Source organism: uncultured Thiothrix sp. (genome assembly GCF_937876535.1).
In the GTDB taxonomy this organism is placed as follows: Bacteria; Pseudomonadota; Gammaproteobacteria; order Thiotrichales; family Thiotrichaceae; genus Thiolinea.
This window is the reverse complement of the sequence record NZ_CALFHZ010000020.1, coordinates 461370-519040: the sequence shown is the minus strand read 5'-3', so window position 1 is coordinate 519040 and position 57671 is coordinate 461370. Positions and strand designations below refer to the sequence as shown.

Genomic DNA, 57671 nt, shown 5'->3' with positions numbered 1-57671 from the left:
CTTGAATCTGTCTTCACCTGTCTTTTATAGCTTAAGCGAACAGGCCTTTTTTTGGGTCAATGATGGTGTACATGGCTTAGAACTTTGGAAAACGGATGGCAGTACCACAGGCACTCAATTAGCCGTCGATGCGAGCGAAGAGCCTAAGGATTACAATAATTTACTGGCCTATGCGCTAGAACCACTCAATAATCAAGGTAAGCTCTTCTTCATTGCAGCAGATAAACGTGCCAACTCACCGGAAGGGAAAATAGCTTATTCACTCTGGCAAGTGGATGGCAACAGCAGTGAGCGCCTGACACGCTTTCCTGAGCAAACTGCCCTGAGTTTTAATACCGTCGCGGCGAATGAAGATAAAGTGCTTTGGGTGAAAACCAATGAAACTGATCAGCAGCCTGAACTTTGGCAATTTGACCTCAAAACGAAACAAGCAAGTTTAATTCTCCATTTGCCAGCTGCTGAGCATGGAGCACGCAGTATCAATACTAGCAAAGCGGTATTCTTTAACAGCAAACTGTATGTATGGTTCTCTGTGATCGGCGAGCCAACCTTTGAAGAATTATGGGTAACTGATTTTACCGCTAAAGGCACTGAGCGTTTAGTGAGTCTGCCGAATCCAAATAATGAATATCAAGCACCACCGCTATTATTTAGTTTTGCGGATCACCTGTATTTTATGCAAAGCGATGGGATTCGCCCTTCTGCACTCTGGCTTACCGATGGCACAGTCACTGGTACGAAAAATATCTTAAGCATGAAAGATGGGCAGTATGCAGGCGGTGCAGGTGACTCATGGCCTGCACGCCCGACTCCTTATGTGTTGCGGACTGATAAATTAATTTTCCCGACCTTTTCACCGAAAGATCGGAATCGCTCGCAGTTGTGGAGCTTAATACCAGAACAACCCGAAAAGCCTGTACTTTTAGGTGAGTTCGATGATCCACAACTCTTGCCACCCGCACCCAACGATCAAAGCCAATTTGTGTATTTTCTCAGTGGCAAACAACGTTGGCAAACCGATGGTACGTTGGCAGGCACTAAAGCCTTAGGGGATGATCCGCTTCGCGCTCATTGGGAACCAACACCTTGGCCAGTGGGTGGTTTAACTGAAATTTTGCCTTTAGCGGGTCAGCAAACCAGTTGGATTTTGGCAGAAAACGATCTACAAGCGGGCAAAGAGCCTTGGCTACTTAGTAGCGAAGTTAAGCAAAGCAAAGTGCTCAAGGATATTAATCCCAGCGCTGCCAGTGCTGATTTAAGGCAAGTACAGCAACTCGGCTCCACTTGGTATTTTGTGCTGAATTCGCGTTTATGGGCGACTGAATCAGACCCCGCTACTCTGCGAGAAATTACCGAACTACCCAAGGATGAGACTTTTTCCTTTAATGCGCAATCTGCTATTAAATTTAGAGATACCCTGTATTTTCTCACTGAAAATGCGGAGAAAATCAATTCACTTTGGCAAATTAAAGCGGGTCAACTGAAGCGCATTAAAACCTTTCCCACTGGCTATAGCTGGATATTTCCGAGCAGCCAAGGCGTTTATGCCGCTTACTTCCCACCGGATACAGCTGGTACTTGGACGCTTGAATTATGGCAAGCACCAGCAGAGAAATTTCTGCCAGTATTAAAAGAAACCGAAGATAAACGCCGCTTAGCTACGCTACTCGAAACGGAACAGGGCTTGCTCTATATCTTAGAACCGAATCGAACACTCAATAACTCAGCAACAACTGCTTATAGCCTCCATTTACAGACCAAAGATGGTGCTAAGCTCGTTCTAAAAGATAGTTTCGAGCCAGTACCAAATGTACTGAATAACACGCTGTTTGCGACCGCTAACAAGACTTATCTGCTGACCCAAAAAACAGACGATCCTTTAAATTATCAAGTGTCGCGCATTGATTGGACGAATAAACAACTCGTCGAAGTTCAAACTCCAACTTTACCTCAACAAACTAGCCTATTAGCGGCCTCCAATGGGTTATTTATCTTAAGCCAAGAGTCGGAAGCCAAGCTGTGGTGGCTAGCCGATGAAGCCAAGGAAGCGCGTTTAATTAAACAATTCGCTGCTAAAGAATATGTAGATTTGGTCAAAGTTGCAGACGACCAGCTGTACTTTCACCTCATGCGCCTGACAGAGGATGAGCCACCACGGGAACTATGGATAAGCGATAATACCAGTGAGGGAACGAAGAAATTAGCGGATGATTTGGAGATGCTGCGGGATTAACTGTAGGCTCTAGTTCACTAGAGCCTAATCAATATTTAGCTTATTTAGATAGTGGAGCTTGCGCCGGAATATCCGCTAACTCCGTGACCACATCCAAATTCTGCGCACGATGGCGTAAAGCATGATCCATCAGCACTAAAGCCAACATAGCCTCACAAATTGGCGTGGCACGAATTCCTACACAAGGATCATGGCGGCCTTTGGTAATCACCTCGACCAGCTCACCTTGCAGGTTCACGGTTTGCCCTGGCAGCCGCATGCTGGAAGTGGGTTTAAACGCAGTGTGGACAATAATATCTTGCCCCGAAGTAATACCACCTAAAATCCCACCCGCTTGGTTTTGGGTGAAACCTTGCATAGTCATCTCGTCGCGATGCTCAGTACCTTTTTGGGTGACACAAGCAAAACCAGCCCCAATCTCCACCCCTTTAGCCGCATTAATGCTCATCATCGCATAAGCGATTTCCGCATCCATCCGATCAAAAATTGGCTCACCCCAACCCGGTGGTAAACCTGTCGCAACGGTAGTGATCTTCGCGCCAATCGAATTGCCCTCTTTGCGTAAGGCATCCATATAGGCTTCCATTTCCGCCACTTTACTCGCATCCGGGCAGAAGAAAGGATTGGTTTCAATCACTTCCCAATCGAGCTGTTCAGCCACAATTGGCCCAAGTTGCGAGAGATAGCCGCGAATTTTCACGCTATAACGCTCACTCAGATATTTCTTTGCAATCGCACCCGCTGCTACGCGCATCGCGGTTTCACGCGCAGACGAGCGCCCGCCACCCCGATAATCACGGAAGCCATACTTTTTGTAATAAGTATAATCGGCATGTCCCGGACGGAAGCGGTCGAGAATATCCGAATAATCTTTCGAGCGCTGATCGGTATTGTGAATAATAAGCGCAATGGGTGTGCCGGTGGTTTTACCCTCAAACACTCCGGAGAGAATTTGCACTTCATCCGGCTCGCGGCGCTGGGTCGTATGCCGACTTTGACCAGGCTTACGCCGATCTAAATCGAGCTGAATATCAGCTTCGCTAAGCGCCATTCCGGGCGGGCAGCCGTCCACAATACAACCGATTGCGGGGCCGTGACTTTCACCGAAACTCGTAACGGTGAATAATGTTCCAATAGTATTTCCTGACATAGCGCGCGATTCTAACAGTCTCTATTCATACTCGAAATAGGCTTAGGCTAGCCGTTGCTGTAAAAACTCAATAAAGCGGCGAATTTTCATCGGTAGAAAATGCCGTGTCGGATACATTGCATAAGCACTGACATAATAGGCTGCATAATCCCGCAAAACCTCCACCAATGCACCACTTGCTAATGTCGCATGGGCAATAAATTCAGGCTGATAAACAATCCCCTGCCCAAGTACCGCAGCTTGATTCAGAATGTCTCCATTATTCGCCACTAAATTGCCATGCACTGGAATACGCAACGCTTCGCCGTCTTGCCGAAATTCCCAAATATGCATCGGCATACTATGTTGATAAACCAAACAATTATGTTTGAGCAAATCATGTGGTGTTTGTGGCGTGCCATGCTTCGCTAAATAACTAGGTGCGGCACAACAGAGTAAACGTACATTTGCAATCCGCTGTGCCACGAGGGAGGAGTCTTCCAAATTACCCACCCGAATCACTAAATCATAATCGCTATTCAGAATATCAATAAAGCGATCATCTAAATGCAAAGTGATATGCAACTGCGGATAGAGCTGCATAAACTCATGAATTGGCTCCATTAAAGCCCGCATCCCGAACGATAAGGGAGCATTAATCCGAATACTGCCACATAAGCGCTCACTGGTGGAGGCGATGTTTTCTTCTAACTCATTGAATTCGTCCAGCAAGGCTTTACCACGTTGATAGTAAAGCGCGCCCGCTTCCGTGGTGCGTAAATGGCGAGTAGTACGCACCAATAATTTTACACCTAAACGCTCCTCCAATAAGCGCAAACGCTTACTTACGGCTGCACTGGTGACATTATGCTTTTCAGCCGCTGCACTCAAAGTACCGGCCTCTACCACCTCAACTAACCAAAATAAATCATCAAAATGACTCATGGGATTCTCAACTATGCGTTACCTGACACCTGAGTTAATAGCAGTTACTCTAACTTAAAGTCAAAGATAAACTAATACCCATACAAAACAGTTAGGAGAACTACTAATGTTACAGATTCGCAAAGCTGCCGAACGTGGACGGTTTAAAAATAATTGGTTGGATAGCCAACATAGCTTTTCCTTCGGTGACTATTACGACCCTAAGCACATGGGTATTTCCGTCTTGCGGGTGATTAATGATGATCGTGTTAGCGCTGGAGCCGGCTTCCCTACTCATCCGCATAACAATATGGAAATCGTCAGTTATGTGTTGGAAGGTGAATTAGCCCACCGCGACAGCATGGGTAATGGTAGTGTGATTCGCAAAGGTGATGTACAACGGATGTCGGCGGGCACGGGGGTTACGCACTCCGAATATAACCCTTCTGCCACTGAAGGCACACACTTCTTGCAGATTTGGTTATTACCAACCCACCGCAATCTCCAGCCCAGCTATGCACAAGCCTATTTTAGTGAAGCAGACAAAGCGAGTGCTTGGCGTTTATTAGTCTCTCCAACCGGAGCGGAAGGTTCTTTAGCAACAAATACCGAAGCCCTACTCTATGCCACAGTGCTCGGCAAGGCAGTCGAGCGTAGCTACAGCCTAGCGGCTAATCGCTTAGGCTATTTTTTTGTAGCTAATGGCTCAGTCGAACTAGAGGGTGAAACGTTAGCAGCAGGCGATGGAGCTTCGCTTAGTGTAGGTTCTGAGTTTAAGTTAACAGGGAAAGAGGCAGCGGAAGTCTTACTGTTCGATTTACCAGCATAAATAAAAAAGGGGCAGCAATTGCCCCTTTTTTTTACAGAAGCTTAAGAAAACTTAGTTCACCTTAGTTTTCATATCATCGAGAATTTTCACTAATTGATCAGCAGGGCGATAACCCGGAATCATCGTGCCATCTTCAGTAAATAAGGCTGGAGTACCATTTACACCGAGTTTTTGGCCTAATTCAAATTCTTTAGCAACTGGATTTTCGCACTCTTTCGAGGCAATCGTTTCGCCCGCTTTTGATTTGGTTAGTGCATCTTGTTTGTTATCTGCACACCAAACATTCACGATTTTTTTATAGCTTTCTGAACCAATACCTGCACGTGGGTAAGCTAAATAACGCACACTCACACCTGCTTCATTCAGTTGATTAACCTCTTTGTGCAATTTTATGCAATAGCCACAATCTACATCGGTAAACACGGTTAACAGATGCTTTTGCTCACCTTTCGCCTTAAAGATCACGGCATCTTTATCTTCAACTTTAGATAACATGTCTTTGCGCTCAACGGTGCGTGATTGCTCAGACAGATTGGTACGGCTGGAGCCATCAATCAAATCACCACTAAAGAAATAACGGCCATCCGCTGAAACGTAAATCAGTTCAGTGCCAAATTTAGCTTCATACACACCAGTGACAGGCGTTGGTTTAATCGAATCAGGCACACCACCGAATAAAGGTTTGAGCTTTTCATTTAATAAAGCGGTATCTACTGTAGCATCAGTAGGCGCTTTTGCAGCTTCAGTCGCAGCGGGTACTGGAGCTGCGGGTGCAACCACTGTCGTAGTTTCGGTGCTAGCTGCCGGAGCAACTGCTGCTTTATCTTCTGCGTTTGCTAAGCCCACCATTAATAAGCTTGCTAATAAGGCACTTAGCATTGTTTTTTTATTCATCACTTTCGTTTCTTTCCATCAGTAAAATTAAAAGAGCAGTCACTTCAACATAGCATAAGACACTTTCAAAGCCTATTGACCTTAAGGATCATGCTAGTTTGAACCCCTCAATACCAAAAAGTTCTAACCCCGTGGATGGTGCTGGCGATGCAAATCTTGTAAGCGTGCTTTCGCCACATGGGTATAAATCTGGGTGGTGGACATATCGCTATGCCCTAACAACATTTGTACTACCCGTAAATCCGCACCATGATTCAATAAATGCGTCGCAAAGGCATGGCGTAAAGTATGCGGTGAAAGTGGCTTACTAATCCCAGCTTCTGCAGCATAGCGTTTAATGAGATACCAAAATGCTTGACGTGTCATACCCGCCCCACGACCTGTCACAAACACTTGAGCACAGACGGCATGGCCTTGCATCAACTCCGGGCGGGAAATTTGTAAATAGCGCCCGACCCAATCTTGTGCCTCTTCGCCTAAAGGTACTAAGCGCTCTTTACCACCTTTACCTAAAATCCGCACTACCCCATGATGCAGAGACAACTGCCCTTGAGTTAACCCTGTCAGCTCTGAAACGCGCAAACCCGTTGCATATAATAACTCCAACATAGCACGGTCGCGCAAACCAATAGCTGAATTAACATTTGGTGCTTGTAATAACTGTTCTACATCCGCTTCCGATAAAGAATCAGGCAACAAACGCTGCGGACGCGGTGCTTCAATATTGCCGGTAGGATCAACTTGAATAACACCTTCACGCAACAGATAACGATAAAAACGCCGCATCCCCGACAATAAACGCGCAGAACTCGACGGCTTAGCGCCTGCTCGAAATAACTCAGCTAAATAATCGAGCAAATCATTCCGGCTAGCTGTTTCCAAAGCTTTCCCTTCAGAGCCTAACCAACTACACAAACCCAATAAATCACTGCGATAAGCATCCAACGTATTCTTCGCCGCCCCCCGCTCTGCCCAGAAAGCATCCAAAAAGCGATCCAATAGTTCGGTTTCATGGCAAGGGAACTCAGTTTCAATCGTCCGGGATTTTTTTAGGATATTCATTGTCTTGATAGATTACAGGGGCATTCCATGCTATGTTCAAACAAAATAATAAAGGGCTTTTATATTATGAATAATTCTATTGATTATCACAGCACTTTGCTTGCGCGCAAGCTGTATCGTGAAAGCCAATCAAAAGCGGCCAATCAACCACTTAGTGCACCGCTCAATACTGAAGATATTATTCCCGCCACCGATACGCAAGCAGACTTGCTCGAATATGCGGTTTTTAGCAATCCTGCCTGTGGCCACTTAAATGGCAAAGAATCCTTACAGGGTAATGAGCAATTTCAAGAAAATTGGTTCAATTTCTACCCACCACAAGCTAGCCTCTTACCACAACATGAAAATCTCGCAAAACTTCAAGCTCGCCGCCAAGAATTAAATCGCAGCCGCGCTACCCAATATGCACCACGCCTTTTCATGCTTACGGTATTAAGTGGCATGTTTGTCTTAGGCTTACTCAGTCACAATTGGCTGTTACCCCTACTCACCCTCACCTTGGTTTTAGTGGTGTGGTTAAAAACGCATCGAGCCATTCAAGATAGTAATGCGCATTTAGCACGTAATTTGTCATGGATTCAACAACAACAGCAGTTGCTACAGCAATTAGAGTCTAAATGCCAACAATTGACCAAACCCACTGATGCTAAAATTTTGCAACAAAGCTATACACGCCAATTAGAAGCTTGGTTACATGACAGCGTGAACGAGTTTTTCCCTTCGTTGCAGCCAGCGGAATTAAAAAACCAACTGCAAACTGGTGATATTAATTTTTTCTTATTGGAAAGCCGGGCAATTTTACAATTACTTCCCCACGAACCCAGCCCCAATAAGGACACTTTGCAAGCTTTGTTAAGCGTTAAAGGTAAAAGCTTATTCGCGATGCAACCTTATCCGCATTTAGAAGGCTTAAGCCGTTTACATTATCTCTATGCCCTCCTTTGCTTTGAGCAAGGTGTGGTTATCTGTACGGCCTTTTATGATTGGGTGAGTAATGATCTCTACAGCGTGCAACAAGATTTTCATCCTTATCGTGAGATTATGGATGTGCATCATGGCGATTTACGCCCCAGTGAGCATAACCCAGTGAAAGAGCATATTAGTGATGACATTTTCCAGCGACAAATTCGCGAGCCGCTGCAAGTAGTCGCTTTAGGCTTAAGAAATGGCCGGCATTATGCTTGTACTTTGTCGAAAATTCCGTTGCATCGCCGTACTTATTTACAAATGCCTAATTTGTTTTTTACCCATTATTTAAAGCGCGATGTTCGCCAATTGATTGCGACTTTAACCAAGCACACTGCTGCTTAAGTAAAATCAAACCAAACCTGTACTTGATCGTTTTCGATACGTACAGGTAAAGCATTTAACCATTGGTGCACGCAAGGACCTCGTACACACAAGCCGGTACTTGGCTCAAATAAAGCGCCATGCATACTGCATTGAATAAATTCGCGGTTTGGCTCGAAAAAAGTATGCGGACTCCAATTCAAAGACACGTGTTGATGTGGACAGGTATTGGCATAGGCATAAACCTGTTCAGCATATAGCACTACAAAGCCTTGCTTCGTATCCCAACCCTTTTCTAAACTAAAACCATATTCAGGGCGAGACTGTAAACGGGCATAGCTACAAATCGAATGCCACATTAAGAACGCTGCATCAAACTACTAAGCTTTTCATTATCAGGGCGCACTACAATACCCTTTTCAGTTACCAAAATATCCACCAATTTACCCGGCGTTACATCAAAAGCGGGGTTCCATGCACTCACTTGCGGGGCTGCAATCCGCTGTTGATTCACGTTTAGAATTTCATCTGGTGAACGTTCCTCAATCGGAATTTGCTCACCAGTTAGAGTATTCATATCAATGGTGCTGGTGGGCGCAACCACCATAAAACGCACCCCATGAAAACGCGCCAATACTGCCAAACTATAAGTGCCAATTTTATTCGCAACATCGCCATTAGCAGCAATCCGATCCGCCCCCACCACCACCCAAGAAATTTTCCCAAGCTTCATCAGATGTGCAGCAGCGCCTTCACAAATCAGCTGTGTAGGAATTTTATCCCGCATTAACTCCCAAGCTGTTAGACGCGAACCCTGCCACCACGGACGGGTTTCATCGGCATAGACTTGTTCGATTTTGCCTTCGCTATAAGCCGTACGGATTACCCCTAAAGCCGTACCATAGCCACCCGTTGCCAATGAACCTGTATTGCAATGTGTGAGCACGCCATGTGTGGGCTTAATTAGCTCATTCCCTAAAAAAGCCATGCGATGATTGGCATCAATATCCTCTTGATGAATACGCTGTGCTAACGCCATCAAGGTATTGATCGGCTCAGGATCTTCCTCATCAAGCGCTGTAATCATCCGCTGCAAAGCCCAATGCAAATTAATCGCCGTCGGACGTGCTGCTGCCAAGACATCAATATCTGGCTGTAAACGTGAACGCCAATCATGGGGATATTGTTTGAAAGCCTTACGAGCTGCCATCAACAAACCATAGGCCGCCGTAATGCCAATGGCGGGTGCACCACGCACCACCATATTACGGATGGCCTCAGCAGTATCTTCGGCATTATAAAGTTGAATATATTGCTCCGCATGGGGCAATTTGCGCTGATCAAGCAATATTAGATGATTATCTTTCCATTCGACAGCGCGAATTGTATCGTTTGGTGGCATGATGGCACTCGAAACTAAGGGGTAGAGTGCGATTTTACAACATTCTTCGAGCGACAACAGCCCTATGCAAATCGATTTATTAATCAAACCCAGTTGGATCATCACGGTCAATGAGGCAGATCAAGTCCTCACTGAACAGGCTGTAGCCGTACATGCAGGTCGAATCGTCGATATTTTACCCAATATTGAGGCTGAGCAAACCTACCAAGCAGCTCAAACTGTCGTACTTCCACAACAAGCCTTACTTCCAGGTTTTGTCAATGCACATACCCATGCTGCAATGAGCTTATTACGCGGTTTGGCCGACGATTTACCTTTAATGGAGTGGTTACAAAAGCATATCTGGCCGGCTGAGCGCCAATGGGCTGATCGGCAATTTGTCTATGACGGCTCAAAGCTTGCGATTGCCGAGATGATTCGCTCAGGCACGACTTGCTTTAATGATATGTACTTTTTTGCGGAAGAGACGGTGAAAGCTGTTCAGGAAGCAGGCATTCGTGCCTCGCTTGGCATGATTTTGATCGACTTTCCAACCACCTATGGTCAAGACCCTGCAGATTATTTACAAAAAGGCTTAAACCTACAGGATAGTATTAAAGATGATCCTCTCATCCAGTGCTGCTTTGCGCCGCATGCACCCTACACGGTTTCTGATCACCCCTTACAACAGATACATGAGCTAGCCAAACGCTTCAACACCCCGATTCATATGCATGTGCATGAAACCGCTGATGAAGTGCTACAAGCCGTTAAATCTACGCAAGAACGCCCGCTCGCTCGTCTTGAACGCTTGGGTCTATTAGATCGGCATTTTTTAGCGGTGCATATGACCCAACTACAAGCAGCTGAAATTGATCTGCTTGCGTATAAAGGTGTACATGTCATTCATTGCCCCGAATCTAATTTAAAGTTAGCCAGTGGTTTTTGCCCTGTGGCTAAATTACTCGCCGCTGGCGTGAATATTGCTCTAGGCACGGATGGAGCGGCAAGCAATAATGACTTAGATATGTTAGGTGAAATGCGTACAGCAGCCCTCTTAGCTAAAGCTGTTGCGCAAGATGCGAGTGTTGTTTCAGCACATCAGGTGCTGCGAATGGCAACCCTAAATGGGGCGAAAGCTTTAGGACTAGAGCAGGAAATTGGCTCAATTGAAATCGGTAAAAGCGCTGATTTGATTACAATTAATTTAGGTGGCTTAGAGTCTAAGCCCCTGTATGATCCTATTTCGCATTTAGTGTACTGCACGACGCGCGATCAAGTCACTCATGTATGGGTCGCTGGTAAAATCTTATTAGAAGAGCGTAAACTCAGCACCCTAAATGAAGTAGAGCTCATGAACTCTGCTCAAGATTGGCAAAGTTTAATTGGAGAAACTGCAGGATGAATGCCGAGCTGAATGTAGACCCCAACGAAATTCGTAAATTTGAAAGCATTGCGCATCGCTGGTGGGATCCTGAAAGCGAATTTAAGCCTTTACATGCCATCAATCCTTTACGTCTTAATTATGTAGATGATCGTGCCTCCTTAAAAAATAAACGCGTACTGGATGTCGGCTGTGGCGGCGGTATTTTAGCCGAAAGCATGGCACGGCGTGGTGCTAAGGTAAAAGGGATTGACTTAGGTGAAGGTCCTTTATCGGTTGCCAGTTTGCATGCTTTAGATTCACAAGTGGAGGTGGATTATCAGCAAATCGCCGTGGAAGTTTTAGCCGAACAAGAGGCTGGTCAATACGATGTAGTCACCTGTATGGAAATGCTAGAACATGTACCTGCGCCTGAATCCGTGATCCAAGCCTGTGCCCGTTTGGTTAAACCGGGTGGTCATGTCTTCTTTTCCACCATTAATCGTAATCCTAAAGCCTTTATGCTCGCTGTGGTGGGCGCGGAATATCTACTTAATATGTTGCCGAAAGGCACCCACGAATACGCTAAATTTATCCGTCCCTCTGAATTGGAGTTCGCGGCGCGCCAAGCTCAACTAAGCTTACAAGATATTAAAGGGATGACTTATAACCCTATGTTCCAAAGCTATCGGCTTGGCAAAGATATTGATGTTAATTATCTCATGCATTTTAAAAAGGAAGAGTAATTCATGCTTACTCCCAAAAGAATAATAATAACCGGCTTGACTTCAATGCTCTTGTCCGGTTGTGCAGTTCATTATGACAATATTGTCGTCACCCCTAATGGACGTGCTCAGTTGACCGAAATGGATCCCGCAATGGATCGCAAAATTCGTGAATTAGCCGGTGCTCTGCTGTCTTTAGGCCCCTACATTAGCCGTGATGAGGCGATGGATTTGGCTTACGACTCTTATGTGTACCCGATGAAATTAGCCAATGAATGGGGTCTGACCTGGCCGCCGATGTACCATAACACTTTGCGTAATGCGAAATTACGTCCAAAAGGTTTATGTGTGGATTGGGCAGACGCCATGATCACCATGGCGCGACGGAAGAATCTAAAAACGATGGATATTTACTGGGGTGTATCTAATCGTGGCGACCCTTGGCGCGAACATAGTACCTTGTTAGTCACCGCTAAAGGTCAACCTTTTGATACCGGTATTATCCTCGATCCTTGGCGGAACTCCGGCAAACTCTATTGGTTACGCCATGTCGAAGATCCTGCATATAAATGGAAATACCATGCAGGGCCATTCTCGCCTTTACCTCCTTTAGGTCAATCGACGGTTAAGCGCATCGTGCAGTAAGCTAGCTTCAGCAGCGTCTCTAATGACAGAGGCGCTTTCCTCTAGCCTAGCAGAGTGCAAAAGCATGCGTATTCGCTTAAAAACCAAATGGAATAATCAGACTCGTGAAGTCTCGTTAACTGATACTGTCAGTGTGCTTGCCTTTAATGCATGGAAAATTGGCATGCAGGCTTTACTTGAGATCGAAAATCAAAACTTCCAAACTGACACTCAACTGCAGCGCATGGCGATTATCGAAGAAGTCATGGTTTTTTTAGTACATGTCTTGGATCGAATCGCTTACTCCGAACTCGAACCAGCAGATCGTCAGCCATTACTCAGTAGTTTTGCTTTAAAAATCGCTGATCATATTCAAGACAATACAAGCGATTTTGCAGGCCAAGGTGACTACCGCAACCCTTTTATCAATAAGCTCAACTCGCGTTTAGCCGAATATGCTGAAACTAGTTGGGATCAAGCTGCACAACTTCCAGGCTTTTCAATGGGTTTAAGCTTTGGACAATATATTGCGACAAGCTTAGGGCCACGTGATCAACAATGGGTTTTAGACTATATCCAACTTATCCTGATGCCCGAAATCCTCGAACCCTATAAGCGAGTTCTAATCCGCTTGGGTTTGCTCTCCACTTCAGTTTAACGCTCTGTTTAAGCTCATAGTTTCCTGCCCAATGAAGAGATAGGGATATTGACCTATTGACTTCAGCGTATTACTTTTGGGAGGTATAAATAGCCTTAAACCTATCTCCTTAGGGATAGAAAACCAAGATTACTGGAATCGATCATGTATAACCCTGTCAGCATTGATTGAAATGTTTCCCCGTGCAGAGCCGATGCTACGTCCACCGTTACCCATTTTAAAAGTCAGCCAAACTTATGCACTCATTGAACTCCGTGCTAAAGAACTCCATTTAAAATTGACTGAGCAGCATCGGGAAGTGATTGAGTTTATTTTAGACTTTTATGAACATTGCGATGACTGCGAAAATGCACGCGCTTTAGCGGATTTGCTACATGCAGAATTCATGCGCCAAGGTGGCCGCCGTTATTTGTATAAGCTATTCCCAGCCGGCCCTTTAAATACGATTCACTATTTGGCTGATTTGCCGGCACTTAAATACGAAACTGATCCAAGTTCTGGCATTCGCTTCTAATTTTGCTGAATTTCCCCGCAGGCTAGTGTATTTACTAGCGCCTCTCGCCTACCGTTTATAAGCAATCCACACCTAATTCTGTTCTATCAAGCTCGCGTTCACCTTGGGTCTTTAAGAATAAGATCACTAAAATTTTATAAACCCAAATTAATAAAAATTAGAAGGTATAACGATGGGCAAACTGACAACGGCCACTTGGGTACCAGGGGCAATGTTGGCAATTGGACATTTAAGTCTAGTACCAACCGCTGCGGAAGCAGATTATGCGACCTATTATCCCCAAGAAAACCCTTATCATGTACAACATGCGTCTTATCAGCCTAATAATCAGCGAATTTTTGATGTTTGGGCACCGAAATTAGATCTCCCTCCTGATATTCAACCCTATACCGATAATAATAATCAGGGCTTTTATAACCCACGCATGGAAGCTCCCCAACGCTCTTATCAATCCCAACAACACAGTCAACCCAATTTTCAAACCGCTGCACCACGCAGCACTAACGGTAAGAGTCTTAATCCAGCTCGTGAAGCGATTTTAAAAGCGGCTTACCGCTCTTTAGGTATTACCTATCGCTGGGGTGGCAATACGCCTCGTGAAGGTTTTGATTGCAGCGGCTTAACTAAATTTACTCATAAAAATGTGCATTTAAGCATTCCCCGGACTGCCCTTGAGCAAAGCCAAGCCAGCCGTACCGTGAGCCGTCGTGATCTGAAACCGGGTGATATGATTTTCTTCCGTACTAGCGGCAAAACGGTGAATCACGTAGGCATTTATGTGGGTAATGGCAAGTTTATCCATGCAGCCTCAGGCGGTGGAAAAGTGACGCTAGATGACTTACGCCGCGCCTACTGGCAGCAACGACTTGTCAAGTACGGAACATTTTTAGCTTAAGTTTGAACCCTGAACTTAATAAGTTAGACTTAGCTGATGATTAATTGCCACGGCGAGTGCATTTAGGCTTATACTCACCACAGGCTTATCATGCCGTATTTGAATAATTCATTTGGAAGGAGATAACTATGGGTTTATTTGATTTTGCAGCTAACATTGGTAAGAAACTGTTTGGCCATGATGATCCTCCTGAGCAGCAAGCCGCTAAGGTACAAGAACACATCCAAGCCGCGAATCCTGGTGTTGATAACCTGCAAGTGCAAGTTTCTAATGGCGTAGCCACCATTAAAGGTGATGCCAAGTCTCCGGAAGCTTTAGAAAAAGCAATCCTGATGGCAGGTAATGCGATGGGTATCCAAGAGGTTAAAGCGGCTGAAGCGACTGTTGCAGGCCAAGCTGCCCAATTAGCCAATGATGATGAGTTCTACATCATTGAAAAAGGCGACACCTTATGGAAAATTGCTGAAAAAGCGTATGGCAATGGCTCTAAATACAATGCGATTTTTGAAGCGAATCGTGAAGTTATCCAAGATCCAGATAAAATTTTCCCAGGCCAAAAAATTCGTATTCCAAGTTCATTAAAATAAGTTTTAGTCCACCTACTAAAATCTCTGAAAAGCCACTGATGAGTGGCTTTTCTTTTAGTTGATTAATATATGTTCTACTAAAACGCACATTCGGTAAATTTTGAATAATCTGCTTCAAAATACTCAACTATTCTAATTAGTTTGCAGCTACAGGATTTGGTGTATGCATCTCACATTTATTTCAGATACTCACTCCTTACATCGGCAATTGCAATTAGAAGGGGGTGAGGTCTTAGTCCATTGCGGCGATTTCACCAAACACGGCGATGTTGAGGATGTGGAAGATTTTGCGCAATTTATGGCAGCTCAAGACTTCAAACATAAAGTTGTGATTGCTGGTAATCATGATTGGTGCTTTGAAGATGAACGGCGCTTGGCTGCGGAAGAATGTTTAGCTTACTACGGCATTCACTATCTGAATGATTCTGGGATTGAATTAGCAGGTTTTAAATTTTGGGGTTCGCCGATCCAACCAGCTTTTAGCAATTGGGCCTTCAATCGCAAACGGGGTGAGGAAATTCGCCGCCACTGGGATTTAATCCCTAAAGATACCGACATTTTACTCACACACGGCCCTGCTTTTGGCATTTTGGATGAGTGTTACGATGGAGTTAAAGTCGGCTGCGAAGTGCTGCTTGAAATAGTTGAGCAGATTCAGCCGAAAATTCATGCCTTTGGACATATCCACGAAGAATATGGACTGCATGAATATAAGGGCACACTGTTTGTGAATGCTTGTAGCTTGGATGAATACTATAACTTGGTTAATCCGCCGGTAGTCTTAAATATTTAACAAGTAGAGATTGGCGCTCAATAATTTCAAAAAATACAGCCTATCAATCATGAAAGCTATCCAATCTATTTTTATAAGACTAATTAAAACCTTACTCTTAATGGCGCTTGCACTATTAACAATAGGCTTGGCAGCTGGATATTACAATCAAAAATCTGAACAACAAGCTAAAGCATATTGCTCCTCTATTAAATTAGGCGATAGTTCTAAAGGGCTACTAGAAAAAGGTCTGGCGGTGGGTGCAGATAAGCGCCATTCATACTACTACAAGGACGCAACTACTCAAGAGGAAAGCCTTGCAATTGCTTTTAAAGGGTTATTTATAGATCGACATTATTGTGGTATGACCATTAAAAACGAAACTATTACTAGTAAAAAACTATTTTTTTTAGACTAGCACTTACTCCTCATCGACTCTCATGCTCTAATCCCAGCTCAAACCTCAGCAAAAGAATGATTGGGAGCACCACATGCTGTTTAAACACTGCTTTGCATCTTTCACACCTTCAAACTATTTAAGCCTTTGCTTGCTAGCTGGCCTAACAGCTTGTACGGCACCGACCATTGACTCTACTTCCATGCAGCCAGCAGCAACCACTAAGACTCCAACGCCATCAAGCTCTCAACCAGCAAAACCTAGTCAAGTACCGACTGATCTAATTCCCGCTGGTATGACTCTACTAAGTTCTTTTAAACATGATTTTAATCGAGATGGTGTAGCCGATTGGGTGGCGGTAGCTAAACAAGATGTTGGCAATGGCTTTTATATTCGCCCTGTGTTTGTTTATCTCAGTCAAACGAATGGCGTATATAAACAACTGGTACAAAGCCCTTTTGAAAGTGCGTGGCCAACAAGCCGTCAACACGGGTTGACCGTGAAGTTACAAGGTAATGATTTACTGATTATTAGTGGCCCCGAAAAATTCTCCGATCTACCCCCGACTAATGGCCCAAATGAAATTAGCCTACGCCAGAGTTATTTATTCCAATACACAAACAATGACTTTGTCTTGCAGCAATATACACATGGCTCCTCTTTTGTTTATCAGGGCAAAGTCACCCATGACTCTTATATTTTTGATCTCCCAACCCGTGCTTATCGTGGCAACCGAGTGGGTAAGCAGCGCTGTGATTTTACCCCAAACCAAGTATGTAAAGATCAGTTCGCATGGAATAAAACGGTAACCAGCTACCCTATTTTGAGCTTAAGTAGCTTCAAACGTTTTGATTCTGAAACGATACGCGAGCTTTCGAAGGCGACCCAGTAGCTTACACGGCAAGCAAAAAAGCTTATTGATTTTTTTACTCAATGCTTCCAACTCAGCCTGTTTAAAATTTGCCACTTGCTCTCTGTTAAGGGCATGCTGCAGCCCTTACAGAGTTCAAGGCTATTTTAAATTACAATCAAGGATCAGCAATTTACAAAAACTGAAATCCAACCCCGCCACTTTCTAAAACAGTAGAGCAATCGGATGTAGGCGGTTTAGTCTGCCTAAACTTTTATTTAATTAGTTATAGCAAACTGGCTCATCCGTAGAGATCAGGCGTTGAACTCGCCTCTATTGCAAGTTTTGTAAGCGCTGTGAACCCTCATACAAGCTTGCCTCTTGGCTGCTACTTTTCCATTGACTAACCAGTCAATCAATGATATTTCATAGGCAACTTTAATACCCAAGAGGCATCACTATGAAATCTCAGGCCAAGGCGGTCGTAATCGGTGGCGGTGTAGTTGGCGTTAGCACGCTCTACCATCTCGCTCGGAAAGGATGGACCGATGTCGTTCTGATTGAACGCAAAGAACTGACTTCTGGCTCGACTTGGCATGCTGCTGGTTTGTTACCGTTGTTTAATATGAGCTATTCAGTCGGTAAACTGCATCAATACTCAGTACGTTTTTATCAAGAACTGGAACAAGAAACCGGCTTATCGGTCGGCTTCAGTAAAGTTTCGAATATTCGTCTGGCCTGCACCCAAGACCGGATGGATGAATACCGTTATTACTCTGGTGTTGCCAAAACGGTCGGTGTCGACGTGAAATTCCTCACGCCAGAGGAAGTTAAAGCTGTTTGGCCGATGTGTAATACCGAAGGCTTAATTGGCGCGATTCAACATCCCGAAGACGGCTATATCCAACCGAATGATTTAACCACGGCTTTAGCCAAAGGGGCACGTGCCCGTGGTGCTGAGATTTATCGCCACACAGCAGTCATTGGGATTGAGCAGTTAGAAAATGGCCACTGGTTAGTCAAAACCGATAAAGGTGATATTACCTGTGATCATGTGATTTCCTGCACGGGTAGCTTCGCGCGCAAAACCGGCGATATGGTCGGCTTAGATATTCCAGTCATTCCGGTTGAGCATCAGTTCATTGTCACTGAACCGCATCCAGAAATTTTAGAGCGTAAAAAGCAAGGCTTGCCCGAACAAGGCGTATTACGTGAATCGGATGCTGGCTACTATTTACGTGAAGAGGCCGGTGGCTTATTACTTGGCCCGTATGAAAAAGGTGCGCCTTGCTGCTATGTGGATGGCCCTGCGCCTGATTGCGAAAACGAACTTTTCCAAGAAGACCTCGACCGCTTAATGCCACATATTGAGGCTTGTATTAATCGTGTGCCTGCCTTCGGTGAAGTCGGCGTTAAATATGTTTATAACGGCGCGATTGCGTATACGCCGGACGGCAACCCAATGGTAGGCCCAGCTTGGGGCTTGAAAAATTTCTGGTTAAATGAAGGCCATAGCTTCGGGATTACCGCTGCGGGTGGTGCAGGCTGGCAGTTAGCTGAGTGGATCGTAGATGGTGAACCGACCGTTGATATGATGGGTGTCGATCCACGGCGTTTTGGCCCGTATGCTTCCCGCGGCTATTTACGCAAAAAGAATGAAGAGGCTTACAGCAATGTCTTCACGGTTCACTATCCAAATGAAGAGCGCCCTGCAGCTCGTCCTTTAAAAACCACACCTTGCTATAGCCGCATGCAGGCTCTAGGTGCGGTATTTGGCCAAACTTATGGCTGGGAACGCCCACAATGGTTCGCCCCTGCAGGCTATCAACTCTCCGCTGAAGATCTAGTCAGCGATGATGTGCTCTTGAATGAAAATCATGGTGCACCGCTTGCGGATGGCCGTATCGTTGAAAAGTACTCCTTCCGCCGCTCTAACTATTTCGAATTCGTCGGCCAAGAATGCCGGCATGTGATGGAAAAAGTTGGCATTTTAGATATGAGCGCCTTCGCTAAATACGAAGTGACTGGTCGTGGTGCAGAAGCTTGGTTGGAATCCCTATTCGCTAACAAGATCCCACAAACGATTGGCCGGATTGGTTTATGTCATATGCTCACCAAACATGGTGGTGTGCGTGCTGAATTCACCGTCTATAAAACTGGTAAGCAAGCTTATTATTTAGTGGGCGCAGGTGCTTTTGAACGTCACGATTATGACTATCTAGAAAAGCTTTGCCCTGAAGATGGTAGCGTTAAACTGCAAAAAATCACCACTCAATACGGTGTTTTAGTCATCGCAGGCCCACGCTCTCGTGAGCTGTTACAAAAGCTGACCGACACTGATTTATCCAATGCTAATTTCAAATGGCTGACCGGCAAAAAGATCAATGTGGGTGCAGCACAAGCGCAAGCTTTACGGGTCAACTTCGTCGGTGAATTAGGCTGGGAACTGCATCACCCGATTGAAATGCAAAACTATATTTTTGATCAAGTGATGGCTGCTGGTGCTGAGTTTGACATTAAGCCCTTCGGAATACGTGCAATGGATTCGTTACGTTTAGAGAAATCCTATCGCTTAATTCCGCGCGAAATGTCAATTGAATACTCGGCTTTAGAATCGGCTTTAGATCGCTTCGTGCGTTTAGACAAGCCTGATTTTATCGGCAAACAAGCCCTGATTGATTGGCAAGCACGTGGCTTCAAAAATGCTTTCGTTACCCTTGAAGTACAGGGTGTAACTGATGCGGATGCCCGTGGTTCGGAAGTTATTTTCCACAATGGACAAGTCGTAGGTCGGACGACTTCCGGTGGCTATGGCTGGCGGATTGGCAAATCTTTAGCCTTAGGTATGGTTACTCCGGGCTTAGATGTATTGGGTACTCAATTGGAAATAGAAATTCTGGGTAAACGCTATCCAGCGACGGTGATTGTTGAATCACCTTATGATCCAGAGAATGAGAAGCTGCGGGCTTAATGCGCTTTAAAATTTAGGGGGCAATTAGCCCCCTAAACTTTTGCTTAGCTTAGATTATCCCACCCAAACCCGTGCATTTCTAAACATCCGTAACCATGGGCCATCCTCCAGCCATTCATCAGGCCGCCATGAATGCTGAACTGCACGGAATACCCGCTCTGGATGCGGCATCATCGTGGTAAAGCGCCCATCTTGGGTAGTTAAGCCGGTAATGCCTAGAGGTGAACCATTCGGATTTTCCGGATAGTGTTCAGTCGCTTGACCATAGTTATCAACATAACGTAAGCCGACTAAACCTTCTGCTAAGACTTGTTCAGGACTAGAAGCATCAAAGATCGCCAAGCCCTCTCCATGAGCCACAGGCGTTGAGAGCACTGACCCGGCCATCCCCTGTAAGAATAAAGACGGTGACTCTAAGACTTCAATATTCACTAAACGTGCTTCAAATTGCTCAGAGGCATTCCGATAGAAACGCGGCCAATGTGCAGCACCTGGAATCATTTCGCGCAATTGCGAAAGCATCTGGCAGCCATTGCACACACCTAAACCGAAGGAATCAGTACGGGCAAAAAAGGCTGCAAATTCATCACGCGCGCGTGGATTCAGTAAAATCGTTTTCGCCCAGCCGCCACCTGCACCCAGCACATCCCCATAAGAAAAACCACCGCAAGCGACTAAACCCTTGAAGTTTTTCAGGCTCACTCGACCACTAATAATATCGGTCATGTGTACATCAATTGCTTTAAAGCCTGCCCGATCAAAAGCTGCCGCCATTTCAATTTGCCCATTTACACCTTGCTCACGCAAGATCGCGACACTTGGGCGCACACCCGTTTGAATGAAAGGTGCAGCAATATCTTTATCCTGATCAAAGCTCAACTTCACTTTTAAGCCCGGATCTTGCGCATCAGCAATCCGTTCAAACTCTTGAGTTGCACATTCTGCATTATCCCGTAGGGCTTGCAGACGATAACTAGTCTCAGACCATAGTTGCTGTAATTTCGTGCGTGGTGCGCGTAATACTTCATCATGGCCAAAAGTCAGTACTAACTCATCGGTATCATTCAGCTCGCCAATCACATGTACATGATGACCTAAGCCTACCTCACGGAATACCGCTAACACCGTATCCGTATCACAATGGCAAACCTGCAGAACTGCACCCAATTCTTCACTAAACAAAGCTTGCAAAGCATTATCGGCGAGATCCCCTAAATGTGCGGTAACACCGACATGCCCTGCAAACGACATCTCTGCCAAAGTCGCTAATAAGCCACCATCAGAACGGTCGTGATAAGCCAGAATCAGTTGCTCGCTACGTAATTCCTGCATCGCTTCAAAGAAATCTTTTAAGGCTTGTGGATCATCTAAATCTGGCGCGTAATGCCCCACTTGACCGTAGACTTGGGCTAAAGATGAGGCTGCTAAACGATTTTTGCCTTTCCCTAAATCCACCAGAATTAAATCCGTATCGCCCTGATCGGTGCGTAGTTGTGGAGTTAAAGTCTTGCGCACATCTTGGACTGGTGCAAAACCGGAGATAATTAAAGATAGCGGCGCCGCCATTTCTCGCTTGGTTTCATCTTGTTGCCAAACCGTTTTCATCGATAAAGAATCTTTACCAACGGGAATCGCAATCCCTAAGCGCGGACATAACTCTTCGCCGACTGCACGAACTGTATCAAATAAGGCCGCATCTTCACCCTGATAACCCGCAGCTGCCATCCAGTTGGCAGAAAGGCGAATATCACTGATCTGGGCAATGTCTGCGGCAGCCATATTAGTAATCGCTTCACCAATCGCCATCCGCCCGGAAGCCGGTGGATTGACTAAAGCTAACGGAGTACGCTCCCCCATCGCCATCGCTTCGCCGGTGTAGCCAACATAATCGGTTAGGGTCACTGCCACATCTGCAACCGGTACTTGCCAAGGTCCTACCATTTGATCACGCGCTACCATGCCGGTAATTGTGCGATCACCAATGGTAATGAGGAAAGCTTTGGAGGCCACAGTCGGTAAAGTTAAGACACGTTCCACCGCCTCACGCAGAACAATCCCATCCAGCTTTAATTCTGGCTTATGGAAAGTTTGATGATGCACATCACGCAGCATCTTCGGTGGCTTACCCAAAAGCACATTCATCGGCAGATTGACCGGGTAATTATCAAATAGCGAATCCCCGACCAATAACTGCTGATCCATAGTGGCCGTACCCACTAAGGCATAGACAGCACGCTCACGCTCACATAACTCACGGAACAGCGGCAAGCGTTCTTCGGCAATGGCGAGTACATAGCGTTCTTGCGCCTCATTACACCAAATTTCCATCGGCGCCATACCTGGCTCATCATTCGGTACAGTACGCAGTTCAAATTTACCACCGCGCCCAGCATCATTGATGATTTCAGGAATCGCATTAGAAATCCCCCCCGCACCCACATCATGAATCGACAGGATCGGGTTGTTTTTACCCATCGCCACACAGCGATCAATCACTTCTTGGCAACGGCGCTGCATTTCAGGATTGCCACGCTGTACCGACGCGAAATCCAGATTCTCGCTGCTCGTACCCGAGGCCATCGACGAGGCAGCACCACCACCCAAGCCAATTAACATCGCTGGGCCACCTAAAACAATAATCGGCGTACCTTCGGGTAAAGCTTTTTTCTCAACATGACCGGCACGGATATTCCCCATGCCACCGGCAATCATGATGGGCTTGTGATAACCACGTAATTCTAAACCTTTCGCCCCCGGCACTTCTTGCTCAAAAGTACGGAAATAACCCGCTAGATTCGGACGACCAAATTCATTATTAAAGGCGGCTGCACCAATTGGCCCGTCGAGCATAATGTCTAAAGCTGACACGATACGTTCAGGCTTGCCAAAATCACGCTCCCAAGGACGAGCGAAATTAGGAATTTTTAAGTTGGAAACCGAGAAACCACATAAACCTGCTTTCGGCTTAGAACCAATCCCAGTAGCACCCTCATCACGAATCTCACCGCCCGAACCCGTCGCTGCTCCGGGGAAAGGCGAAATTGCGGTTGGGTGATTATGCGTTTCCACCTTCATCAGAATATGCACTGGCTCATGCGTATAGTGATACTCATGCCCCTCACCATTTGGCATAAAACGAGTGGCATCAAAGCCTTCAATCACAGAAGCATTATCTTTGTAAGCAGAAAGAATGCCATTGGGTGCATGCTTATAGGTGTTGCGGATCATCGCAAATAGCGACTTATCTTGCTGCTTGCCATCAATAATCCAATCCGCATTAAAAATTTTATGGCGGCAATGTTCAGAGTTTGCTTGCGCAAACATCATCAATTCAACATCGGTTGGATTGCGGCCTAACTCTGCATAATTGGCTGCTAAATAATCAATTTCGTCGGCTGATAAGGCTAAACCCCAGTCTTGATTCGCTTTCGCTAAAGCCGCACGTGCATCCGTTGAAATATCCACATGACGTAAAGTCGCAGGCTCAGCCGTGCTGAATAATACAACTGCATCTTGGTAATCAGTTAATACCGTTTCGGTCATACGATCATGCAAGACTTGGCTAATCTTAGTTTGATCAACGCTAGTTAACTGACTCGTTGTTTCAATGCTATATGCAATGCCGCGCTCAACCCGTTCCACCACTTTTAGGCCGCAGTTATGCACAATATCGGTGGCTTTGCTCGACCAAGGCGAAATTGTACCGGGGCGAGGAGTGACTAAGAATAAGTTGCCATTCGGCAAACCAGTTCCCTGCTCTTCTCCATATTCCAGTATGGTTTTTAGCTGGGTTTGTTCGAGTTCGGTGAGCTCACGGGTATTCCGCACAAAATGCACATACGCGGTTTGAATCGCAGTTATCGTCGGCACAAGCGCTTGGAGAGTAGTTAAGAGCTTGTTTCGACGGAAATTTGAAAGGGCAACACTACCGGGGAGGATCAGCATGGGATCAAATCGCCTGTTATTTCTAAAGCAAATATGATACCGAAAGACGGAACTACATGACAGAGACAACACAAGTGCATATAATACGCGCTTCCACCAGTTGGGTGATCTGTGGGGGCGACATGGCTTCGACGTGGGTTACAAAACTTGGGGAGCATGCAGTGGGTGTGGTGACCACTTAAACACTAGTCACAAAAAATAGTCGCAAACGACGACTCTTACGCTCTCGCAGCTTAATAACCTGCTGATAGCTGTCTGACCGAGGCCGTGCTTATGCGTTCGGGTTTCAGGCATCATCTAACATAAGATCGCGCTTACGTTTGTTCAGGGCAAGAGCGCTAAACCTTAACTGAAACAGCCTGCAAGCCAGCCTGTCAATCGGCGGGATGCGGGTTAAACAAAAGATTGAATAAGCATGTAGCGCCTTCAAGCAGCGGATTTGCGGACGGGGGTTCAATTCCCCCCGCCTCCACCACTTTCCGGTCTAATCCAGACCATCCCAGACTAGCTAAAACCTTGTTAAATAAGCGTTTTAGCCTGTCTAAGGAAAATTCTAACTTAGTCCCAGACGGTCTACAACAGTCCCCGTTGTGCCACAAATTTGACACATTTCTACCACAAGTTAAGCCAGCTCATCCCTTAAACTCTTGTGAACATGACCATCTACACCATAAAATTCTTAACGATTTAGCCCCTTTAGCAGCAGACTTAGGGCTTAGGTTTGCACGAACTCTAAAACGCTATGATTATGCACAGGCTCATCAAGAGCTAATCGATATTCATAAGAGCTTACGCATTGAAGATTTGAATCTTTGCGATGGTACACAAGAACTAAAACTTAAAGCTCGTGCTTACGCGGCGCGCTGTCGTTTAACTAGGCAACAATTCAAAAATCCTGAACAGGCTTATCAACAATGTGTGCAACTTGCTAAGCGTTATCAACTAACCTCACCCAGTATTAAACAAGGTGATCTAATCGCCGCCCTCAATCGCTTGTGCTGTGAGCGCTGGTGGTTTCGTAAAATAAAAGTTTTGCGTCTGAGAAGCATTGAAGCAGTGGCACGAAATATAGAACTTGTTAGCCGCGCAAGCTCTGAGTATGCCAGCCAACATGCAATTAAGCTGAATAAACAACAAAAAATACAAAATCGTATTTACTTATCCTCTACTCGCATCACCAATGAAAGGGGTGAAAGCTATACCTTACAAGATTTAGCTGATCGCTCAGTCTCAAATCCAACTGTGCGCCGTGCTGAATTAATGGTACGAATTAGGGGTTTTGAGGTAGTCGCTAAGCTCTTGGATCACGTTGGTGAGTTTTATACTTTAACGACTCCCTCACGTATGCATGCTTGCCTAAAACGCGGTGTCAATAACCCAAAATATGACAAGACCACACCTAGACAAGCCCAAGATTATCTTACTCACCTCTGGGCTTTGATGCGCTCAGAACTACACCGCCAAGGTATTAGCTTATATGGGTTTCGCGTGGTTGAGCCACATCATGACGGCACACCTCATTGGCATCTCATGCTTTTCATGCCTGAAGAACATAAAACTGTCGTTAGGCAAATCATGCAGCACTATGCTTTTTTAGAGAATCCAGATGAGCCAGGCGCAAAAGATCATCGGTTTAAAGCTCTTAGCATTGACCCTAATAAAGGCACTGCGGCTGGTTACATTGCCAAATATATTGCTAAAAATATTGACGGTTACGGCTTAAATCAAACACCCGATGACAAAACTGCTACCGAAGCAGCAGAGCGTATTACCACATGGGCTAATACCTGGGGAATTAGGCAGTTTCAACAAATAGGTGGGCCAAGTGTCAGTGTGTGGCGTCAATTACGCCGCTTAGACAAAGCTGAAGATGAAGAGCTTGAACAAGCACGAAAAGCAGCAACCGCCAGTGATTGGGCGGCTTTTATGCTAGCAATGGGTGGTATTCAAATTTCTAAAAAAAACCACCCTATCAAACCTTATTACGCCTATGGATGGCATTTAGATCAAGCAACCGGTGAAATCACTCAAACCACTAAGAATCGCTATCTGGAACCAAGCCGTCAACGCATCGTTGGGGTGACTTCAAAAGGTATTGCTTATGACTCACGTAAGCACTTTTGGACGGTTGGTGAGAATCCTGACTACTCACCTAAAAACTTGCTTGCGGAGCTTTCAGCCCTAAGTGAAGCCCCTACCTTGATACGATCTAGCAAGAGAGCCGCCGGTTCGGCGTTGAATGCCTCGCTTCCTCGCAGGCTCCGAGCGAGGCATTCAACGCCGAGAGGGGGCAACCGCGCCGGAGGCGTTCCAGTCGTTAATCAGCAGCAAATTAACCTAAGTTCTGGGGTTGGTGACTGTGTGCGGGGCGAAGCCTGCGGAGACAGCGCACAGCCACCAGCCCCCTTGGACTTGGACTTGGACTTGTATCAATAACTATACCGCCTATGAAAAAGCCTAAAGCTTAACTTTAAGAGATGAATAAGCATGAGTGAATTTACACTGGATGAAGCCGTAGCACTGATCTATCAACATGTGATCTTAAAGAACAAATTAGCTTCACATGATAAGAAGCCTGAATTATCCAATATTGGCCATATCTGTGGTGTCCTTACTTTAAATGATCAGATTGAGGTTGTTGTGAAATTTCAAGATGAACTTAAGCAAGTGACTAAAACTGAGTTCCAGTCTGAATTAGTCATACTTCGACCATAATATTGACTATGAAAATTACTAGTACATTATTAAAGTTAATAGTGACTTTGAAGAACAACACATCATGAACGAACCTCAAACCCGCCTATTAACAGTTGACCCAAAAACAGAGGAACTCATTCTGCAAAAAATGCGAGAGTTTAAAGGCATCGCTACAACGCTTGAAAGTGCTTTAGGCGCTTTGATAGTCGGTCAATATTTTGGCTGGCGCGTGCTTAAACTACTGCATACACCAGCAACCTATCGCCATTATGAAAAGGTTTTGGGTATCAAATTCCAAGATGTTTGCCCTGAAATCACTGAAATGGGCAAAAAGAAAAGTATCGGTTACGCGATTACTGAAAAACTAGGAAGCTTTTGGGCAGTGATCATGGGCAGGAAAAAAGTACCTAATAAAGGCAATCTTGATGATGAGGATGAAGTAAAACGCATAGCAGACGCGTTTGTGGAGCCAAGCAAATGACCACTGTGAATGATTACATCACTATCAAGAAATTTGCAGAAATTAGTGGGTTAACTGAAGAAGCGATCAATCAGTACCTAAAAAAAGGTATCTGGATTCAAAATGTTCATTGGGTAAAAGCACCTAATCGTAGAAGGTTTATTGTTGTAAAGGCAGCAAATCAATGGATCACGAGCACAAAGGAATAACAATTCGAGGGAATAGCGCAGTTCTAGCATTTACTTACCAAGGTAAACGCTGTCGTGAAACTCTTCCTATGCCACCCACAAAGTCAGCTTTAAAACAGTTACAACAAAAGCGACAAGCTATCTTATATGAAATCAGAAATGGTATTTTTGATTATTCAAAACATTTTCCCTTAAGCAAAAAAGCTAAAGCCTTTCGCCAAGGAAGAGCTGATCAATACACAATCCAAGAAGCCTTAAAAGATTGGCTCAAACGTAACGAGCCTAATTATGAGCTAAGCACTTTACACGGTTATAACAGTGCTATTTTCCATCACCTCATTCCTCAGTTTGGGGCACTTAAAATTGCTGACTTATCAGTGATTCAGGTTAAAGAGTGGCTTGCCAAACTTACATGCTCCAATAAGAGAAAAAATAACATTTTGATCCCCTTACGCCGTCTTTATGAGGAAATGTATCTTGAGGGAATTATTGACAAAAACCCCTTAGACCGAATCAAAAATCTGACCGTAACAGCGCGGGAGCCAGAACCTTTTACCCTAGATGAAATTGAGAAAATCTTAGGCCAGTTAGCCGGTCAGGAAAGGAATCTGATTCAATTTGCTTTCTGGTCAGGCTTACGAACTTCTGAGCTGATTGCCTTAACTTGGCAAGATATAGACTTTGAAAACAATCGCTTTTATGTGCGTCGAGCCAAAGTAAGAGGAATTATTAAAGGCACAAAAACGAGTGCAGGCACTAGAGCGGTAATTTTACAAGATCAGGCTAAGCAAGCACTACTGAATCAGTACGCTTACACGGGCGCAGCTAATGAAGTGGTTTTCCATGATTCACGTAAAAACCAAGCGTGGAAAAATGACCAAAGTATCAGAAAAATAGTTTGGACACCTGCACTAAAAAAAGCAGCAGTGAAATATAGAGAACCCTACCAAACCCGCCATACCTTTGCTTCTATGTTGCTATCTAATGGGGTGAACCCTATGAAAGTCACTGAGCAAATGGGGCATAAAGATTGGGGTATGATCCGCAAAGTTTACGGGCGTTGGATTCCCTCTGCAGACGACAATCAACCACTTTAAGGAGTCAGTTCAATGTATAAAATCCCTATTAACGTCGAAAAGCGCATTAACTCCCTAAAATTTCAACAAAGAAATAAAGCGCTTAAAAATATGCTTCTTAACGCTTATGGTAGCTTTGAAGAAATGGCGCTTTGTGGCGTGGAAGGCCGTGGAAGATCGGGCTATTCTGTGCCGCTATCCCCGACTCGAGGACATATCCTAGGTCTTAATGCCAATGATCTTGAAGATGATATTCAACTGCTAAATTTTTTCATCGCTGAAAGCCAGCTACATAAAACCCATGTTTATACCTATTGGTACCCTTCCATAGAAGAGAAAAACTAGTGTCTAAACGTGGCAATCATCCGGTTAATATTCCTGATGCCTTAATATTCCATACTTTAGGGCGATTAAATGAACATCCTCATTACTTATCTGCCAAAGCCGGCGATTTTGAAGCATCCTTAGTAGTGGTTCAGGATTTAATGGCAACTATTGCGCTTGATACGTTAAAACCCTTAGTAGAACAGCAACCCATTCTCTTACCGGTACTGGCACAAGAGGCTCAAGGTAGAAATAAGATTCCGTTAGCACTGGCACTTTATCTTGAACACAAACTAGGTTTACCAGTTGAATTGGGCATAGGCCAAGCTACTAAGGTGTCACGTACCAGTTTAAGCGGTTTAGATCGTGTCTTTATCATTCCAGAATTTGCAGGCCAATCGATAGCTGGGCAAGCTTATTTACTGCTAGATGATACACTGACCCAAGGAGGTACTTTTGCAGCTTTGGCTTCACACCTTCAACAGCAAGGCGCTTCTGTCCTAGCAGCTATAGGATTGACGGGTAAACAGTACAGTGCTAGGTTAAACTTAGACAGTACGCTTTTAGAGCAATTAAGGAATAAACATGGCGAACTTGAAAGCACGTTCCAAACAATCACAGGCTACAATTACGCAGCACTTACGCACAGTGAAGCACGCACGCTCTATAACTTTAAGCCAGCCCAACAAGTTAAACAGCGCATCCTTGCCGAAAGCTATTCGCTTAAGCCATGATCAGTATCAAGATTTAATGGCGGAAATGCAGCAGGCTGCACAGTTGATACGTGCATCTTTTAAGAAAGCTGATTAAGCCACTATGCGCTGGCTCAATTTTCGATAAACTAATCTCTGTCCCTTGAGAAGACTGCCCTACAGGCTTTTCCCAAAAAACTAAACCCTCATCTGAACCTAAATCCTTTGCTAAACCTTCTAAAGCATGTAAGACCTGCGCTAAATTAATTGGTTTAGCTATTTTATATACAGCCACCCAAGTATTGTGGGCTTTCTCTGTTTCTTTATTTTGATAATAGATATGCCCCATATTGAATAAAGTGTAACTCATACCAGCAATATCACCAATCTCCTGTTGAATCGCCAGCGAGCGTTGCAGGTAACTCAGCGCCGTCTCGTAATCGCCTCTTACTCTAAAAATCTGGGAAATATTGTTGAGCGTCGTGCCTTCACCCGATTTATCACCAATCTCCTGTCTTATCGCCAGCGAGCGCTCATAACAGCTTAGTGCTGTAGTATATTCACCCAAGTAATAATTCTGTAGACCTGTTAAGTTCAAGCCTTGCGCTTGAACCTTGAAATCACTGGCTTGACAAATTGCAGGCAACCATTCTTTTAATAAGTTTTCATATAAGCCAGCCAGACTTAAGGTTCCAACAATATAATCCAAGACAAAGCGCTGTGCTTCTAGCTCTAAATCTGCTGCACTCAAAGCAGCATGAGTAGCTAAACGATATTCCCATGAACGACTCAGACCATGTTCAAGCTGCCACAATAAAAACTTAGCCGCTGTTTGGCGTAAGTCTTGAGTGAGTGCTGGATAGTGTTGATCCAAATAAGTTTGCACCAAAGGCGCGATTTGGTATTCAAGCTTTTCAGTGTTGGCATTGTGATATTGCTCAACTAAAGAAACCGCTAGTAAGTCTTTTAACAAAGACTCGCTTTCAGCCAGTTCAACACGATAAGCTAATTTTTGCACACCTACTAAAGGAACAGCCACCGGATAAGCTCGCAGAGCTAATAATAGTTGCAAAGCGGATTCACTACATTGGCTCAGCAACTTGGCTAAGGCCATATCAGTTTGAGCTTCAGCTTCTGCTTTATACAAGGCTGTGAGAAAACTGCTTTCTTCCTGCCCACTCATACCTTGAACAGCTTCAGCAAAAAATATTAAGGCACGGAAATTCCCACCTAACACTTGATAAACTGTTTGCAGGCGTTCTCCTGTTAAAGATAAAGCGTGTTGCCGCACAAATGCCACATAGTCCCCATACACTGGACGACCCAACGCACAATGCTCCCCCTTCCAATCTGGCAACTGCCAGCGTGAAGTAGCAATGACTTTCAAACCTTGCGAACTCACCACCAGCGCTGCATCGAGCCATAGTTTTAGGTCTTCATCGGTAATTGCATGCGGACTCGATAGGTTTTGCACCGACTCGAGGTTATCAAAGAAGAGCACAAGCCTATTGTCATAACGTTTCAAGGCTAGCTTGAGTAAGGCTTTAATCCACTCTGGACGGTTTAGAAGCTCGCGTTGTAGCAGCTCGTATTGGTTTTTCAGCGCGTCGTTTTCGACTATCGCTAATTCAATATTTAGCTCTACCTCTGACCAATCATGCTCGGGACGCAATGAAAAGCTAAATAAATGGTAGCCATTATTAGTAAGCTCATTAATCAACTTACTCGCCAACGCAGTTTTACCCATACCACCTGCGCCAGTAATCAATAAGCTATTACATTGAGACGTTGCCAAGCGCTTTTGCCACAGGCGCAATTCACGCCGCCGCCCCAAAAAGCGTTCAGGAACTGAGATTTGCCCGATTAAGTCTTTAGTGGGAATACGAGTTTTAGGTGTAGGGGTAAATGCCCAATCGGTCGCTGCTTGATGCAGGTCATGACTAAGCAATTGCGGTAAACACCATTGACCAAACGAAAGGGCTTGCCGCTGTGGATCGCTAGAAGCCTCCCGATAAACACTCGCTTTTAAAGGCTGCACAATTGCTTGCCGTGCTGCTTGCAAAGCAATCGCTACACTTTGCTTATCTGCTATCTTAGCTAGGAACGTTTCAGCAAATTTAATACCGGTTTGATCAAAAATAGATTCGCGCATCCCAATCACATGCGGTACACCTGCCCGATAGAGCGCATTGCTTAAGCCATTTTCTGGATAATTCGGATGTTGTTTAGCACTCAAGCACGCCGATAAAACCACTGCTTGAACTGGAATATTCGTAAAGCACTCAGCAATTTTGCTCTCAGAAATCAAAATACCCTTGCCTTGCCCATCCTCAAATAACAAGCTTCCAAACGCGCGCTTATGTGGTAAATCGTGCTGAAAGACACCATGCCCACTTAAATACACCAACTGCGGTTTGAATTTCTCTAACTCGGTTTTAAAGGTTTCAAAGCGCCCATCATCTGGCATATGTAGCTCAACTTCACCCTTCAATTCAGCCTCTAATAAAGCCTCCTGCACGCTAGCTTGCTCATTTTCAATATCTAAACGCTCCTGTTCACCTAAATCATCCGGTACAGATGAAAACAGCAATATTCGCAGCGGCTCTGCTTTGGGTACGACTAAAGCAGGTTTTAAATCAGGGTCATGGCGTGACAAACTAAACGCCGCTTCTCGTCCTAAAAAGCCAAATTCAGGATGATATAAAACCTCCCAAGGTAACTGCATGACTGAAGCATTATTGGAAGAAATTACAATCGGTAATACATTCAAGCCTACTGCTTGTTTAGCTTGTTTGAGTGAGTCTTTTAAATCCAATGCTTGCCACAAGGCCTCACCCACTGCTTTTAAATGGGCTTCTTCTACCAGCTCTTTGTTTTCATAAGCCTTGGTTAAACGCTCAGATTGACTTAGCAAATGAGGATGTTGTGCAAGAAAGTTTGAAGCTGGGGCGATAACAAAAGGCTCGGTCAACATAGACTAATCTCCTTGTTCAGCAAGAATCAGCCCAGAGCGTTTAAATACTCTTTTTTCAGCAGTTTTACTGCCTCGATAAACACTAACTTCTCGATCAACTTCAAAGCGAATTTTGAGCCTCCGCTCACAGATCGGGCAAGTCGTTTCCTTGATGATTTCAGATACATCATCAGGTATCTCTAATGGAGTGGGATAGTCGAAAGTATGTGTACATAATGGGCACTTTATAGCTTGAAGTGTAATAGCTGTCATTGTTCACCTCTTTAAAGCACTAAGCCAAAAATTACTAAGCACACCCCAAAAAAGGTTAACAAGCTCGCTGCAATCACTAGCTTTTGCTTACGTTGGGCAGTGGCTGAAAAATATTTCTCAAGTTCTGCTAGCTTATTCGGGTCTGCTCTATTTTTTACTGGTAATAGCGTAATCAGGGCTAGACCAAGTGCCACTAACCAACTGAAAAAAGCTATGAACACTAGCCAGCCCGAAACGGTCGCACCATCCCCTTGTGTCAGTTTGAGCACAGCACCATATAGAGCAGGTATGGCAAGATTTAAACTAATTAGCTGTTTAGCTAGATCATCCATTCGAGTGGCCTGATTAGCTACATCTTTAGCAAAGCTATCTTGCAAACTGTCTTGGTACTTGGAGGGGCGAACCGTAATTTTGCCAGCGTCTACTACTGGCACAGCAGAAGCATCATCAGACATGGGGCAATCCTGATTAGAAGCAGATGCTTAATAGTGTAGCAACACTGAGGGACGATAGCGATTCATCTCACTACTGCCATATATATAACCCAGATAAAAATTAGGAAATCTTTTTAAGTTAAAGTATATTCAAAACTATAAAGCGCTAACTCGAAAGACACACAATTCGATAGGAAAACACTTAAATGGTTGATTTAAGTAACAAGAACGGGGGTTCAATTCCCCCCGCCTCCACCACTTTACAGTTTCACCAAGTACCTGATAGTTCCAAAGCCCTTTACAGGCAGCAATCTGTAAGGGGTTTTGTGTTTCTGGTAGTTCCCTTCAATTCGTTATATTAAGATGAGATTAAACCTGTAACGCTCTTAAGTTCTTGCTACAACCAGCACTAGGCTTCTATACTAGAAATCTCATTAATTAACGGTACTTTCTTCCCCATGTTTAACTTCGTTGCTCGCTTAGTAAAGAAGTCTAAACGCCGCCTCACCAGCGGTTCGGGGTAGTTTGCGCTCTTAATTATTAGACCTGATTACCAAACCTAGCCGCACTAATCTGCGGCTAGGTTTTTTTTTGCCTAGTGAAAAAGGAGATTGAGATGTTTAGTGGATCGTATGTGGCGTTAATTACACCATTTCGTCATGGTAGTGTGGATGAAGCTGCTTTAAGAGCTATGGTGAATTGGCAGATTGAGCAAGGCACACAAGGTTTAATTCCCATGGGTACCACCGGCGAGTCGCCCACCGTGACCCAAGCCGAGCACGAACAAGTGATTCGCATAGTGCTTGAAGAAACGGCGGGACGGATTCCGGTAATCGCGGGTGCAGGTTCGAATAATCCGCTTGAATCGGTGCATTATGCGCAAGTGGCACAAAACTTAGGGGCAAATGCGATTTTATGTGTGGCAGGCTATTACAATCGCCCCTCGCAGGAGGGTTTATACCAGCACTTCTATTACCTACACGAACACACGAATATTCCCATCATTATTTATAATATTCCGCCGCGTGCAGTGGTCGATATTAAAGCGGATACTATGGCACGTTTAGCACAATTGCCAAGGGTGGTTGGTGTAAAAGATGCAACAGGCGATTTAACCCGTATTTGCCAAGAACGCCAATTGATTCAAAAGCCGTTTAGCTATCTATCCGGTGATGATATGACTGCGCTGGCTTATAATGCGTCCGGCGGTAATGGCTGTATTTCAGTCACAGCCAATATCGCTCCAAAACTCTGTGCACAATTTCAAACGGCTTGTTTGGCAGGGAATTATCGTGAAGCCTTGGTCATCCATGAAAAACTCGTGCCTTTGCATCAAGCTTTGTTCCGCGAACCGAATCCTTCCGGCCCTAAATATGCGGCTTCGTTATTAGGTTTATGCACTGAGGAGCTGCGTTTGCCGCTAGTGCCTTTAAGCGAAGCAGTGAAAGTGGAAATTCGCCGCTGTTTGGAAGGTTTGGAATTGCTTTAAGCTAAACCGTAAGCCAGCACGTTAACTGGGTGCTGGCTTACGGTTTAGATTTTACTAGTTGTTAAATTAGCACTAACTTTTAAAATACTTAACTATCTTTAAAGTTAATTAAGTATAAGGCTATCAAAAATAAAAAATACAAATCATTGAATATATTAAAAATATTTTCTTGGCACAACAACTGCAATATCTAAGTCATGAATAACAAGCCCGACACAACAAGGAGGCTGATCATGGCAATTCAATCTACCGTCAAAACGTTCGCTGGCGAAAAACATCGTTATCCTGATTTTCTGCACGCCATTCAAAAGACGTTTAAAGCCGCAGCGAAAGAGCGTTTATTCCTGACTGATACACCTGAATTATGGCCGCTATTTTTAAATAATCTGCCAGAAGCAGTGCATCAAGAATACACCTGCTCTGCTTGCCGCCATTTTGTGAATCATTTTGGTAGCCTCGTACAAATTGACAAAGACGGTAGCCTACATTCCGCGTTATGGATTCCAAAAACCGTGCCAGCCTTTTTCCAGCCCGCAGTCAAAGCTTTGCAACAAGCGGTTGAACAAGCAGCTATCAAAGGTATATTTGTGTCCTCTTTAGAAGTCTATGGCAAACCTCATACTGGGCAATGGCGGCATATGGCACTCACGCCACCGGCTAAAATAGTCTGGCAATCGCCCTTAACACATGCAGGACAATATCGCGCTAAAAAGTTGGAAGAATTCAACATGCTGAGTCGCGCCTTGAATGAGTTTTCTGCTGAAACAGTGGATACTGCAGTGCGTTTATTACGTTCAGATAAGCTGTATCGCTCAGAAAAAGTCTTAGGTGTGGCGGAATGGTTAAAGGCTTTGTATGCCGACTTAAACACAACTCCCAATCTACAACTGAAAGCGCATAAACAATGGCTAGCGGTAGCAAATGCACCAGAAGGTTTTTGCCATGTGCGTAGCTCTATGATTGGTTCGCTATTGGAAGATATTGAGTTAGGTTTTGAGTATGAGGAGATTCGGGCGCGCTTTGCCGAGAAAATGCACCCTTTGCAATATCAACGCCCACAAACACCACCTAGTGCTGGAAATATTAAACAGGCAGAGAAAATCATTGAAACTTTGCAAGCCGAAAAAGCTTTGGATCGACGTTTTGCGCGCTTAAATGAAGTTAAATTGCTATGGCAACCGAAAGCGCTTCATGCTGTTAAATCCAGCAAGCAAGAGCCAGGTAGCACCGGAGTATTTGCGCACTTGGCACCGAAACAAAATGCTGCATCAGAAAGCTTGAAGCTGCCTAGCCAAACTCTGACTTGGGAAAAATTCGAACGTAAAGTATTGCCTGATGCTCTAAAAATTGAGTTATTAGTGCCGAAAAATCAGCTCTTGAGTATCTGTGCTTTGACCACGGCGGTGAATGATAAAGCGCCACCGATTTTGCAATGGGATCGCGTAGAACAACGCAACCCATTTGCAATGTATGTGTATCTCGGTGGTTCTGCGCCGCAAGATTGGTATTTATCGGCGGGTTATGTGGAAGTGACCGGATTGTGTACCAATCCACCGCATTGGTATAAGGAACAAAGCCATCAGCATAAAGGTATGATTTTGCTGCTGAAAAATGCGCGTGATCGACTCCATCAAACCGCTGGTTTAGCCTTATTTCCTGAAACTTTAAAAAGCGAGTTTCATCCGATTCGTAAAACGATTGAAGCATTCTCTAAAAACGGGCGCTTACAAGGTTTTGAAGAATCATCGGCCTGTGGTTTGTTTTTAACCTCTACAGGGACGCTGAATTATCAATTACGAGTAACGACTGAGTTAGGCGTGCAGGATTATATGATTGATCGTTGGGATTGAGCTTAAATCGGGGAGTGCTGCTGCACTCCCTGGTAGTTTAAGCCAATAACAGCTCTTTCATGCGCTGATGCTCACGGGCTTGAGCAGCTAAACGTGCTTCCGCATTGCGCTCGCCAAAACCTTGATAGCCTTTACGTTGTACAATCTCAAAAAATAAGCCATTGATATGACGGGTATAAATATGGAAAAACTCACCCTGTTCATTGGCATCGTAGAGAATATTATATGCCCGCATTTGCTCAATCAGTGCATCCTCTAATAGAAAGTCAGCTTGCACCTCTTCATAATAATTCGGTGAAATCGGTAGAATATGATGCGGATTTAAGCGCTTCGCCACGACAAAAATATCTGCACAACCTAAAGCGATATGCTGCACACCCGAACCCGCCAAACCAATACGAAAGCGCTCGGTAGAAGATTCCCGCGCATGTGAGGTATTCACGGGTAATTGCACTGAATGATCCGCATTCACCAAAGAACGACTATGCACGATACCATTGCGATCCATTAAATCGTATTCAGCATTCGCTTTTAAGCCAAATAGGATTTGATAGAACTGTACTAAGGCTAAAAACTCCGTCGATGATACCGCTTGGGTGACATGGTCAATCACTTCTAAACCGAAGCCCAGCGGATGGGATGCTTCGCCAACTATTGGCACGAAATCGACTTCAAAGAAACGCTTAGGCTGCGCAGTATCCACTAAATACAATAAGCCATCACCTACATTACGAATCGCTGGGATATTCAACTCATCCGGTAAATGCGGAGCTTGAATAAAATCACAACGGTAATCGCGACAGTTTTTTAGTAATTGCGTTAATTGTGCAGTGCCTAAACCTATGGCACATACCGCCGTACCGTGGCGATCGTAATAGGCATTAGCAAAGCCATCGCGCTCACGATTGATAACAAAATTAATCTGCCCTTGACGATACAAGACCACATCCTTGCTGCGATGGGTATGAGTTTTGCGAAAACCTAAGGCAACTAAGAGCTGCTCCATCCATTGCGCTTGTCCACCTTGACAGGCTAATTCGACAAACTCAATGCCATTTAATAAAGCCGCATGTACTGCTTGACTAGTGGGTGTGCTTTGAGTTTGTTCAACTAACCACTGTAAGGAACGATAACCATCGCGTGCAATTTGATAAGGATTGCTAGAACGAAACTCTTCACACGGCACTTCATGCGACAAAATACCCTGATAACCCGCGCTTTGTAATTGCTGCAACCACGCCACTAAAGGTAATACACCCTGCCCCGCATAACAACGCAAATACCGATCCACCTGTTGAGGATCAATACTGACGCTTGGCGAATCGGCGAGTTGCACCAAGAAAATTTTTGCTACCAACTCAGGTGTGAGTACCGCTAACTTACTGTGATTCGCAAAAAAGGCAAAGCTATCCAATACTAAGCCTAAATTGGCACGATTCGCCAAGGTCACGACTTCAAAAGCACTGACAATATCACGAATATATTGGGCAGTCGGCAAAGGTTCATAGGCAATCGTAATGCCTGACTCAGCAGCTAAATCAGCTAGCTCCGCCAAATCTTGAGCCATTTGCATCGGATCACCGGAAGCTTGTGCTACCGTAGAACTAGTGACTAATAATTGTTTTGCACCCAATTCTTGCATGAGATGCAATTTACGCTGAGCACGTTGTAGTGCTTTGGCTTTTTGCTCAGGCACTAAACCTTCAAAATCGCTAAACGGCTGCAAGCTAATAAGCTGCACACCTAAGCTTGCAGCTAAGCTACGAATTTCGCTGGGCGATTTATCCGAATACAGCAAATCTTTTTCAAAAACCTCGACCGCCGTAAACCCTGCTTTGGCTGCAGCTTGTAATTTATCGTGTAAGTCACCCGGTAAAGTTGAGGAGGCAATGGCGAAGTTCATGCAACCGAATCCTGTGCTAACTAATAAGCTAATGGTTCTAGGTACACAGTATGCCCGCTATGAAAGATTTGAACAAATTGACCCGTTAAAGTTCTGCCCTCTCATTAAAACTAGACTAAGCGCTTACTCCAATAGCAAAGCCTGTTTAAAGCGTGCCAAAAACTCTTGAGTACGAGCCTCTTTCGGCTGATTGAAGAAAGTATTTGAATCAGCAATTTCTACGATTTTCCCCGCTGCTACAAACACAATTTGATCGGCGATTTGGCGTGCAAAATCCAGATTGTGAGTCACGATAATCATCGTATTGTGCTCATGCGAGAGCGATTGAATCACCTTTAACACTTCAAACTCTAACTCAGGATCAAGCGCCGAAGTGGGTTCATCAAATAACAAAACCTCAGGTTGCATCGCTAAAGCACGCGCAATGGCAACACGCTGTTTTTGCCCGCCGGATAATTGATGCGGGTATTTCTTCACATGCTCACTTAATCCCACTTTCGTCAATAACGCTTGTGCCTGCTCGGCGGCTTGTTCTTTAGGTTTTTTTTTCACAATCACCGGCCCTTCCATTACATTTTGCTCGGCGGTTTTGTGTGGAAACAGATTAAAGCTTTGGAACACCATGCCGGATTTGCGGCGCAAAGCTAGGATTTGCTCATTGCTTAAGGGCTTAGCTTTGGAAAAATCATAAGGGATTTCATCAAAGCTAATCTGCCCTGCGGTGGGCATTTCTAATAGGTTTAAACAGCGTAAAAGCGTGGTTTTACCTGAGCCAGATGGGCCTAAAATTACTGTAGTTTTACCGCTAGGGAATAGCACAGAAATATCATCTAAGACCTTTTTACCTGCAAACTCTTTGACCAAATGACTAACTTGAATCATGACAACCTCAGGCGTGGAAGCGGTTAAAGTAAACTTCGGTTTTACGTTGGTAATAGGATAAAACTGTGCAAATTACTAAATAAATCAAGGCAGCTTCGATATACAACCACAAAGGCTCGTAGGTAGTGGCAGCCTCTTGTTGAGCACGACGGAATAACTCCACGACGGTCACATTCGCCGCTAAAGAGGTATCTTTAACGAGGCTAATGAATGAGCTAAACATCGGCGGTGTAGAGACGCGCGCCGCTTGTGGCAAAATAATTCGGCGCATAATTTGCGCATAAGTCATCCCAATGGTTTGCCCTGCCTCCCACTGCTCTTTAGGAATAGACTCAATCGCGGCACGAATCGTTTCCGAACCATACGCACCGACACTCAAAGAAAAAGCAATCGTGGCAGCAACATAAGCATTTAAGGTAATGCCTACAGAGGGCAAGCCATAGAAAATAATAAATAATTGCACCAAAAGCGGTGTGCCACGAATAATCCACACATAAAATTGCGCCAGTTTATTTAACCAGATTTTGCTGGATAATCGTGCTAAAGCCGTAAAAAAGGCCAACACTAGGCCAATCGCAAAAGAAATCAATGCGAGAGGAATGGTGACTTTCAAGGCAGCTATAGCAAAGGGAATTAGCGCATCGGAGAGAATGCCAATTAAGCGATCATCCATAGCAGTGTCCTAGGCAAATGGGGGTGATTAGAGTGTGCGCAGTTTGCAAAGATAAAAAAAGCCTCAATTGAGGCTTTTTTCAATACCTTAAAGCAAGACCTTAGGGTTTAGAGACATCCACGCCAAAGAATTGCTCAGAGATTTTGGCATAAGTGCCATCAGCTTTGATCTCGTCCAATGCCTTATTAATCGCTGCTACTAATTCAGGATTACCTTTTTTCACCAGAATACCAGAATTGGCTGGTTCGGAATCGGTCGCAACAATTTTTACGGGTGCATCAGGCTTTTGCTTTTTAAAATCCAAGAAGGATAAGCGATCATTCAAAGTTAGATCGGCGCGCTTGGAGGTTAATAAATCAATTGACTGCGCAAAGCCATCTACTGAGATAATTTCTGCACCTAGGGCTTTGGCCTTTTTGCCGAAGTTACTGGTTAAAGTCTGTGCAGCATTTTTACCTTTAATATCTTCTAGTTTAGTAACACCGGTTTCATCTTCACGCGCAATCACTACCATCGGCGAACTGATGTACGGGTTGGAAAAATCGTATTTTTCTTGACGCTCTGGCGTAATACCTACTTGATTCACCACGGCATCATAACGATCCGCATCCACGCCTGCGATCAAGCCATCCCAAGGGCCTTCAACAAACTCGACTTTTTCAATCCCTGCACGTTTAAATACTTCTTTTGCCAGCTCCACATCAAAGCCAGTTAAGACATTATCCTTTTTGGAATCGTGAAAAGTAAACGGAGGATAAGTGCCCTCTGTACCAACACGCACGACTTTATTAGTTTTCAATTGTTCGTATAAATCAGCTGCTTGTACGCTAACCACTGAGCCTAAGGCAATCACGCCTGCCAATACAGATAACACTAAACGCTGTTTCAATGCTTTCATGGGATGTTCCTTAGTTAGATTTACCGGCGCAGCTATGCTACTGCGGGTAATTTGTTAATCATAGTAGGCGGCGATTATTCAAGGTTTGACTTAGAACTAGAAACGATTAAATTTGCTTAGCTTAGCGAAAAAGGTGATAAATATTAGGTTTAGACCTACTCTCACTAAGATAGTGCTTATCCTATGCTCAATGATACATTTTTAATTCTCATCGCCTTTTGCACCTCCAGCCTCACCGCTATTTTCGGTCTAGGGGGTGGGATGATTCTGATTGCTTTTATGCCTTTTTTCCTACCCGCGCCCGCGATTATTCCCATGCATGCGGCAACACAATTAGTCTCAAATGGCAGCCGCGCTTTATTCGCATGGCGCGAAATCGAATGGCAATTCACCTTAAGCTTTTTGTTAGGCTCTATTGTGGGCGGAATTTTAGCGGCTAAACTCGCCACTCTTATTAACTTGCATTATCTGCCCTTACTCATGGCAGCGTTTATTTTATTCAATGTTTGGGGTGGTGGAATTAAGTTTACGGCCAATCCTAAGGGCGAATTCTTGACGATTGGTTTTATGCAAACTGGCTTAGGCATGTTGGTTGGTGCAACAGGCCCCCTGGGGCAATCTACCTTGGTGCGTAAAGGTTTGAAGCGTGATGAGATTGTCACTACCTCAGCCGTCTTTATGGTGATTACGCATCTGTTGAAACTGATTCTATTTGGTTTTTTAGGCTTTTCGTTTGCACACTATTGGCAACTAACGGTAGGCATGATCATTGCCACCACTTTGGGCTCTTGGTTTGGCACCAAAATTCGGCATCGTGTACCGGAAACCAATTTCCAAGTGATTTTAAAATGGCTGCTTACCTTATTAGTGCTACAGATTATCTATATCACTCTAAGCAGTACTTAGCACTCTAGCTATACTCAGTTCTTAAGAAAATTATCTAAGTGCTGAATGATGTCTTTAAAGCAAAAAACTAAAAAAACTTGGTTATTAAGTTTACTAAGCTTCTGCGTGCTCAGTGTTTCTCTTGCTTATGCTTGGCTGAGGCAGCCTTATACTTACCCAGCGGCTCAAGAAGTCACGCACCAGTTTATGCAATTATTACGTCAGCAGCACTATGCAGAAGCGTTTAACTTGATGGCTAAACCGAATTTAATCGGTGATACACCCCAAGCTCTGGCTGAACGTGCTCAGAGTGAATGCTTAGATGATCAGAACTTTATGTCTGCCAGCCCACCACAAACCAGAGGCAATCGCCTAAGACGTTGGTTTAAGAATCAACCCTTGGATCAAACTAAAATTAATTTAGAGTTCGCGCACCACACTTGTCTTTTAGGGGTTCAACTGCTTAAGAACAAGCAAGGAGAATGGAGAATTTTACGCTTTGGTTTGCATGCGGGTTAGCGATAACCAAATAAAGTTATTTAAGGTCTATTAGCCGCTTTAGCAAAATTAAACTGGCAGCCCGAGATTATTTTAATTCATGTGATTATGCATAAACCATGTTTTGCTGACCCTTGCCGAAATGAATTAGTACACGAACCCACAGCACAAATGATTGAGAAAATAGTGTTAGCTGAACTCAACTAAATACAAAATCCCCCTCTAAACTCATCACTTAGAGGGAGAATTCCAAAAAGCCATTTAGGTCTAAACTACTAATTCCAATCCTGCACCCGCACACAATTTCTGCAAATTGCCATACCCCAATTTCGCATAAGTCAAAGGATGCGCCACCGCAGGGTCTTGCTCCGCTTCCACCACTAACCACCCCGAATAATCTGCAGCTTTCAAGCCTTTGAAAATAGTTGGGTAATCAACGCAGCCATCGCCCGGAACAGTAAACACACCGGCTAATACCGAGTTCAAGAAGCTACTATCACGATTCAACACATCGTCCAATACACTACGGCGAATGTCTTTGCAGTGCACATGATTGATGCGTTTTGCATGACGTTGTTGTACTGCTACAGGGTTGCCGCCTGCATAGGTTAAATGTCCGGTATCCAGCAATAAACCAACCGCATCGTTAGTATTCGCCATCAGGTTATCAATATCAGCTTCGGTTTGAACGACTGTACCCATGTGATGGTGATACGCGATTTTCACCCCTTGGGACAAGGTATACTCCGCCACTTGATTCAGTTTTGCACCTAACTCAGCCCATTGATTCGCAGCCAATACCGGACGCTTAGACACCGGCGTTTCGCGTTCGCCATGCACACAGCCAGTGACTTCGCAATATACCATTGCAGTAGCACCGAGGCTTTTCAGTAGGTTTAAATGACCTTGAATCGCTTCAATTTCCTGTTCCACACTACGTTCTAACAGTTTGCCGCTAAACCAGCCAGAAACTAAACGCAAACCGTGCGCCTCTAAAATCGGCTCCAATACTTTGGGATCGCGCGGGAATTTATTCCCTAACTCAAAGCCCGCATAACCCGCCTCTTTACCCTCACTTAAACAGGTTTCTAAAGGGGTTTCAGCACCCAACTCGGGCATATCATCATTCGTCCAAGTCAGGGGATTAATACCAATTCTTACGCTCATGTTTTGCTTCCATTAACTTTTAAAAATAGGTTTGTCTTAGAAACCCCACCCGACCTCCCCTTATCAGGGGAGGAGCTAGGACAATCTCTTTTATCCCTCCCTTGATAAGGGGAGGTTAGGAGGGGTTCTTACCCTGATAAAAAGAGGTTAGCTGGGGGTTTCTTGAATTAATAAGGTTGTTTACGCTTAGCTGCTACATATTTCTCATGCGCTACTTGCACTTGTTCGCGCGCTGATACTTCCGGTACTGCCACATCCCACCAACAACCACCGGCTGAAGTCATAAACGGGTCAGTGTCGAGCGCAATCACATAGGATTTCGTAGCAGCACGTGCCCGTCCTAAGGCCGCTTCCAACTCAGCAATTCCACTAACCGTTTCAGCGGTTGCCCCTAAAGCCCGCGCATGACCCGCAAAATCAATTTTTGGCGCACCCTCTTCCACCGTCACACAGTTTTCTAACAGGTTATTGAAGGCTGCGCTGCCAGTGGCTTGTTGCAAGCGATTAATACAGCCATAACCGCGATTATCCAGCACCACCACAATAATCTTGTACCCAAGCATGACACTGGTGGCTAGCTCTGAATTGAGCATTAAATAAGAACCATCACCGACCACCACAATCACTTCACGTTGTGGCTGTGCCATTTTCACACCTAAACCACCCGCAATTTCATAACCCATGCAGGAGAAGCCGTATTCAAGGTGATAACCATTCGGCTGATCAGTGCGCCACAGTTTATGTAATTCCCCTGGTAAACCACCTGCAGCACAAACAATAATGTCCGAAGCCTGACCAGTACGTTTCACCGCCCCCAATACTTGCGCATCTGAGGGTAAGCCGGTACGGGTAGGCGTGCTTAGATTGCTCGCGGTAACGCTATCGTAATACGCATTCCATTCGGCAATCGCGCCTTGGCCTTGTTGCAACCAAGCGTGCGGTACTTGCCACTGACCTAAACCTTGCTTGAGTTGTTGCAAACCAGTTTTAGCATCAGCAATCAGGCTTTGTGCGTTGTGTTTAATCGCATCAAATTTGGCAACATTCAGTTGAATTAACTGCACTGCAGGATTGCCAAATACTGTGCGCGAGGCAGTGGTGAAATCCTGCAAGCGCGTCCCCACCGCTAACACCACATCAGCTTCTTGGGCCAGTTTATTTGCGGCACTACTGCCGGTGACACCCATCGAGCCAACATAATTCGGGTGATTCCACTCGATGGAGCCTTTACCCGCTTGGGTTTCCGCGACTGGAATATGGAAAGTCTCGGCAAAGTCCTTGAGCGTTTTAGTAGCTTGCGAATACAGCACTCCGCCCCCTGCAATAATCAGCGGCTTTTGTGCTTGCTTTAAAGTCGCTAGTGCTTGCTCTAATTCCCGCGCCTCGGCAGGCGGACGACGCAGATAATGCACACGCTCGGCGAAGAAAATTTCCGGATAATCATAAGCTTCCGCTTGCACATCTTGCGGCAAAGCTAAAGTCACAGGGCCACAATTTTCCGCATCAGTCAGAGTTTGCATCGCAACGGGCAAACTGGTAATCAACTGTTCAGGACGTGAAATCCGATCAAAATAGCGACTCACGGGGCGGAAACAGTCATTCGCACTAATAGTCGGATCACTAAAGCATTCCACCTGTTGTAACACCGGATCGGGCGTGCGATTGGCAAAAATATCGCCGGGCAAAAGTAAAATAGGCAAGCGATTCACATGCGCTAAAGCGGCTGCAGTGACCATATTGGTCGCACCTGGGCCAATCGAAGTGGTGCAAGCCATCATGCGTTGACGATTATGGGTTTTGGCATAGGCAATCGCCGCATGTGCCATACCTTGTTCATTATGCGCGCGCAAGGTTGGCAAGGTTTCGCGGTATTGGTAGAGAGCCTCGCCCATACCTGCCACATTGCCATGCCCAAAGATGGCAAACACCCCTGCGAATAACGGTAATTTTTGCCCATCGACTTCGGTGTATTGCGCACTTAAATAACGCACTAAGGCTTGTGCCATGGTTAAACGAAGAGTACTCATGCCGCTAACTCCTGTCTCGCTGGGTGTTGGGCTTGGGCGCGACTGTTACGCCATGCCTGAATCAATTGCACGTAGTTATCGCCCACAGTTTGAATTAATTGCTGATCGGTCATTTGATTGGCAAGCCATGCGTGACTGGCTTCGGCAAATAGACTGCGCCCGACAGTAAAGCCTTTGCACATGGGGTATTGCGCAGCGATTTTGAACGAGTCTTTGAGGCTGTCTAAACTCGCGCCTAAACCGAGCAACACCACACCTTGGCAATGCGGATCACGCTCTTGAATTAAGGTGGTAAGTTTGCCCCAACTCTTAGCCGAAGGCGGCGGCAATTTCCACCAATCAGGGAAGACTTCGAGGTTATATAAACGCTGGATGGATAAGAACGCAGTATCATCATTTTCAGTACTATTCGCTGGCGGAATCAGCTCTAATAGCAATTGATGCCCACTGGCTTGGCAAGCCGCAAATAGTTCTTGAATTTGACGCTCTTGTTGCAGACGTAATTCGATTGAATCGTCGGTGTGATAAAACACCAAACACTTAACAATATGCTCCAAAGGCCAAGTGGCTAAACGCGAACCAATCGAACGTCCACCTTCTAATTCAATTGGACGTGATGAAGGCAACTCGACCGGACGACCAATCCACCAATGCCGCCCAGTTACATCGTTCAGCGCATCTTGGCCGTAAGTATCATCAATTAACACGCCACCTGCATTCGCGGGTAGCTGGGTTTTCTGCATCCCGTATTCCACGGATTTAACCAATAAACGTTTAAGGGTTTTAATGCGGGAAGGATCAGCGCCGACACTCACCGCCGCATCATAGAGTTGCTTACGATGATCAAACGCCAGTACACACAAATCAGGACGTGAGGCTGGGTTGCGGGTGGTGACGCGATGCAGTTGATTGAGTTTTTTATCTTGATCAGGGCGCGGGATCGACGCGGAATTTTTCAGGTAATAAAACAGCTCTTCTTCGCTGGGAATGGCCGGTGCACAAGCATGACGCGATACCACTAGCGCGCCACAAGCATTCGCATAGGCGGTACAAGTTTTATAATCTTCGTTGCGTAACCAACCACGTAAGAAACCGGACATAAACGCATCGCCAGCGCCTAATACATTTAACACTTCTACGCGCACACCTTGATGCAAAACGAACTCTTTACTGCTAGGCGGAATTGCGCCATCTAATACCGTGCAACCCAAAGGTCCCAGTTTTAAGACAATCGTGGCTTTGCTTAGCGCGCGGATATTCTTTAAGGCACTGATGGTGTCAGTGCTGCCGCCCGCGATATGTACTTCTTCTTCAGTGCCGACCAGCAAATCGCAATCGGGAAGAATAGTCTGGAGGTGTGCAGTCACGCCCGAGGAGGAGATAAAGCGTGTCTCACCATCCCCCAGACTGGTCAAGCCCCAAAGCACGGGGCGATAATCGATATCCACAATAATTTTAGTGCCGGCGGCTTTGGCGTATTCCATCGCGGTTTTACTGGCGCGATAGGTGGATTCGGTGGAAAAGTGTGTGCCAGTAATGAGTAAGGCTTGGCTTTGAGCAATAAATTCAGGGTTAATATCATCCGCGCTAATTGCCATATCGGCACAATCGCGGCGGTAAAAGATTAACGGAAAGGTTTCCTTGTCTTTAATTCCTAAAATCACTAAACCTGTGAGGCGTTCTTTATCGGTTTGAATTTGCGAGACATCCACCCCAGCACGAGCTAATTCCTCACGTACAAAGCGCCCCATATGCTCATCGCCCACTCGGGTAAGCATTGCTGATTTCAAGCCTAAACGCGCGCAACCATAGGCAATATTTGCCGAAGAACCGCCTACGTATTTAGCAAAGCTGCCCATGTCTTCTAAGCGGCTACCGATTTGGTTACCGTATAAATCCACTGCCGCACGGCCTAAGCAGATAATATCGCGTGTTTTTTGATTCATGAGCGCAGCATCCATTCATGAGCAGGGTGATTTTTGAAAATCCAGCACCGCGTCGGCCCCGCCATCACATTCAAATAGTAAGAGTCATAACCATGTGCTGCCGCCACCGGATGATAACCACGCGGCACCATCACCACACAACGATCTTCCACCGCCATGCTCTCATCAATATCCAAATTGTCGGTAAACACGCGCTGAAAGCAGAAGCCTTGGCTGGGATGAATCCGGTGATAATAGGTTTCTTCCAGATAAGACTCGTGCGGAATATTATCCGCATCGTGCTTATGCGGCGGATAGCTCGACCAATTACCGGCAGGGGTTTTCACTTCCACCACTAATAAGCTATCGGCAGGCTCATCTTGCGGCAGGATATTGCACACAAAGCGCGTATTCGAACCTTGCCCACGCTGTTCGCGGCTCATCGTTTCCGGCTTAATCCAACGGGTTGCGTGATTGCCAAAGCCCGGCGCGCGGCACACCGCTAATTCCAAATCAGTAGTGGCTTTGACTTGTACCGCTTCGCCATTTTTCACATAAATCGCATGCGGGGCTTTGTCTTCAAACACCTGCATACGCTCGCCCACGGCTTGGAATTGCTGAGTACCTGCTTGAATATCGGCAAGTCCTGCCAGCAGTACCAAACATAACTCATCACTCGACGCAGGAAGCTCCAACGTTTGCCCAGCCTGCAAGTCATAGGCATCAAAACCCACATAACGCCATTGCGCGTTTTCAGGGCTAATGTGCTGATAATGACCCTCGGCATTCGGCTCAGGGCGGCGTAGTAGGCTCATCTCTCCACTCCTTATAAATCGACTGGTTGTCCAGACTTCAAGGATTCCACCGCAGCATCGGCTAAACGTAACGCGGCTAAACCATCTTGCTCACTGGTCGCAGGTTTAGAGCCGTTTTGCAGAGACTCAACAAAGTGGGTTAATTCAATGCGATAGGCATCAGCATAACGTTGCAGGAAGAAGAATTGCGGTTTAGCACCGGTGATACCCTCCGCACCGGCAAATTTCACGGTGTTTTCTAATTGATTGCCTGCTTGCAACATGCCCTTTTCGCCAAAGGCTTCAATACGCTGGTCATAGCCGTAAGTGGCACGGCGGCTATTAGTGATAATGGCAATTGCACCGCTCTTAGTGCTCAAGGTAACACTTGCCGTATCCACATCGCCCGCTGCACCAATTGCTGGATCAACTAATACGCTGCCAGTCGCATAAATACGGGTGGGTTCTTCGCCGAGTAACCAACGTGCCATATCAAAATCGTGAATCATCATGTCGCGGAACAAGCCGCCCGAGACTTTAATGTATTCGGCGGGAGGTGGCGCTGGATCTCGGCTGGTAATAATCAGGGTTTCTAATTTACCAATCGCGCCCGCATCCATTTGCGCCTTCAAGTGGGCAAATTGTGGGTCAAAACGACGATTAAAACCGAGCATGCAGGTAATACCTGATTCTTGTACCGCACGACTACAGGCATCCGCACGCTCGTAACTTAAATCAATCGGTTTTTCGCAGAATACCGGCTTGCCTACCGCTGCACAGCGCTCTAATAACGGTGCATGAGTGTCAGTAGAACTAGCGATAATGAAAGCATCCACATTCGGGCTTTGGAACATCTCGTCTAAAGTAACGACTTTCGCGCCGAATTTATCTGCCACTTTCTGCGCTGCTTCTGGGAAGACATCGACCACTTCAGTAATCCGTGCCCCCGGTACACCCTGCACCGCCAGCGCATGCACTTGTCCAATACGACCCGCCCCAATCAAGCCAAAACGAACCTCTGCCATAATCTCTCCTCCAAATGTGTGGGTTAACTGCTTGGAATAAGTATAGGCATAAATGGAATGATTATTCCAGTAATTTTGAAATAGGAAATAAATTTTCTATTTAGAGTGCGAAGATAGGCAACAAAGGCTTGAGCAGCCAACTAAGACATCATTTAGTAATTATTAAATTTTCGAACCGTGAACTGCAGTAGCTAGGAATGATACGTCTTAGACTGCTTATTCCTCTTTAAGGAAATAAACTGCTTATGCTGCTGTTCTCATTGTGCTTTTAGCAAAAAAGCTGTAAGGCCTAAACTAAGCTTCAACCACGCTTAGCCACACACTGCCGTAACCAATTCCGCGCTTTAGTGCCACTATGCCAAACACCTTGTACTACCGTTTTGCCATTGAGGGCGACCGCAAAATCTTGCTGCTCTTCTATCGAGTCCAGTAAGGCTTGAGTACTAGGCACTGCAAACATATACATTCCTAACTCTTTATCTAAAGGATATGGCGTATGGAAAGCTTGTACAGTTTGCGTTTCGCCGGATTGAGTCAGGCTCAAGCGGAGCTTGCGATTTTGCTGAGTGGGTGGAATAGATGCACCATAAAAACCAAGGAAAGTGGCCTCACCATTGTCCATAAAAATCACGCCACCGCTTAGGGACAGAAACGAAGCTTGGCAAATAGTTTGTGAAGCATTCGCGGCTGCCTCGACAAAATCCCAAGTACCTTGTTGTAACTCACGATAGGCTGGATCACGTGAATGTTGATTTCTAAAATTAGCTAGCTCTTGCTGACTTTGTTTAGCCATATCCGCAAAAGCACCCCAAGCAGCACTATCGTAATGAGTATAAGCAGGCTCCTGATAACTATTGCCGCCATCATGATAATCTCCCTCATCCTCAGGAGCTTGTTCATCCTCGTACCAGACACAGGCTACCCCTGTATTATTAGGCCCATTAGGATCAACCCCGACTGGACATTCCCAATCCGCTACAACAGCTTGCTGCCAAGCCAATAGGGTTAATAACGATACTGAGCAAAACCAAGAAGATGAAATGAAGTTTTTCATTACTAATACTGCTACTAACTAGTGATAGACTAAAAGTCAGCTTAACAAAGCTTTAACTTGAGATCATTAATCAGCCGGATTAGTGGTAGCAGCCTAAACCGATTTTCAGTTAATTCATCCAAATTAAGCTTCAACCCATACTGGCTAATTTTGCTAAACACTTATCGGAATAGGCTAGTCAAAGCACAAATCTTGGTTTAACACTATCTTCATTTAATGAGCAATGCCTACTGGGTGAAGATACCATGCGTGTTTATCTACGTTCTTTAATCTATGTAGCTTTATTAAGCAGTAGTGTGTGTATAACCACAACGAGTTTTGCAGCTAATGGGTCATTCTTTAATAAGAATACCAAACCACTCAGCTCTAGTGATTTAGTGAAGCTACTTAGCTCACGCTCTGAAAATGATGAGCCGTTGGTGGGAGCAAATATTGAGGATAATATAGTTGCAGCGGTCTACCCTCAAGTTATTGAGGGTCAGAATCCAGTCGACAGTTTAGAAAATTATCTTGAAAATCCAACAGTCTATCGTAGTGAGGGGGATATGCGCCGTATGGTGCGCTATTTCGAATGGGTTTTCGATGCACCGTTAATTAATTCAGAACGCAATCAATTAAGGCAATTATTAATTGCTCAACATAATAAAGATGGTGGGGCGAGTAGTAAAGCTTATCAGTTTTTAGCCAAATCAGTTGAATCCAAAATGGGTAATGTCTATATAGACTCAATGGATAATCCTTTTCAAGAGGAGAAACGTGCCGACCTGCAAAAAACTTATTTACCGATCTTAAAAGAGGAGGCCAGTAAAGGTGAAAAACTAGCGAAGTGGTTAATCCAGCATTATGAGGCTATTCAAATACCGCTGACTGAAGGTGATAATCCATTACGCCCACAAGTTATTAAAGCGTATATTGCGCATATGGTGTTCTGCTTAAATGAAATGGCTGGGACAAAACCTGATCAGCCAGTTATTCAGGCTAGCCCCGAGATTCAATTGAAGATTGCTCAGCAATTGATTCAGGCTTGGCCTGCTTTAAAAGCTGAGAAACGCGAAGAGTTGCTCAATTTACCATTGACTTGGCCAGTGACTGTCCAAGCATGGCCTGAAAAATCTGAAGCGGATAAGACACAGGCACGCATTGCTTGGGGCAAGGAGTTTACCCCCTTATTTCCTAAATTATTACCTGCTCATCAAGCCCGTTTAAAAGCTTATACAGAAGCCCAAGAACAAGCTAAAGCGGAATTAGCCAAGCAAAAAATGGCTGAAAATGAAGAATGGGCTAATTTAACAGCAGAGCAGCAAAACAGTGAGTTGATGAATGATCAACAAATGTTAAACCAAATGACCTCGACACAAATACTTAGCCAAGTGCCTAATCAGCAAATGAATAATCAGTTTTTACAAAACATTCAAGAAAGTTGGCATCATACGAATATGTATATTGACACATTTAACTACTAATGAGTGAACCTGCCCACTACCAATTGCAGTTTTAAGAGCTTTCAGCCGGTTACAACGACCCCTGCATCAACCACCAAAGCTTGCCCAGTAAGCATTTTTGAGGCAGAGGAAGCTAGAAATAAAGTCGCGCCTACCATATCTTCGGGTTGCAATAATTCTTTCAAACACTGGCGCTCTAGATGGGCTTTTAAATCAGCTTCAGTCACCCACAACTCTTTTTGCCGCTCAGTCATGACCCAACCCGGTAAGAGAGCATTGACCCGAATCTTATCAGGGCCAAGTTCACGCGCCAAACCACGAGTTAAACCTGTAATAGCAGCTTTTGCGGCTACATAAGCAGGATAGCCCGCATTACCCATTAGATAGGAGATAGAAGAAAAGTTAATAATGGAACCACCTCCTAAATCTTTCATCCCTGCTGCAACCTCTTGTGCAGTAAAGAAATGTGGGCGTAAATTTACATTAATTGACTCATCCCAAGCTCTTGTATCGTAGTCACTCAGCTTATGCCGATTATCGACTGCAGCATTATTAACCAGTATTTTAATAGTACCTTGTTTGTGAGCAACCTCACGCATAACGGCTTGTAGCTGTTCAATATTCTTAAGATCACAAGCAGTAAATAAAGGGCGCACGCCATACTTTTGCTCAAGTCGATCACAAAACGCTGAAGCATCAGTGCGCTGCACAAAAGCTACTTTAGCCCCTTGTTGGATAAACCCTTCTGTCAGAGCAGCCCCAATCCCCGAGCCACCACCGGTAATAAAAACGCTGGCATCTTTTAAATCATTGAAAGTACAAGGTAACTGATTAACGATCCCATCCATTGCTTTACTCCTTAGGTACTTGGCACACGTTAAGATACTCCTACTAGAATAATGGTCAATCCATGACTAACACCCTCCTGATTCAACTTGCTGACGGCCTCAGCAAGCTTGCAGCCTGCTTCCGTTTCAACAGCACCAAATGCCGATGCAGCATCTCCGTCGCCAGTCCGTGCAATACCAACCGAAACCCCGCTTTTAAGGTTGAATGCGGTACTAAAGGATGCCGATTATTGACCAGCATTACAGGTAAAGGGTCATTCAGAATTTTGCCTACATATAAAGCAATAGTTTCATCTAATTGCAAAGAGTTGACCGAGCGCCAGAAATCATTATCGCTTAAAAAAAACTGGAAAATCGGTGTATACAGCTCAATGGCAGTTTGAATATCAATTTTATTCAATTTGCCGTGAGGTATGTCCCGAATGGGAAACTCACCATCAGTAATCGCGGAAAAATTCAATTGTTCTGGCGCTACAATCTCGCGCCCCTGTGCTTTCAAGGCTAGATTCAAACTGGTAATAAAATTGAATAAATTCAAATCATGCTTTAAGAAAGCATCGTCTCTTAAATCTTCCAAGGTCTGAAAACGCATAAAATGCAGGGTTTGAATCTCAATCCCGGGTAAATTATCGAGAATAAAGCGCTGAATCTCACTGCCCAAAGTGAAATGACGCAGGATAAAGGTATTTGCCTCGGGGCTAACAAAACTTTTCAAACCCCAAACAATCGTCTTATGCAAAGCAGCTGAATTGCGCCAACTGGGCAAAATACTTTTAATGAGTTGGTTGAAAATAATCGTGGCGCGAGCCAGTGGGCGTACCACTGGTAAAAGGTATTGACGGCTTTTGCGGCTGCTATCAATCAACCATGCTTGCTTTACCGCAGAGGATAGCGGGGTGACACTATCCATATACAAGGTATACCAAGGATTAGGATCCTCAGGATTATCCTGCCAGTTTGACCAATCATCAGGTGCTTTCACAGAATGTGTTCCATTTGTAATTGGTATAAAGTGGCTACATCACGCGCGGTGCGCACAATTTCACGTTGAGTAGTTTCTCCACCCACCTCTAAAGCAAATTCCAAGGCCATGAGCCAGCGCGCTAAATGCTGTTCGTCATTTTCACCGTGATATTTCAAAAAGCGGTAGCAGCGTTCAGGTAGCTTCAATTGTTGCTTAATTAAGGGTAATAACCACGGCACAATCCGTTGCCCTGTCCCTTCAATAATATAAATTCCGCCCAATAAGCCAAACGGATTCGCTTGTTTGGCTTGGCGATACAGATAACTATTTAAAGCTTCACCACCTGCATTGCGCTGCAACTCATCGATACTGGCCGCTTGCCCACCAGCTGCTTGGTAATCCTCAAATAAAATCTTGAAATCGTATTGCTCATCATTAGCATGTTCAGTTATTAAGCTAGCTAAAACTTGATAAGGCTCATCCAAATGCGCCACTGCCTCACGCATCCATAAGCTACCCTCACGCACTTGTGGAATCCATTGCGCCATCCAAGTCACATAATCCGTTGGGGTCAATTGGCCTGCATTAATCTTTTCTACTAAAGGTGTGCGCCAAATTTGCGAACGGAATTGATGCCAAATTTCTCCCAGCTCTAATAAAGTATCACGTACTGGTTGCCTCATATCCTGTTGAATCCACGCAGGCGGTTGTGGTAAATAAACCTGTTTAGCCGGTGGTGAAATAGAGGAGATACGCTGAGATGACTGATTAATGGTGGCTAACTCAAGCACCTCCAACATAAAATAACTCACAGTAAAGCGCCCTGACTCTGGTACAAAAGCAAAGATTTTTTGCCCTGCTTTGGGGGTATGAGTCGCCAGCCATTCCGACAACATAATAAAAATAGAGGCTGCGCCGGTATTGCCGCAAGTTTTGAGATTACTAAACCATTTTTCACGTGGAATACCCAAACCTGCTGCGTCCATCATGCTTTCACAGGTTTTACCCAAGGCTTCGGAGGAATAATGACAAAAGAAGGTATCGACCTCAGCAGGTTTGACCCAACCACCTTGCACCAAACCCGCATACTCATGCACAGCTACTTCAAATAAATTAGGTAAGAGGCGCAAATTCTGGCGCAAGGCAAAATGCCCCGCCGCTTCAGCTTCTGCAACTGAAGGAAAATCTAAATAAGAAGCTTCTGCGCTATAGTCGCTATGCTGCTCTTTAGACCGATGGCTGCCCTGCCCGAATTGCATACACACCGGATAATCACCAGAAAAGGATTTGCTGTGAATCCAATTGAGTTTTAAAGCCAAGCCCTGCTGTGCTAAGGTATTTGTTACTGTTTGCTTTAGAGCTTGGCTACCATTCCCTAACAAGACTGCCCCTGCCCCATCCGATAGCATCCAGCGTAAAAAATGCGCTTCAAAATCTATCTGAGTTTGGCTAGTAAAACGGCTCTGTTTAAAAATCCGTGAAGGCATTTCTGCTGCTACAACAACTGCTAGATCTTGCTCGGGATTTTGCGCTAAGGATTGAGCCGCATCTTTTAAAGCCATGACACTAGAAGCACACACACCTTGATGGCTATGCGTTTCCATCGGTGGCGCATGCAAAGCCCCTTGAATCATATTTGCGACCCCCGGCATCAAAACATCGCCCCCAGAGCTAGCTGAAGCTAGTAAATCGACTTCACTTAAGTTCACTTGGGCTTGTTGTAAACAGCTTTGAATTGCACGACAAGCCATCTCCGTATGGCTAATCTGCGTTTTACCTGCAGTATTAATTGCATAATGGCGGGTTTGAATACCGTTTTCGCCCAAGACACGCTGCTTAATCCGTTTGGAGTTTTGATCGATGGGTGCAACATACGCATCGATTTGCTGATTATTAATCGGCTCACCTGGTAGATAGTGGCTAGCCGCCAAGAGATAAATATCATGGAAGAAAGTTGGTGCGATCATAGCTTTAGCGTTCTTGTAATGAGAATAAACTCAGGTTAACTAAGTCAGCTGAACCCAACAAGAATAGGACTAAGAAGTTGCGTGGGATAAGACTAGAGGTAGCGGAACAGTATGAAAAAAAGGCACTGCAATTACCGCAGTGCCTGGTTAGCAAGGTTGCTTGCTATCTAAACTCGCGCGAACTAATTGCTAAAGCCTGGAAGACATAATCTGCAAAGGACCAACGCACCATGAGATAGACATTATTCGCATCAATGCGATAGATCACAGCTGCGGCTTTAGAAAACAGCGTCGAAATCACTTTGCCTTCGCTTAAAAACTTCGAGCAATCATAGACACAGTTTTTCGCGAGCACTTCATAGACATGCTCACCCGAAAGCTTTAGGAGTGAATAGCCACCAGAGTTATCCACTACAGCGGCAAAGATTCCATGCAAAGCAGCTTTCGCGTCTTTAATAAAGGCATCTTTTTGGCTGAGCGGTAGTGTAATTAAATACTCATCCGGACTAAGCCATTTCACTAGTTTAGTATCCAAAGCACCGGTAATACCTAAAGCATTCGGTAATTGAATCCCTAATTGAGTTAACGCCTCAGCCGCGCCCGCTGTGTTAGGGCGAATCCGCAGTACCACATAGCCATAATTACGCTCTTCACTAACTTGAAAACCGTTTCCCGCTAAGGCATTAAAATCGTGGCCTTCTAACGCCGTCTCAAATTTCGCCATCAATTTTCTCCTTGCCTTGATCGTAGAACACGCTATCCACAATAGTTAAAGGGATTACTTCATAGGACAAAGGCTTGGCGTAAATCTTCGTACCCATTAAATCTAAGCCACCCTTCACCACCGCCATTGCAATCGAGCGCCCTAGCACTGGACTGAAATAGCTGGAAGTCACATGCCCAATCATGGCTTTACTGCCAATCTCAGCAACTAATTGGCAACCTTCATTCAAGACTTTATGGGGATCATCCGTGAGCAGACCCACCAACTGTTTACGCCCTGGACGCGCAGTATCGCTACGTGTTAAAGCGCGTTGCCCCAAGAAGGGATAAGGCTTATTCAAGGAAACCGCCCAAGCCATATTCGCATCATAAGGTGTGATTGAACCGTCGGTATCTTGACCTACAATTACATAACCTTTTTCAGCACGCAGAACATGCATGCTCTCAGTGCCATACGGAGTGATATTAAACTCTTTACCGGCCTCCATTACGCTCTCCCAAATGAAGCGCCCGTAGTTAGCTTGCACATTAATCTCATACGAAAGTTCGCCTGAGAAGCTAATCCGCATAATCCGTGCTGGAACGCCACAAACCGTGCCTTCGCGCCAATCCATGAAGGGGAAATTCGCTGCACTGCAATCCACATCTTTACAGAGTTTTTCCATCAAACGGCGTGCTTTCGGCCCAACGACTGCAGTGGTTGACCAATGATCGGTGACGCTAGTGATATACACCTTGAGATCAGGCCACTCGGTTTGCAGCCAAGTTTCTAGATGGTTATAGATACGCGCCGCACCACCCGTGGTGGTGGTCATTAAGAAATGGGTATCGCTAATACAAGCAGTCACACCATCATCAATGATCATGCCGGTTTCATCGCACATCAAACCATACCGGCATTTACCCGGTGCGAGCTTCGCCCAGGCATTAGTATAAACACGCGCTAAAAGCTCACGTGCATCAGGGCCTTGAATATCTATTTTGCCGAGGGTTGAGGCATCCATCATGCCAAGGTTATTGCGCACCGCTAAGCACTCACGCGCCACCGCTTGATGCATATCTTCGGAGCCTTGTGGGAAATACCAAGGACGCATCCACTGCCCCACGACTTCAAACTCAGCACCTTTCGCACGATGCGAAGCTTGCATGGGTGTGAAGCGTTGTGGATCAGAATGCAGCCCAATTTCACTACCCGCAAGCACTCCCATAGTGACCGGCGTATACATGGGGCGGAAAGTCGTGGTACCGACTGCTTCAATTGGCAAATTCATGACCTTAGCAGCCACCGCAATACCATTCACATTACCGGTTTTACCTTGGTCGGTACCGAAACCTAAGGCGGTATAGCGCTTGATATGCTCAATCGAACGATAATTCTCAAGGATTGCTAACTCAATATCCGAGGCTTTCACATCGTTTTGCATGTCCAAAAAGACTTTATCGCGCCCTACATCCGGACAAATAAAGTCAGCAACATTTAAAAGCTTCGGTGCATTCACCGGATTAGCCGCTTGTCC

At 45.1% G+C, this 57671-nt stretch carries 51 protein-coding genes and 1 other RNA gene (2 of these 52 cut by a window edge); 27 read left to right on the top strand and 25 right to left on the bottom strand.

From position 1 onward, the window contains the following. Positions 1 to 2233 carry the 3' portion of a hypothetical protein gene (locus Q0230_RS14325; protein ID WP_298610847.1) on the top strand. It extends 512 nt beyond the left edge of the window, so 2233 of the gene's 2745 nt are visible here — the last part of the coding sequence; the start codon falls outside the window, past its left edge; its stop codon occupies positions 2231 to 2233. Positions 2234 to 2273: 40 nt separating this feature from the next. Here Q0230_RS14325 and aroC read toward each other — a convergent pair whose 3' ends face one another. Both aroC and Q0230_RS14315 read right to left on the bottom strand, forming a co-directional pair. Next, positions 2274 to 3383, bottom strand: coding sequence for a chorismate synthase (gene aroC / locus Q0230_RS14320; protein ID WP_298610846.1), 1110 nt, complete (start codon positions 3381 to 3383; stop codon positions 2274 to 2276). A 42-nt stretch (positions 3384 to 3425) separates the two neighbouring features. Further along, positions 3426 to 4307, bottom strand: a complete 882-nt coding sequence (locus Q0230_RS14315) for a LysR family transcriptional regulator (RefSeq protein WP_298610845.1) — start codon at positions 4305 to 4307, stop codon at positions 3426 to 3428. A gap of 106 nt (positions 4308 to 4413) precedes the next feature. Between Q0230_RS14315 and Q0230_RS14310 the strand changes: the two genes are divergently transcribed. Continuing rightward, the gene (locus Q0230_RS14310) at positions 4414 to 5115 is read left to right on the top strand and encodes a pirin family protein (RefSeq protein WP_298610844.1); all 702 of its coding nucleotides are present in this window, start codon (positions 4414 to 4416) and stop codon (positions 5113 to 5115) included. 51 nt (positions 5116 to 5166) lie between these two features. Here the strand turns inward: Q0230_RS14310 and Q0230_RS14305 are convergent, their stop codons facing one another. Continuing rightward, complete coding sequence (locus tag Q0230_RS14305; protein WP_298610843.1) at positions 5167 to 6009, bottom strand: DsbC family protein; 843 nt, start codon at positions 6007 to 6009, stop codon at positions 5167 to 5169. A gap of 123 nt (positions 6010 to 6132) precedes the next feature. After that, a complete protein-coding gene (gene xerD / locus Q0230_RS14300; RefSeq protein ID WP_298610842.1) occupies positions 6133 to 7071 on the bottom strand; it encodes a site-specific tyrosine recombinase XerD in 939 nt (312 codons plus the stop codon). 66 nt (positions 7072 to 7137) lie between these two features. Between xerD and Q0230_RS14295 the strand changes: the two genes are divergently transcribed. After that, positions 7138 to 8382: a hypothetical protein gene (locus Q0230_RS14295; RefSeq protein ID WP_298610841.1), complete on the top strand. Its 1245-nt coding sequence runs from the start codon at positions 7138 to 7140 to the stop codon at positions 8380 to 8382. Here the strand turns inward: Q0230_RS14295 and Q0230_RS14290 are convergent. Together Q0230_RS14290 and mtnA are read right to left on the bottom strand one after the other, a co-directional pair. Continuing rightward, the gene (locus tag Q0230_RS14290) at positions 8379 to 8720 is read right to left on the bottom strand and encodes a Rieske 2Fe-2S domain-containing protein (protein WP_298610840.1); all 342 of its coding nucleotides are present in this window, start codon (positions 8718 to 8720) and stop codon (positions 8379 to 8381) included. The genes Q0230_RS14295 and Q0230_RS14290 overlap by 4 nt on opposite strands. Continuing rightward, on the bottom strand, positions 8720 to 9763 hold the full coding sequence (mtnA, locus tag Q0230_RS14285) for an S-methyl-5-thioribose-1-phosphate isomerase (RefSeq protein ID WP_298610839.1): 1044 nt from the start codon (positions 9761 to 9763) through the stop codon (positions 8720 to 8722). Before mtnA ends, Q0230_RS14290 begins: the two co-directional genes overlap by 1 nt. Positions 9764 to 9827: 64 nt before the next feature. On the opposite strand from mtnA, the gene Q0230_RS14280 reads away from it, so the two are divergent. From Q0230_RS14280 to Q0230_RS14230, 11 genes are all read left to right on the top strand, one after another. After that, a complete protein-coding gene (locus Q0230_RS14280; RefSeq protein ID WP_298610838.1) occupies positions 9828 to 11147 on the top strand; it encodes a TRZ/ATZ family hydrolase in 1320 nt (439 codons plus the stop codon). After that, positions 11144 to 11851: a bifunctional 2-polyprenyl-6-hydroxyphenol methylase/3-demethylubiquinol 3-O-methyltransferase UbiG gene (gene ubiG, locus Q0230_RS14275; RefSeq protein WP_298610837.1), complete on the top strand. Its 708-nt coding sequence runs from the start codon at positions 11144 to 11146 to the stop codon at positions 11849 to 11851. The genes Q0230_RS14280 and ubiG overlap by 4 nt, the downstream gene beginning before the upstream one ends. A gap of 3 nt (positions 11852 to 11854) precedes the next feature. After that, the gene (locus Q0230_RS14270; protein WP_298610836.1) at positions 11855 to 12475 is read left to right on the top strand and encodes a hypothetical protein; all 621 of its coding nucleotides are present in this window, start codon (positions 11855 to 11857) and stop codon (positions 12473 to 12475) included. A 64-nt stretch (positions 12476 to 12539) separates the two neighbouring features. After that, positions 12540 to 13112: a hypothetical protein gene (locus Q0230_RS14265; protein ID WP_298610835.1), complete on the top strand. Its 573-nt coding sequence runs from the start codon at positions 12540 to 12542 to the stop codon at positions 13110 to 13112. A 172-nt stretch (positions 13113 to 13284) separates the two neighbouring features. Then, complete coding sequence (locus Q0230_RS14260) at positions 13285 to 13626, top strand: TusE/DsrC/DsvC family sulfur relay protein (RefSeq protein ID WP_298610834.1); 342 nt, start codon at positions 13285 to 13287, stop codon at positions 13624 to 13626. Between the two features lie 172 nt (positions 13627 to 13798). Further along, entirely contained in the window at positions 13799 to 14521 is a 723-nt protein-coding gene (locus Q0230_RS14255) for a C40 family peptidase (protein WP_298610833.1), read from the top strand. 128 nt (positions 14522 to 14649) lie between these two features. Beyond that, a complete protein-coding gene (lysM, locus tag Q0230_RS14250) occupies positions 14650 to 15108 on the top strand; it encodes a peptidoglycan-binding protein LysM (protein WP_298610832.1) in 459 nt (152 codons plus the stop codon). A gap of 163 nt (positions 15109 to 15271) precedes the next feature. After that, positions 15272 to 15901: a metallophosphatase domain-containing protein gene (locus tag Q0230_RS14245; protein WP_298610831.1), complete on the top strand. Its 630-nt coding sequence runs from the start codon at positions 15272 to 15274 to the stop codon at positions 15899 to 15901. Positions 15902 to 15950: 49 nt separating this feature from the next. Next, positions 15951 to 16298, top strand: coding sequence for a hypothetical protein (locus Q0230_RS14240; protein ID WP_298610830.1), 348 nt, complete (start codon positions 15951 to 15953; stop codon positions 16296 to 16298). A 73-nt stretch (positions 16299 to 16371) separates the two neighbouring features. Then, positions 16372 to 17169 (top strand): hypothetical protein, encoded by a 798-nt coding sequence (locus Q0230_RS14235; protein ID WP_298610829.1) that lies wholly within the window; start codon positions 16372 to 16374, stop codon positions 17167 to 17169. A gap of 418 nt (positions 17170 to 17587) precedes the next feature. Next, positions 17588 to 20098 carry an FAD-dependent oxidoreductase gene (locus Q0230_RS14230; protein ID WP_298610828.1) on the top strand — a complete coding sequence of 837 codons (2511 nt, stop codon included), beginning with the start codon at positions 17588 to 17590 and terminating at the stop codon, positions 20096 to 20098. A 54-nt stretch (positions 20099 to 20152) separates the two neighbouring features. On the opposite strand, the gene purL is transcribed toward Q0230_RS14230, so the two are convergent. Beyond that, entirely contained in the window at positions 20153 to 24043 is a 3891-nt protein-coding gene (gene purL / locus Q0230_RS14225; protein WP_298610827.1) for a phosphoribosylformylglycinamidine synthase, read from the bottom strand. A 113-nt stretch (positions 24044 to 24156) separates the two neighbouring features. On the opposite strand from purL, the gene ssrA reads away from it, so the two are divergent. The 8 genes from ssrA to Q0230_RS14185 all read left to right on the top strand — a co-directional run bounded on the left by ssrA (position 24157) and on the right by Q0230_RS14185 (position 29522). After that, positions 24157 to 24518: a transfer-messenger RNA gene (gene ssrA, locus Q0230_RS14220) on the top strand. A gap of 113 nt (positions 24519 to 24631) precedes the next feature. After that, positions 24632 to 26479 (top strand): replication endonuclease, encoded by a 1848-nt coding sequence (locus Q0230_RS14215; protein WP_298610826.1) that lies wholly within the window; start codon positions 24632 to 24634, stop codon positions 26477 to 26479. 51 nt (positions 26480 to 26530) lie between these two features. Beyond that, positions 26531 to 26758, top strand: coding sequence for a hypothetical protein (locus tag Q0230_RS14210; protein WP_298610825.1), 228 nt, complete (start codon positions 26531 to 26533; stop codon positions 26756 to 26758). A gap of 64 nt (positions 26759 to 26822) precedes the next feature. Further along, positions 26823 to 27221 (top strand): hypothetical protein, encoded by a 399-nt coding sequence (locus Q0230_RS14205; RefSeq protein WP_298610824.1) that lies wholly within the window; start codon positions 26823 to 26825, stop codon positions 27219 to 27221. Continuing rightward, positions 27218 to 27409 carry a MerR family transcriptional regulator gene (locus tag Q0230_RS14200; RefSeq protein WP_298610823.1) on the top strand — a complete coding sequence of 64 codons (192 nt, stop codon included), beginning with the start codon at positions 27218 to 27220 and terminating at the stop codon, positions 27407 to 27409. The genes Q0230_RS14205 and Q0230_RS14200 overlap by 4 nt, the downstream gene beginning before the upstream one ends. Then, positions 27385 to 28485: a tyrosine-type recombinase/integrase gene (locus Q0230_RS14195; protein ID WP_298610822.1), complete on the top strand. Its 1101-nt coding sequence runs from the start codon at positions 27385 to 27387 to the stop codon at positions 28483 to 28485. Before Q0230_RS14200 ends, Q0230_RS14195 begins: the two co-directional genes overlap by 25 nt. 12 nt (positions 28486 to 28497) lie before the next feature. Further along, entirely contained in the window at positions 28498 to 28809 is a 312-nt protein-coding gene (locus Q0230_RS14190; RefSeq protein WP_298610821.1) for a hypothetical protein, read from the top strand. Then, the gene (locus tag Q0230_RS14185) at positions 28809 to 29522 is read left to right on the top strand and encodes a phosphoribosyltransferase (RefSeq protein WP_298610820.1); all 714 of its coding nucleotides are present in this window, start codon (positions 28809 to 28811) and stop codon (positions 29520 to 29522) included. Before Q0230_RS14190 ends, Q0230_RS14185 begins: the two co-directional genes overlap by 1 nt. 13 nt (positions 29523 to 29535) lie before the next feature. On the opposite strand, the gene Q0230_RS14180 is transcribed toward Q0230_RS14185, so the two are convergent. Genes Q0230_RS14180 through Q0230_RS14170 form a run of 3 tightly spaced genes read right to left on the bottom strand, consistent with a single transcriptional unit; the run spans position 29536 to position 33161 of the window. Beyond that, the gene (locus tag Q0230_RS14180) at positions 29536 to 32454 is read right to left on the bottom strand and encodes a CHAT domain-containing protein (RefSeq protein ID WP_298610819.1); all 2919 of its coding nucleotides are present in this window, start codon (positions 32452 to 32454) and stop codon (positions 29536 to 29538) included. 3 nt (positions 32455 to 32457) lie between these two features. Then, a complete protein-coding gene (locus Q0230_RS14175; protein WP_298610818.1) occupies positions 32458 to 32706 on the bottom strand; it encodes a hypothetical protein in 249 nt (82 codons plus the stop codon). An 11-nt stretch (positions 32707 to 32717) separates the two neighbouring features. Further along, positions 32718 to 33161, bottom strand: a complete 444-nt coding sequence (locus tag Q0230_RS14170) for a hypothetical protein (RefSeq protein WP_298610817.1) — start codon at positions 33159 to 33161, stop codon at positions 32718 to 32720. 595 nt (positions 33162 to 33756) lie between these two features. On the opposite strand from Q0230_RS14170, the gene dapA reads away from it, so the two are divergent. Beyond that, positions 33757 to 34629 (top strand): 4-hydroxy-tetrahydrodipicolinate synthase, encoded by an 873-nt coding sequence (gene dapA / locus Q0230_RS14165; protein ID WP_298610816.1) that lies wholly within the window; start codon positions 33757 to 33759, stop codon positions 34627 to 34629. 233 nt (positions 34630 to 34862) lie between these two features. After that, on the top strand, positions 34863 to 36479 hold the full coding sequence (locus Q0230_RS14160; RefSeq protein ID WP_298610815.1) for a hypothetical protein: 1617 nt from the start codon (positions 34863 to 34865) through the stop codon (positions 36477 to 36479). 37 nt (positions 36480 to 36516) lie between these two features. On the opposite strand, the gene Q0230_RS14155 is transcribed toward Q0230_RS14160, so the two are convergent. The 4 genes from Q0230_RS14155 to Q0230_RS14140 form a co-directional block, all read right to left on the bottom strand. Next, positions 36517 to 38382, bottom strand: a complete 1866-nt coding sequence (locus tag Q0230_RS14155; RefSeq protein WP_298610814.1) for a bifunctional sugar phosphate isomerase/epimerase/4-hydroxyphenylpyruvate dioxygenase family protein — start codon at positions 38380 to 38382, stop codon at positions 36517 to 36519. 123 nt (positions 38383 to 38505) lie between these two features. After that, positions 38506 to 39264: an amino acid ABC transporter ATP-binding protein gene (locus Q0230_RS14150; RefSeq protein ID WP_298610813.1), complete on the bottom strand. Its 759-nt coding sequence runs from the start codon at positions 39262 to 39264 to the stop codon at positions 38506 to 38508. 7 nt (positions 39265 to 39271) lie between these two features. Then, positions 39272 to 39937: an amino acid ABC transporter permease gene (locus Q0230_RS14145; RefSeq protein ID WP_298610812.1), complete on the bottom strand. Its 666-nt coding sequence runs from the start codon at positions 39935 to 39937 to the stop codon at positions 39272 to 39274. A gap of 100 nt (positions 39938 to 40037) precedes the next feature. Next, on the bottom strand, positions 40038 to 40835 hold the full coding sequence (locus Q0230_RS14140; RefSeq protein WP_298610811.1) for an amino acid ABC transporter substrate-binding protein: 798 nt from the start codon (positions 40833 to 40835) through the stop codon (positions 40038 to 40040). 183 nt (positions 40836 to 41018) lie between these two features. Between Q0230_RS14140 and Q0230_RS14135 the strand changes: the two genes are divergently transcribed. Beyond that, positions 41019 to 41741 carry a sulfite exporter TauE/SafE family protein gene (locus tag Q0230_RS14135; protein WP_298610810.1) on the top strand — a complete coding sequence of 241 codons (723 nt, stop codon included), beginning with the start codon at positions 41019 to 41021 and terminating at the stop codon, positions 41739 to 41741. 45 nt (positions 41742 to 41786) lie between these two features. Continuing rightward, entirely contained in the window at positions 41787 to 42239 is a 453-nt protein-coding gene (locus Q0230_RS14130; RefSeq protein ID WP_298610809.1) for a hypothetical protein, read from the top strand. Positions 42240 to 42485: 246 nt separating this feature from the next. Here the strand turns inward: Q0230_RS14130 and iolE are convergent, their stop codons facing one another. The 6 genes from iolE to Q0230_RS14100 form a co-directional block, all read right to left on the bottom strand. Then, positions 42486 to 43385 (bottom strand): myo-inosose-2 dehydratase, encoded by a 900-nt coding sequence (gene iolE, locus Q0230_RS14125; protein ID WP_298610808.1) that lies wholly within the window; start codon positions 43383 to 43385, stop codon positions 42486 to 42488. Between the two features lie 167 nt (positions 43386 to 43552). Then, positions 43553 to 45412, bottom strand: coding sequence for a 3D-(3,5/4)-trihydroxycyclohexane-1,2-dione acylhydrolase (decyclizing) (gene iolD, locus Q0230_RS14120; RefSeq protein WP_298610807.1), 1860 nt, complete (start codon positions 45410 to 45412; stop codon positions 43553 to 43555). Then, on the bottom strand, positions 45409 to 47358 hold the full coding sequence (iolC, locus tag Q0230_RS14115; RefSeq protein ID WP_298610806.1) for a 5-dehydro-2-deoxygluconokinase: 1950 nt from the start codon (positions 47356 to 47358) through the stop codon (positions 45409 to 45411). Before iolC ends, iolD begins: the two co-directional genes overlap by 4 nt. After that, positions 47355 to 48152, bottom strand: coding sequence for a 5-deoxy-glucuronate isomerase (gene iolB / locus Q0230_RS14110; protein ID WP_298610805.1), 798 nt, complete (start codon positions 48150 to 48152; stop codon positions 47355 to 47357). The genes iolC and iolB overlap by 4 nt, the downstream gene beginning before the upstream one ends. An 11-nt stretch (positions 48153 to 48163) precedes the next feature. Next, positions 48164 to 49156 carry an inositol 2-dehydrogenase gene (iolG, locus tag Q0230_RS14105; RefSeq protein WP_298610804.1) on the bottom strand — a complete coding sequence of 331 codons (993 nt, stop codon included), beginning with the start codon at positions 49154 to 49156 and terminating at the stop codon, positions 48164 to 48166. A 301-nt stretch (positions 49157 to 49457) separates the two neighbouring features. Then, complete coding sequence (locus Q0230_RS14100; protein ID WP_298610803.1) at positions 49458 to 50210, bottom strand: hypothetical protein; 753 nt, start codon at positions 50208 to 50210, stop codon at positions 49458 to 49460. A gap of 245 nt (positions 50211 to 50455) precedes the next feature. Between Q0230_RS14100 and Q0230_RS14095 the strand changes: the two genes are divergently transcribed. After that, positions 50456 to 51673 carry a hypothetical protein gene (locus tag Q0230_RS14095; protein WP_298610802.1) on the top strand — a complete coding sequence of 406 codons (1218 nt, stop codon included), beginning with the start codon at positions 50456 to 50458 and terminating at the stop codon, positions 51671 to 51673. A 41-nt stretch (positions 51674 to 51714) separates the two neighbouring features. Here Q0230_RS14095 and Q0230_RS14090 read toward each other — a convergent pair whose 3' ends face one another. From Q0230_RS14090 to Q0230_RS14070, 5 genes are all read right to left on the bottom strand, one after another. Continuing rightward, complete coding sequence (locus tag Q0230_RS14090; protein WP_298610801.1) at positions 51715 to 52500, bottom strand: SDR family NAD(P)-dependent oxidoreductase; 786 nt, start codon at positions 52498 to 52500, stop codon at positions 51715 to 51717. 82 nt (positions 52501 to 52582) lie between these two features. Then, positions 52583 to 53482 (bottom strand): hypothetical protein, encoded by a 900-nt coding sequence (locus Q0230_RS14085; protein ID WP_298610800.1) that lies wholly within the window; start codon positions 53480 to 53482, stop codon positions 52583 to 52585. Beyond that, positions 53479 to 55431, bottom strand: coding sequence for a 3-oxoacyl-[acyl-carrier-protein] synthase III C-terminal domain-containing protein (locus Q0230_RS14080; RefSeq protein WP_298610799.1), 1953 nt, complete (start codon positions 55429 to 55431; stop codon positions 53479 to 53481). The genes Q0230_RS14085 and Q0230_RS14080 overlap by 4 nt, the downstream gene beginning before the upstream one ends. A gap of 163 nt (positions 55432 to 55594) precedes the next feature. Then, complete coding sequence (locus Q0230_RS14075) at positions 55595 to 56155, bottom strand: sarcosine oxidase subunit gamma (protein WP_298610798.1); 561 nt, start codon at positions 56153 to 56155, stop codon at positions 55595 to 55597. Continuing rightward, positions 56142 to 57671, bottom strand: the 3' portion of a protein-coding gene (locus Q0230_RS14070; protein ID WP_298610797.1) for a sarcosine oxidase subunit alpha family protein. The gene runs 1437 nt beyond the window's last position; 1530 of the gene's 2967 nt are visible here — the last part of the coding sequence; its start codon lies beyond the right edge, outside the window; the stop codon is at positions 56142 to 56144. The genes Q0230_RS14075 and Q0230_RS14070 overlap by 14 nt, the downstream gene beginning before the upstream one ends.

Coding starts and splice junctions, on each gene's coding strand:
- Q0230_RS14245 (WP_298610831.1), top strand. CDS start 15,272: ATGCATCTCACATTTATTTCAGATACTCACTCCTTACATCGGCAATTG.
- Q0230_RS14235 (WP_298610829.1), top strand. CDS start 16,372: ATGCTGTTTAAACACTGCTTTGCATCTTTCACACCTTCAAACTATTTA.
- Q0230_RS14210 (WP_298610825.1), top strand. CDS start 26,531: ATGAGTGAATTTACACTGGATGAAGCCGTAGCACTGATCTATCAACAT.
- Q0230_RS14100 (WP_298610803.1), bottom strand. CDS start 50,210: ATGAAAAACTTCATTTCATCTTCTTGGTTTTGCTCAGTATCGTTATTA.
- Q0230_RS14170 (WP_298610817.1), bottom strand. CDS start 33,161: ATGTCTGATGATGCTTCTGCTGTGCCAGTAGTAGACGCTGGCAAAATT.
- Q0230_RS14270 (WP_298610836.1), top strand. CDS start 11,855: ATGCTTACTCCCAAAAGAATAATAATAACCGGCTTGACTTCAATGCTC.
- Q0230_RS14135 (WP_298610810.1), top strand. CDS start 41,019: ATGCTCAATGATACATTTTTAATTCTCATCGCCTTTTGCACCTCCAGC.
- Q0230_RS14205 (WP_298610824.1), top strand. CDS start 26,823: ATGAACGAACCTCAAACCCGCCTATTAACAGTTGACCCAAAAACAGAG.
- ubiG (WP_298610837.1), top strand. CDS start 11,144: ATGAATGCCGAGCTGAATGTAGACCCCAACGAAATTCGTAAATTTGAA.
- Q0230_RS14130 (WP_298610809.1), top strand. CDS start 41,787: ATGATGTCTTTAAAGCAAAAAACTAAAAAAACTTGGTTATTAAGTTTA.
- lysM (WP_298610832.1), top strand. CDS start 14,650: ATGGGTTTATTTGATTTTGCAGCTAACATTGGTAAGAAACTGTTTGGC.
- Q0230_RS14175 (WP_298610818.1), bottom strand. CDS start 32,706: ATGACAGCTATTACACTTCAAGCTATAAAGTGCCCATTATGTACACAT.
- Q0230_RS14280 (WP_298610838.1), top strand. CDS start 9,828: ATGCAAATCGATTTATTAATCAAACCCAGTTGGATCATCACGGTCAAT.
- Q0230_RS14140 (WP_298610811.1), bottom strand. CDS start 40,835: ATGAAAGCATTGAAACAGCGTTTAGTGTTATCTGTATTGGCAGGCGTG.
- Q0230_RS14310 (WP_298610844.1), top strand. CDS start 4,414: ATGTTACAGATTCGCAAAGCTGCCGAACGTGGACGGTTTAAAAATAAT.
- mtnA (WP_298610839.1), bottom strand. CDS start 9,763: ATGCCACCAAACGATACAATTCGCGCTGTCGAATGGAAAGATAATCAT.
- Q0230_RS14255 (WP_298610833.1), top strand. CDS start 13,799: ATGGGCAAACTGACAACGGCCACTTGGGTACCAGGGGCAATGTTGGCA.
- Q0230_RS14080 (WP_298610799.1), bottom strand. CDS start 55,431: ATGATCGCACCAACTTTCTTCCATGATATTTATCTCTTGGCGGCTAGC.
- Q0230_RS14155 (WP_298610814.1), bottom strand. CDS start 38,382: ATGAACTTCGCCATTGCCTCCTCAACTTTACCGGGTGACTTACACGAT.
- Q0230_RS14150 (WP_298610813.1), bottom strand. CDS start 39,264: ATGATTCAAGTTAGTCATTTGGTCAAAGAGTTTGCAGGTAAAAAGGTC.
- aroC (WP_298610846.1), bottom strand. CDS start 3,383: ATGTCAGGAAATACTATTGGAACATTATTCACCGTTACGAGTTTCGGT.
- Q0230_RS14265 (WP_298610835.1), top strand. CDS start 12,540: ATGCGTATTCGCTTAAAAACCAAATGGAATAATCAGACTCGTGAAGTC.
- Q0230_RS14075 (WP_298610798.1), bottom strand. CDS start 56,155: ATGGCGAAATTTGAGACGGCGTTAGAAGGCCACGATTTTAATGCCTTA.
- Q0230_RS14095 (WP_298610802.1), top strand. CDS start 50,456: ATGCGTGTTTATCTACGTTCTTTAATCTATGTAGCTTTATTAAGCAGT.
- Q0230_RS14260 (WP_298610834.1), top strand. CDS start 13,285: ATGTTTCCCCGTGCAGAGCCGATGCTACGTCCACCGTTACCCATTTTA.
- Q0230_RS14315 (WP_298610845.1), bottom strand. CDS start 4,307: ATGAGTCATTTTGATGATTTATTTTGGTTAGTTGAGGTGGTAGAGGCC.
- iolC (WP_298610806.1), bottom strand. CDS start 47,358: ATGAATCAAAAAACACGCGATATTATCTGCTTAGGCCGTGCGGCAGTG.
- purL (WP_298610827.1), bottom strand. CDS start 24,043: ATGCTGATCCTCCCCGGTAGTGTTGCCCTTTCAAATTTCCGTCGAAAC.
- Q0230_RS14240 (WP_298610830.1), top strand. CDS start 15,951: ATGAAAGCTATCCAATCTATTTTTATAAGACTAATTAAAACCTTACTC.
- Q0230_RS14180 (WP_298610819.1), bottom strand. CDS start 32,454: ATGTTGACCGAGCCTTTTGTTATCGCCCCAGCTTCAAACTTTCTTGCA.
- Q0230_RS14290 (WP_298610840.1), bottom strand. CDS start 8,720: ATGTGGCATTCGATTTGTAGCTATGCCCGTTTACAGTCTCGCCCTGAA.
- Q0230_RS14190 (WP_298610821.1), top strand. CDS start 28,498: ATGTATAAAATCCCTATTAACGTCGAAAAGCGCATTAACTCCCTAAAA.
- iolE (WP_298610808.1), bottom strand. CDS start 43,385: ATGAGCGTAAGAATTGGTATTAATCCCCTGACTTGGACGAATGATGAT.
- Q0230_RS14305 (WP_298610843.1), bottom strand. CDS start 6,009: ATGAATAAAAAAACAATGCTAAGTGCCTTATTAGCAAGCTTATTAATG.
- iolD (WP_298610807.1), bottom strand. CDS start 45,412: ATGAGTACTCTTCGTTTAACCATGGCACAAGCCTTAGTGCGTTATTTA.
- iolG (WP_298610804.1), bottom strand. CDS start 49,156: ATGGCAGAGGTTCGTTTTGGCTTGATTGGGGCGGGTCGTATTGGACAA.
- Q0230_RS14160 (WP_298610815.1), top strand. CDS start 34,863: ATGGCAATTCAATCTACCGTCAAAACGTTCGCTGGCGAAAAACATCGT.
- Q0230_RS14195 (WP_298610822.1), top strand. CDS start 27,385: ATGGATCACGAGCACAAAGGAATAACAATTCGAGGGAATAGCGCAGTT.
- xerD (WP_298610842.1), bottom strand. CDS start 7,071: ATGAATATCCTAAAAAAATCCCGGACGATTGAAACTGAGTTCCCTTGC.
- Q0230_RS14090 (WP_298610801.1), bottom strand. CDS start 52,500: ATGGATGGGATCGTTAATCAGTTACCTTGTACTTTCAATGATTTAAAA.
- Q0230_RS14295 (WP_298610841.1), top strand. CDS start 7,138: ATGAATAATTCTATTGATTATCACAGCACTTTGCTTGCGCGCAAGCTG.
- Q0230_RS14230 (WP_298610828.1), top strand. CDS start 17,588: ATGAAATCTCAGGCCAAGGCGGTCGTAATCGGTGGCGGTGTAGTTGGC.
- iolB (WP_298610805.1), bottom strand. CDS start 48,152: ATGAGCCTACTACGCCGCCCTGAGCCGAATGCCGAGGGTCATTATCAG.
- Q0230_RS14145 (WP_298610812.1), bottom strand. CDS start 39,937: ATGGATGATCGCTTAATTGGCATTCTCTCCGATGCGCTAATTCCCTTT.
- dapA (WP_298610816.1), top strand. CDS start 33,757: ATGTTTAGTGGATCGTATGTGGCGTTAATTACACCATTTCGTCATGGT.
- Q0230_RS14200 (WP_298610823.1), top strand. CDS start 27,218: ATGACCACTGTGAATGATTACATCACTATCAAGAAATTTGCAGAAATT.